This is a genomic window from Psychrobacter sp. APC 3426, assembly GCF_030408035.1.
Taxonomy (GTDB): Bacteria; Pseudomonadota; Gammaproteobacteria; order Pseudomonadales; family Moraxellaceae; genus Psychrobacter.
Genome location: NZ_JASDCF010000012.1, coordinates 1 through 57,671, shown reverse-complemented (window position 1 = coordinate 57,671; position 57,671 = coordinate 1). Strand labels below are relative to the sequence as shown.

Genomic DNA, 57,671 nt, shown 5'->3' with positions numbered 1-57,671 from the left:
TATTATCAAAAGAGCGAAACGTCAATGCCAAGTCATATTGCTTGCCTTCAGCATTAAGCACATCATAAGCCTGACTTTCTTTTTGATGCGTGTCATTTTTGATGGCTTCAATTTTGCTTTGATATTGGTCACTACGAAAGCGCTGACTCAGTCTTTTTTTGGCTTGTTGCCATAAGTGATTGACTTGCTGCTGCAGTAGCGATGCTTGCCCAGCAGGCAGGCGTAAGGCGAGCGGTGTGCGCGGGTCGGTGAAATTATGCACATAAACCCAGTCATCCGGCGTTGGTGCATCAGCGGCAATACGCGTCAGTAAACGACTAATGACCGTACGCTTGCCCAAGCCGTTTTCACCAGCTGCAAATACATGATAGCCACTGGCTTTGATATCCAAAGCCGTTTGTAATGCTTTTAACGCACGCTGTTGACCAAAGCCCACATCTAAATCTGGCGCGGTACGTGTGTCTGAGGGCAGCTCATCGGCGTCACTATAGCGTTTTAACTGCTCAGCGCTCACAAGACAACGCTGTTTTACGTCAACAAATAGTGGGTGCGGCGTTTCAGGCGTGGCTTTACTATCGTCTTTTAATGCGTCTGTCAGTGTTTCTGAAGATGTATCTTTCAATTCAGCAGAGGGTATTGTCATATCAGTGGTGTCTTTTTTATTAGCCTTTCTTGATACTTGAGCGGTAGAGGCATGTTTCTGTTGGGTCATAAGCGTAAGGTATGTCGTCTTAAAAAGTGAAGTGAGTTTTTGAGCAAGCAGAATGTTTTTTTATTCAGTCTTTACTTATTGGGTAATGCGTTTGGGTAGTCAGTCTTTTTTGATAAATAGCCGTTAATAAAGACATCTTACAAGATATGGTGTCATGTTAATTCAGTAGTTAAATAAAGTTTTGTATCATCATGAAAGAATGGCGTGTTGAATATAATAAATGCAAAAGAATGGTGGGTTTCGCGCTCGTAATTAAGAATAACGCCTCAAAGCCCACGCAGATAGTATAAGATGTTTCACATTGGGGCAATCTGCAACTATTCAATGAGCAGACTGCATGATAAAATAGACGGTTCACATGTCAAAACTGGATAACTCGTTATATGTCAGCTTCCGCCAAAAAATCTTCATCGTCTGCTAGCATGGGCAATATCCATATCGACCCAACTGGCTTTGTAAAGCTTGGATCACAATTGCCCGCACTAGCCAATACTTTGGCACAAGCGATAAATGAGCTAGGTCTACCGTTAAGTGAGACGCAGCAGCGCACATTATTATTATACTTAGACCAGCTTTTATTGTGGAATAAAGCGTATAATCTGACCGCTATCACCGATCCAGAAGAAGCACTGATTAAACATGTGATTGATTGTTTGGCCATTATAACGCATTTGCCCGCAGGGTCACTGCTAGATATCGGCACGGGGGCAGGGTTGCCCGCAGTGATTATTGCGATTTGTCAGCCTGAGCGTCAATGCACGGCACTTGACAGCAATCAAAAGAAAATTCGCTTTATCAAACAAATCAGTAGCGAGCTTGGCCTGCGTAATATGCAGCCTATCGCCTCTCGTATCGAAGCGCATGAGGCCAGTTACGATGTGGTTACTTCTAGAGCCTTTGCCAGTCTGATAGATTTTGTAGATGTCGCGCAGCCAAGACTGGCGGATAATGGTTATTTATGTGCGATGAAGGGTAAAGCGCCAAGTGATGAAGAGCTACAAGCGCTAGATAATGACTGGCATATTAAGACCATAAAGCTTAAAGTGCCACGTCTGCATGACAGTCGTCATTTAATTGAATTGTCTCGTAAAAATGTCTAAGCTATGAGCACCTTGTAGTCGTGAAACACAGTTTACGTCTGTAATTAAATGGCATAATATCCCAAACGTCATGAGAGAGTGGGCAGACGCCATCAATAAACAGCTGGATGATGGTGCACTCCTATGAGTGTAGTAGTTCAAAAGATAATAACAGTAATAGACCCTAATTAAATTGAGTGAGTGTATGGAAATCATAGCAATCGCGAATCAAAAAGGCGGTGTGGGTAAAACCACGACAGCGGTGAATTTGACCGCCAGTTTGGCTGCTAAACGCAAGCACGTACTGCTGATTGACCTAGACCCACAAGGTAATGCGACCAGTGGTACTGGTGTTGACAAAAACGAGTTAGAGCTAACGATAGCCGATGTGCTGCTCGACGGTGTGTCGCTGTCTGATGCTATCGTTGCCAGTCCAGCAGGGTTTGATGTCATCGGTGCCAATCGTGATTTGGCTGGTATGGATATCACCTTGATGAGTAAAACCGATAGCCATGAGTTGTTTAAAACAGCGATGGCAGAATTGATTCAACATCAGGTTGCGGCTAATAAACCTGCTTATGATTATGTCATCATAGACTGTGCACCTAGTTTGAACTTGCTAACGATTAACGCGTTGGTTGCCACTGATGGGGTGATTATCCCTATGCAGTGTGAGTATTATGCACTAGAAGGTTTGGCTGATTTATCACAGACGATTGAGCGTTTAACGGAGCTCAACCCTAATTTATACATTCGCGGTGTCGTGAGAACGTTATTTGATGCACGTAATACATTGGCACGTGATGTCTCTGCTGAATTAGAAGCGCACTTTGGCGAGATTATGTACAAAACGCACATCCCAAGAAATATTCGCTTGGCAGAGGCGCCGGCGCATGGTCTACCAGTTATTGCCTATGAGCGATGGTCAAAAGGCTCTCGCGCCTACTTAAAGCTCGCTGCTGAAGTAATGAAACAAAGCCACTAGTGGTTTTTTGGGTGAGCGAAAGAAAGTATGCAAACGCGCGTATGTGAGCATAAAAACGGATCATGATAGAAAATGACCTTATAGAAAAACAGCACTGAATATCGTATTTATAAGTAATGAGTAAGCCGTATTAATCATTGTTTGGCTTTTATTTTAGCGTTAGAGGATAGGTAATCATGGCGAAGAAGAGAGGGTTGGCTGCCAATCGAGGCTTAGATGCCTTATTAGGGTCAATCAAAAAAGAAAAGCAAATTACCGCCTCTGCCTTGCAAGACGATATGGCTGCGCGTGACAATACTTTGCCAGATGCACTGCAAAGTACTAGTGCGCCTAGTAAACAGGGTAAGCAAGAAACAACGGCGAAAAAAGCAGTACCCAACATGTCTGGCAGCACCACGGCACGCTCACCGCGAACAGCGAGTAAAGCCCCTGCCAAAAAATCTCGTGCTGCTACCACAGATAATGCTGCTGTCGAAGATCAAATCAGTTTGGTGCAAATCGATGTCACGCGCTTGCAAGCGGGTAAGTATCAACCGCGCCGTGACATGAGCGAAACCGCATTGGCAGAATTGGCGTCTTCTATTGAGCAGCATGGCGTGATGCAGCCTATCGTCATTCGCCCATTGCTGGCTAATGAGGATAAAAGCGAAGCATTTGTTACTCATGAAATTATCGCTGGTGAGCGTCGCTGGCGTGCGGCGAAAATGGCAGGTAAGTCTGTCATTCCGGCCATTGAGCGTGCGCTATCAGATGAGCTCGCTATTGCACTGGCTTTGATTGAAAATATCCAACGTGAAGACCTGTCAGTGATTGAGCAGGCTGCTGCTTTACAGCGCTTTCATACAGAATTTGGCATGAGTCATGCGATGATAGCCGAAGTGGTTGGTAAAGCGCGTACCACGGTATCGAATCTACTGCGTTTGAATCAGCTGCACGATACAGTCAAAGACCATTTGGCAAACAGCGCCTTAGATATGGGTCATGCTCGTACATTATTGGCACTATCATCAGAACAACAACCTATCATCGCGCAAAAAATTATCGATGGTGGCATGACAGTGCGTGACGCTGAAAAACTGGTCAAATCAATCCTGCAACCTGCGCCAAAACCTAATCGTACTGAGCAAGCACAATCTCATGATGCTGAGCGTTTGACGCAACGTTTGACAGATATGCTTGGTGCTGAAGTCAAACTCAAACATAAAAAAGACGGACAGGGCAGTGTCGAGATATTCTTCCATAGCCAAGATCAGTTGGCTGCATTGATTAAGCATATAGAAGCGCAAGCGTAAAACGCATGATAGGTGTGCGAGTGTTATTTTAGTGACTATTGTTTAGGTGATTGTTATTCAAATGCTTATTGTTTAAATGGCTATTGCTGATATAGAACCATCCTTGTCATAACTATTTTGTAAAAATATAGAAGAGAGTCAGTATGTGGGAGTTGGTAAAGGCGGGCGGTTGGTTGATGACACCGATTGTGATTTGCTCAATTTTGGCGTTGGTTATTATCATCGAACGTAGCCATACCTTACAGTTCAATAAAATCGTTCCAGGCAGATTGCGTGAACAGCTGATTACTCGATTACGTGAGAATGGCGATATCGGGCGTACCCAATTGATGAATGTCAAAGAAAAAACACCCTTGGGTGATATTCTGGCGACCGGGCTTCTTTATCGTCAGTATGGTTTGGACTCTATGACCATGCATATGCAGAATCGTGCCAGTGTGCAGGTGCATCAGCTAGAAAAAAACATTAATATGCTTGGCACCATAGGGGCGATTGCCCCATTGCTTGGGTTATTAGGTACAGTATTGGGTATTATCTCATCGTTTTTAGCGATTACAGATGGTGCGATGCAAGACCCAACCATGTTGGCGGCTGGTGTATCACAAGCTTTGATTACCACTGCTGCTGGTATGATTGTTGCCATACCAGCACTGGTCGCTTATCGTTACTTTCAGCGCCGTATCATTGATATCAATGCGCAGTTTGAGACCCAAGCCGGTCTGATGATTCAAGAGCTGTATGACTATCAGTTATTGGATGGTACGCCTACTGCTGGTACAGCTGCTAGAGGCACAAGTGTTGATGAAGGCTATGAGCACTCATTCGAACAAGAGAGTGGTTCGGTAACCGGTTCTGTCGTTACTTCATAGTAATGGCAGTTATCAATAAGTAATACAGTGTATCTGTTAGTATCAAGTATCTTGAAGAGAATAATATGCGCTTTAGAAAACCGACGGTTGAGCCGCTTGAAATTAATCTAACACCAATGATTGACTGCTTATTGTTTCTGATTGTTTTTTTGTTATTGGCAACCTCTTTTAATCATTTTAGTCGCTTAAATATTATCCTGCCTGAAGCTGAAGGCGTTGCACTGACTGAGCAAAAGAATAGTATCGAAGTGGCCGTACAAGAAGACGGCAGTTATTTGGTTAATGGTATTACTCTTGCCAGCAGCAATGAGGCTGAGTTGACCAGTATGTTACAGCAAGAGGCGGGCAGTAATCGTGACATGCTATTTGTTATTGCAGCGGATGCCAATGCTACCCATCAATCAGTGGTGCGGGTCATTGATATTGCGGGTAAGCTGGGATTTTTAAATCTTAATATTAGTACGGTCGTACCCCTTGGTCAGCCATTACCGCAGTAAGCAATGGCTATTTTCGATGTCATTGAAATCATAAAACTGTATCTTAAGTGCAGCCCACTCATGCCATAACCCTAAATTGAGGCTTTTATGAGCCAAGCTAATCAACCTGACTCTACAAAAACTTCTGCTAAAAAACTATCAGCAGTGCCGTCGAGCACACCTAAGCACAAAACATTACTGCGCCTATTAAGGTATTTAAAGCCCTATTGGTGGGCTTTGTTATTGACCATCGTGGGCTTTGCTATCAACGCGGCGACAGAAATTTGGATTGCTAAACTACTGCAATATATCACCGATGCTATCAACCAAAACGATCAGAGTAAGCAAGACCTATTTCCATTTATCATTGTGTTGTTGTTCTTTGTGCGAGGCGTGGGCACTTTTTTAGGGAACTATTACACCGCCTTGGTCTCACGCAACTTGGTATATGAATTACGGGTCGAGGTCTTTAACAAGCTATTGCGTTTACCAAGCTCATTTTACCTAGCCAATCCGGCCGGCACTATCTCATCAAAGCTGATATTTGATGTTGAACAAGTAACGGCTGCCAGTACAGACTCCATGAAGACTTTATTGCGTGATGGCTTGACGGTTATCGCATTGATAGGTTTTCTACTTTATAGCAATTGGCGTTTGACGTTGATTTTGTTTCTTGTGCTGCCGCCAATACTGTGGCTGATTCGGGTAGCCTCCAAGCGTTATTTAAAGCTGTCTAAAGGCATTCAAGAGACCATGGGTGATGTCAGTCATATCACCAACGAGGTCATCGGTGGCTACCAAGTGGTCAAAAACTATGGCGGCCAAGCGTACGAAGCTGAGCGCTTTGATAAAACATCAAAGAAGAACTTACGTCAAGGCATGAAGGTCGTCGTCACCAACAGTATCAACACGCCAGCTGTGCAGCTGCTGATGGCAATGGCGATGTCAGTTGTGGTATGGCTTGCCCTGCGTCCCGCAGTGATAGACAATATCTCAGCAGGTGAGTTTATCTCTTATATCGCCGCTGCAGGATTGCTCAGCAAACCAGTGCGTTCTCTGACTGACGTCAACCAAAAACTACAAAAAGGCATTGCAGCAGGTGAGTCAATTTTTGCGCTGCTTGATGAGCCTGAAGAAGAAGATATAGGCACATTTAGCCCATCATTGTCCGGTGAAATCCATTTAGACAATATCAGTTTGGTTTATCCGGATTCGACGGTGGCGTTACGTGATTTTACTTTAGATGTTCGAGCTGGAGAAACGGTTGCCTTAGTAGGGCGAAGTGGTGCTGGTAAGTCATCTTTGGTCAATTTATTGACACGCACCTTATCAACCTCGTCTGGGCAGATTACCTTAGATGGCATGCCAATCGAAGACATTAAGCTTGAAAGCCTGCGCGCCCAGATTGCGATGGTCAATCAGCAAGTGGTGCTATTCAACACAACGGTATTCAACAATATCGCTTACGGCAGCTTGGCCAATAAAACCCAAGCTGAAGTCGAACGCGCGGCGAAAGACGCTTTTGCTCATGATTTTATTATGAAAATGCCAAATGGCTATCAAAGTGAAATCGGGGCTGAGGGTCTGCAGCTATCTGGCGGACAACGTCAACGCTTATCTATTGCTCGGGCGTTATTGAAAGATGCACCGATACTGATTTTAGATGAAGCGACCAGTGCTTTGGATAATGAATCAGAGTACTACATTCAGCAAGCGCTTGATAACGTCATGAAAGACCGTACTACCTTAGTCATAGCGCATCGCCTGACAACGATTGAGTCAGCCGACCGTATCGCTGTGTTAGATGGCGGTCAGATTGTTGAATTGGGTACTCATCATGAGTTGATGCAGATGCAAGGTCATTATGCGCAAATGTACGCGCGAGACTTCGAATAGATGCAGCTAATGAGCGCGCGCTGAACCAATACATAAGTGACCAATAACAATGAGCATTGAGACAACAGTAACGCGTGCATGGCAACGACAAGCTGCTTGGCTGTGGCTGTTATTGCCTATTAGCTGGTTGTATGGTCTTATCACGATGCTGCGTCGCCAAGCCTACAAACTTGGATTGTTATCCAGTTATCGAGCACCCATACCTGTCATGGTCATCGGCAATATTAGCGTGGGTGGCAGTGGAAAAACGCCACTAATCATTGCATTGGTCAATTATCTGCAGAAAAAAAACATCAAAGTAGGGGTTATTAGCCGCGGTTATGGTGGCGATCATAAGCAGATGCCAGCATTGGTCAATGCCCACAGTTTGCCCAATGTAGTAGGGGATGAGCCTTGTTTGATTGTCAGTATGACTCACGCACCAATGGCAGTGAGTCCCAATCGGGAGCAAGCAATCACTACGTTACTGGCTGCTCATCCAGACCTGCAACTGATTATTGCGGATGACGGGTTGCAGCATTATGCGCTGCAACGAGATATAGAATGGATAGTGGTTGACGCCGCCCGTGGCTTTGGAAATCAACAGTTGCTACCAACGGGGTTTTTGCGTGAGCCTATGTCTCGGTTAGAAGGCGCCAATGTTATCTATCATGAAAAACGTGAGACAGTGTTGGCCAATATAGATAAAGACAGCCAACATCAAAGCAGTCGTTTGACCATGTATATGCAAGCAGATGACATGCAGCTTTTGTGGCAACCTGAAGTGTCTGATTCGCAAATCATTGATACAATTCCTAAAAATACGGCGTCTAATAATACAGTCCCTAAAAAGGGCAGTCAGGTACATGCCGTGAGCGGTATCGGCTATCCACAGCGTTTTTTTGATACCTTGGGTTCACTTGGTTATAAGGTCATAGGTCATCCTTATCCTGACCACTATGAGTTTACCTTGGTTGAACTGCTACAATATAGTGATTATCCAATTGTGGTCACCAGTAAAGATGCGGTGAAAATTAGAGCGTTATTCGCACAGGCAACCACCGCAAACCCACTGAATGACGAGTATCAAGAGCTTGTAAATAGACTATGGGTATTGCCTGTAACCGCTTTATTGTCTGATGACTGTTACCAACTATTAGAACATCAAATAAAAGCACTGGGCATTGAGGCTAAGGAACGTCAAACGATGTCAAATACAACACCAGCCTCTAAAAATTAATTGGCAGCGCCAACATTACTCCTTAGTCTAGCAGCCGCTATATAAATGACGTTTTTAAATAAAATTGCGATAGGAATCAAATATGTCTGTCACAGAAGCCAAAACCCACATTGTTATTCCTGCGCGTTTTAAGAGCACACGCTTGCCTGGCAAGCCACTACTGACTATCCATGGTAAACCTATGATTCTTTGGGTCGCTGAAAAGGCACAAGCGGCATATTTCGCTGATGATATGTGTATTGCCACCGATGATGAGCGCATTGCTCAGGTGTGCAAGCAAGCCGGTTTTGATGTGGTTATGACGAGTAGCGCGCATGCTTCAGGTACTGACCGTTTGGCCGAAGTCGCTGCCATCAAAGGGTGGGCTGAAAACGATATTGTCGTCAACATGCAAGGTGATGAACCGTTAGTACCTCCGTTATTATTAGAGCAGGTTAAGGCGCTTTTGGTTGCAGATAATGACAGCGTTATGGCCACACTGTATGAGTCTATTGACGATTATGAGACTTTCCAGCGTCCTTCTGTAGTGAAGGTCGTCAGCCAACAATCTAATGATTTGCAGCGTGCCTTATATTTTAGCCGAGCGCCGATTCCTTGTGACCGCGATGTTGTCTTGGCCAATGAGCAAGGTCAGCAACCGCCAAAGAATGCTTATCGCCACTTGGGTCTCTATGCCTATCGTGTCAGCCTGCTGCAACGATTTGTTCATTGGCCGCAAACCCCTTTAGAGGTTTTAGAGAGTCTAGAGCAGCTGCGCGTATTAGAAAACGGTGGACATATTGCGATTGCAGCAGCAGCCTGCCAGCTACCAGCAGGTGTCGACACTCAAGAAGATTTAGATCGTTTAAATGCGATGAGTTTGGCTGATTTTCAAAACCCGTTTAAGTAGTAGCTTAAGCAGCTAGAGACCTAAGCATCTAAAAAATTAAGCACCTAAAAAATTGGTGGTGTATCAAAAAGTATGCTGATCAAAATTTGAACAATTTTTGAAGCTTTGAAAGCCATATAGAATCAGAGAACTTAGCATAGACTTCTTATTGACTTTTAGCGCCAGCATACTTTTTAGAACACCACCAAAAAATTAAGTAGACTTCTGACTTTCGATAGATGTATTTAAAAAATATATAAGCAGGACTTTGAGTAAGAAATAGATTTTGTTCAGTCATTAGTATAATAAATAGGCATGAGTAATATGATGGAAAGTACAGGTGCGCTAGATACAGCCGATGATATTTACTTTGCGCCATTATTACCATGGCAACAAGGACTGTGGACACAGCTCACCAAGCGCGTGACCGTACAGCAGCAATCATTGCCTCATGCGCTATTGGCGGCAGGTATGCAAGGGATGGGCAAGCGAGCTTTCGTATGGCGCTTAGTCGCTTGGCTGTTATGTCGTCAGCGCGATAGCCATCCATCGGGGGCCTGTGCACAATGTGAGAGCTGTCAGTGGCTTAGATCAGGTACCCATCCAAGCTTTCAGACATTGCCACTGATTAGTATGCCAGTCAGTGCAGAAAACACTGCTAACAAAGAGAAGTCGAGCAGCACTGCCAAAGACAAAAAATCTGCCAAAGCGACTAACAATAGCGCACTTAAGATAAAAGTTGATGATATCCGTGCGTTGCAGCCTTTTATCTATCAAGGCGGACAAGGACTGCGTATCTGTGTGCTAGACCACGCTGAGCAAATGACCATTGCTGCTGCCAATGCTTTGCTGAAAACCTTAGAAGAGCCGCAAGCGCAAGTGCATTTGTTTTTGATAAGTGACAGTCCTGCACAGCTGCTTCCGACCATTAAAAGTCGTGTGCAGCAGTTGGCTTTGCAGACGATTGAGCCTGCTGTGGCCACTGACTATGTCACACAGGTACTTGGCTCTACGGTCAATCGTGAAGCCGTCGGTACCGCTGCGATTGAGCAACTTATCCAAATGGCTAATGGCGCCCCCTTAGCAGCGATAGCGTTGGCACAAGCCCCGTGGTATAGCAAACGCGCACTGTGGCTGACCACTTGGCAAGCATTGCGTAGTGGCAAACGTAGCAGTGTGGCGGCCAGTGATTATTGGCAAAAGCAGCTGAGTATTATAGAATTTATCCAATTGTCTGAATTGATGTTGCTTGATATGCGCCGTCTCTGTTTAGGACTCGCTGCACTACAAAAAGATATCAATCTATCAGCGATATTAGAGAGCTATCAACCTGCTAGCAGTGCGATTGAGACCTTTGCAAATAGCTTACAGCAAAGCAAAATTGCTCTGCAACAAAATGTGCAAGAAAAATTCGCCTATGATAAGCTGATGCAAGAGCTGGCTTATTTATAAAAGAACCTGCTTGCCTTATAAGTAACTCATAAAAATACCATACCCAATGATTAAAGGAAGCTGACTATGGCCATGCCAGGACGCGGTGGGATTTTAACCTGCCATATTGAAGACATCGACACGCTATATGCCAGCTACTTATCTTTTGTGACCAATGGTGCATTATTTGTACCGTCTGATCGACCGCAGTTATTGGGTGATGAGGTGTTTATCGCAGTGACGTTACCGAACTCTAGTGAGCGTTTACCAATGAACGGTAAGGTAGTGTGGATTAATTCTAAAACCCAAAGTGGTCGCCCAGCAGGCTTCGCCTTACAGATTGGTACTGATATTGCGGGGCAAAGAATTAAGAATGAAGTTGAGCGCTTATTGGCAGGCAAGATAGACAGTTTGCAGTCGACCTATACCATGTAAACCATCAATTCAGTGAGCAATATATCTGCGCTTGATTTGATAAATATTAGATAAACAGCATACGAAAGACCACCTTATATATCGATATATGAGGTGGCCTTTTTTATAATGGGGTTAAGAATAAGACGTATTAAACAGGTATGAGAGCAATTAAAATTCGCCTTAATAACGTGGTGGGACATACATGTCATCGGGAATGGGCTCACGATAATACTCATCATCACGCTTACGCTCTGGTAGTTCGACCTCGTCACGTGGTACTTCGTTATAGGGAATTTGTTCGAGTAAGTGAGCAATACAGTTAAGGCGTGCCCGTTTTTTATTATTACCCTCTACCACCCACCATGGTGCCTCAGGAATGTGAGTGCGTTCAAACATGGTCTCTTTAGCCTTGGTGTAGTCTTCCCAGCGCCGACGTGATTCTAAATCCATAGGAGAGAGCTTCCATTGCTTCAGTGGGTCATGGATACGGCTCATAAAGCGTGAATGCTGCTCATCGTCAGTGATAGAAAACCAGTATTTTACTAGACGAATACCAGAGCGTACGAGCATGCGCTCAAACTCTGGCACCGACTGAAAAAACTCCTCATACTGAGCATCGGTACAAAAGCCCATGACGCGTTCAACCCCGACGCGGTTATACCAGCTACGGTCGAACAACACAATCTCTCCCGCCGCCGGTAAATGAGCCACATAACGTTGGAAATACCACTGTGATTGCTCACGTTCCGTTGGGGCAGGTAGGGCAGCGACTCTACAGACACGAGGGTTTAAGCGCTGAGTAATACGCTTGATGGCACCTCCCTTACCCGCTGAATCGCGACCTTCAAATATCACAACGATGCGTTCACCGCGGTCGACCACCCAGTCTTGTAACTTAATCAGTTCGCGCTGCAGCCTTACCAATTCCTGAAAATACATGCGCCGATCAAGCCTTTCTTGTTCGCTCATCTCCCGCCCATCAAAACGAAAGTCACGCACGTAATCATCTATCTCATTTTCCATTTCTTCATCATAACTGTCGATGAGGTCTTCATGCATTTTACGACGCAGCTCATCATTAAATATCTCTTTGTCCATACGATTTAGATAATTGCTTTGTTCAGGTACACTAAGTTCATGACGCTCTTTTTTTGTTAAAGACGTTGGGTCAATCGCTGAGGGGACTTTGCTCATAGAATGCTCCTGATAAATATTATTATAACTTTATTGTGACTGCTTTATTTTAATTGCTTTATTACGCTACCTTTACTTTAGCATATCTACTGCTGACCCTATGAGGTGACTGCGTTTTAATATTGTGTGGTTCTGCACTTGTTTTCTAGGATAGTATTTAAAGTAGCCTTATTAAAAACTGTTTTTATACCATACGGCATGTTAAATAAATCACTGAATCTAAGTGTTCATGGACATAAAAAAACACCCTCTAATCCATTGATTAAAGGGTGTCTCAACATCTAGCTATATACCTGCTAAGCAGATAAGTGCATGATTATTTTTCTAGGATGCAAGTCACACCTTGACCACCCGCTGCACAGATAGAGATAAGTGCACGGCCTGAGCCTTTTTGATCCAATAACTTAGCAGCAGTGGCTAAGATACGACCACCAGTGGCAGCAAATGGATGACCGGCAGCCAATGATGAACCGTTAACGTTTAGCTTGCTACGATCGATAGAACCTAGTGGTGCATCAAGACCTAGACGCTCTTCACAGAATTTCTCATCTTCCCAAGCCGCCAATGTTGACAGTACTTGTGAAGCAAAGGCTTCATGGATTTCATAAAAATCAAAATCTTGTAGTGTCAGACCAGCGCGCTCAAGCATACGTGGTACTGCATAAGCAGGTGCCATCAATAGACCTTCAGTGGTACCAGATTTGCCAATGAAATCAACGGCAGCTGTTTCTTGATGGACGATATAAGCCAAAGGCTTAAGACCGCGCTCTTTTGCCCACTCATCAGTACCCAGTAGTACACAAGAAGCACCGTCAGTTAGTGGGGTAGAGTTAGCAGCTGTCATTGTTGGGTTGGCGTTCTTTTTGCCAAACACTGGCTTTAACTTACCCAGTTTTTCCAAAGTTGTGTCTGGACGCAAGTTATTGTCGCGAGTCAGACCTTTATAAGGCGTGATTAGGTCATCAAAGAAACCATCGTCGTAAGCACGTGCTAGGTTTTGATGGCTATTAAATGCTAGCTCATCTTGTGCTTCACGGCTGATATTCCATTCAAGTGTCGTGATGGCTTGATGCTCGCCCATAGACAGACCAGTACGTGGCTCACCGTTTTGCGGCGCATCGATCAAGTCTTTTGGGTTTAAGCCCATTAATGCTTTTAGACGTTGCTTGTTGTCTCTTGCTGCACCTAACTTAATAAGCACTTTACGTAGACCATCACCAATTGCGATAGGGGCATCAGACGTCGTATCTACACCACCAGTAATGGCTGAGTCGATAAGACCAAGGGAGATTTTGTTTGCAGAGGCAAACGTTGCTTGCAAGCCAGTACCACAAGCTTGTGACACATCATAAGTCGGTGTGTGTGGATTAAGCGCAGTGTTCAATGTCGCTTCACGAGTCAAGTTGATATCACGGCTAAGCTTCATGACCGCACCAGAAACAACTTCACCTATTACTTCGTCTTGTAGGTTGTAACGTTCAACCAAACCATCTAGAGCGGCTGTTAGCATATCAGTGTTGCTAACATCAGCGTATGAACCGTTTGAGCGTGCAAATGGGATACGGTTACCACCTAAAATAGCAACACGGTTTTGACCTGTCGCTGGTTTAGATTTACTGGCTTTCTTAGCAGTAGTGGCTGGCTTTTTAGTAGCAGCTGCTTTATCGTCCGTTGCTTTTTTGCTGGTTGTTTCTTTATTAGCAGTTTCTTTCTTAGCAGAGTCTTTAGCATTGCTGGTTTTAGCGGCGGCCTTAGTCTCAGTACTGCTAGTGTTCTTAGCAGCAGTGTCTTTTGTAGCGCTATCAGTAGACTTAACAACAGTGCTTTCAACAACTGGGCTATCAGGGTGGTTATTTTTATTACTCATAATATTATCCTTAAAAAGTATGGGTAGAAGAAAAAGGAGGGTAAAAATGAAAACGATTAACAGGTTACTGAATCAAAATACCAAATCAAAAGCTGATTATATTAAAAGGTAGTGCGTCAAAAAGGCCATCAAATCATCTAAAACAATTCAGAAGCGAATATTATCACTTATTGCGCCACAGCGTTGTCTATCATAAGCCGTTTTTATAACGTTAATGTATATCTTTGGCAAACTATGTGACGCTTATCTAAGGTCAGTAATGGCTTTGCAACCAATCAAGATGACTTTCGTAGACTGGTTGGTATTGATTATTTACGTTGCATAATAAACTGTATGATAATATATTGTTATCGATAAATACGTTTGCCATAACTTATAGGTCTGATTTTAACACAACATGGCGATTTTTAAATCTAGAAAAAGTTGCCATCTTGTATACTGGCTTGTTTACAGATTGTTGTAGACATTACTGGTTTTTGGACTTGTTTATGAGGTAAGTGTATAGTTAGGCCAGTTTTCGACTCATTTACTAAATATCAATAATTATGATATCGATGAGTCTATATAATAGGCGCATTGCATTTTTATTTATTATTATTCTAACCGTTCGTTATAGGGATTATATTATGTCAGACCGTTATGGTGATTTTGTTCAATCTTCTATTGGTAAAAAAGTAGCCAAAAACTTAGGCCTACCATTGCCAGTTACATTAGATCGCTTTGAAAGCGGTGAGCCTTTGGTGCGTGGTAGTGTATTGGTTGGTCGTGCTGCAGGCGATGACAAAAGCGTTAGTGCGTCAGTGGCGCGTATCTTATCAGATGTACATGCTGAGGTTTATGTAAATAGCAGCGATGATATCAAAGACGCATTGGCGGATGCTGGTGTAGACGCAAAAGCCAATACGGGCGGCGATGATAAATTTAAAGTACTGTTGTTTGATGCCAGTAATATCAGCAATGCCGATCAGCTAAAAGAAGTATATGAGTTTTTCCATACTGTGGCTCGCCGCGTCGAAAAATCAGGTCGAGTCATCATCGTTGGTCGTACGCCAGAAAACATCACTGATATCGATACGGCACTGGCTCAACGCTCACTTGAGGGCTTTGTGAAGTCAGTTGGTAAAGAGTTCAAACGTGGTATCACAGCACAGCTTGTGTATGTCGAAGAAGGCGCTGAGCAGAACCTAGACTCAACGTTGCGTTTCTTTACCTCAGCTCGTTCAGCATATGTGTCAGGTCAAGTTGTACGCGTCAGCAAGGGTGATTCAGTAGATGTCGATTGGACGCAGCCTCTAGGTGGCAAGACCATGCTAGTGACTGGTGCCAGCCGCGGTATCGGTGAAGCCATTGCCCGTGTATTGGCGCGCGAAGGCGCTCACGTTATCTGCCTAGATGTACCTCAACAGCAAGCGGATCTACAAAAGGTTGCAAGCGAAATCAGTGGTTCTGTATTAACAGTCGATATCACTAGTGATGATGCAGGCAAACAAATCGCTGAAGCAGCACAAAAGCGCGGTGGTTTAGATTCAATCATTCATAATGCTGGCGTCACTCGTGATAAGACACTGGCAAAAATGGATGAGAAAAAGTGGGACATGGTTATTGATATTAACCTAGGCAGTATCGCAAGACTAAACCGCTACCTACTAGACAATGATGTATTGAAAGACAATGCACGTATCGTCTGTGTGTCATCAATCTCAGGTATTGCTGGTAACTTGGGTCAAACCAACTATGCAACCTCTAAAGCAGGCGTGATTGGCTTGGTCAATGCCACTGCTAAACAGCTAGAAGACAATGCCAAAGGCATGACGGTTAACGCGGTTGCTCCTGGGTTTATCGAAACACAAATGACCGAAGCCATTCCATTCGCTATCCGTGAAGCGGGTCGCCGCATGAACTCAATGAGCCAAGGTGGTTTACCAGTAGACGTGGCAGAGACCATTGCATGGTTTGCCTCACCAGCGTCTGGCGGTTTGAATGGCAACATCGTTCGCGTTTGTGGTCAAAGCTTATTGGGTGCCTAACAGCAGTTTGTACATTGATTAGCTGACTAATAGTCTAATCGATAAGTAAGTACAGATGCTGATTAAAATGACAATAACTGTTTGATATTATCAGCTATTGTTGAGTTGCCTCACATATGCTTACGAAAAATTGATGATAAATTGTAATAAAGCTGCCCTAGGGTGGCTTTTTTATGATAAAAACACAGTAATAATAAATTGCCCTGTTTCTCAGATGGTTTTCACTTTGGCGACCTATTATTACTTGGATGATGAATAGCTGCATTGATTTGAGGTAGTCTCTGTTTATGACGCGAAATGCCTGTAATCAACGCACATATCATTCAAAGAATATATAGCATTTTATATGTAGCCAGAAAATTTGCTCAAGCCCCACTTAGGATTTACTTATGTCAGACAAGCATTATGATGCGTTGCCAAAAGCGCATACTACCTACGCCAATATCGTTAAAAGTTTATTGCCCATTGGTAATAGCGGTAAAATCAGTAAAGATCAATTGCCGCAAGCGACTTACTATGTAGACGACTTACATATCGATCAAAGCAATCTAGACGATTATCGTAAGATTTGTGGTTTTGCTGATAATGGCAAAGTACCCATCACTTATTTTTCTGTGTTGTCGCAAACGCTGCAAATGAACATGATGGTCAAAGAGCCGTTCCCATTTGCGATGTTGGGTCTGGTACACGTTGATAACAGCGTGACCCAGTATCGTCCTATCGGTGAGCGCGAAACGGTCGCTATGTCGGTTGCTTTTGACAATCTACGTGACCATGCCCAAGGTCAGCAGTTTGACTTTGTAACGACGGTCAAGTCAGAAGATAAGGTTGTGTGGGAAGGTACGTCAACCTATTTATCACGCGGCAAAAAATCAAGCAGCAAAGACAAGAAAAGCACACCGCGTCCAGTAACGGTTAAGCCGTTGGTCAACGAAGAGGGTGTGCACAGCATCTTTGAAGTGCCAGAAGACATCGGTCGTCGCTATGCATTTGTGTCAGGCGACTTTAACCTTATCCATCTGCATCCGCTATCTGCACGTGCTTTTGGTTTCCCTAAAGCGATTGCGCATGGCATGTGGTCAAAGGCTAAGTGTTTAGCACTGATAGATGAACTGCCTGATGCTTGCACGGTTGAGGTGTCATTTAAGTTGCCTATCTTTTTGCCAGCAGAAGTAGAGTTAATTGCAGAGCCAGTAGCACAGCTCGAAAACGAAGGCGATACTAGCGGATTTGGGCTATTTAGTTCAAAAAATGACAAACCGCACCTTGCAGGTACTATTAAATTACAGAGTGGTAAGTAATAGTTTGCCAGTAAGATTTTTACCGTTTAACTAGGGCGTGTCCTCAATGCAATCGATGAATATGATGAATATATAGATGGGCTAAAAATGGCTAAATCTTGCCAAACAGCGTCAAATAGCTAGGTAATATCCCGATGTTATCTTCGTTGTTTTTCTTTTTTGACGGCAATTTATCGTATTTTTGTCATCATTTTTAATATGAGGGCATGCCCTAAAGACATTTCAATAGCAAACTTAACGAACATATTTAACATTATGACCTCACAAACAGAAGCAACAAGCCCAACCCTAAGTGACGATTCAGTCGCTGCTAATGACAATATTGTTAACGACAGCACTGTCACTGACCAAAACGTTACTGATAATGGTATTGACCTGGCGAGTATCTTTGAGCCGTATTTTCGTCCTGATACAAACACCATTGTCTGCGGTGCACTTGATGACGAAAAGGTGGCTGCATTAGCCAAAGCTGGTGTCGAGCTGGTGATTAACTTACAGCCTGACGATGAGTTAAGCTTTGATGAAGCAGCAGCGGTAAAGCGCGCAGGTATGCACTACGAACAGCTCCCTATTAGTGGCGCTGCTGATTTAAAGCAGCTTAAAATATTGGCATTTGATAATATTTTGCGACAGCATCATGGCAAGAAAGTAGCGATGCACTGTGGTTCTGGTAATAGAGCAGGGGCTGCCATAGCGCTGCGTGCAGGCTGGCTACGTGGTCGTAAGATGGATACGGCGATGGAGCGTGGACGCAGTCATGGTTTGACTAAGCTTGAAGAAGAGGTTCATAATCGGTTGTTGGTACCACGCTAATATACCAGTATGACGGATTGATAAAAAGGCGACCAATGGGTGGCCTTTTTTTTTGAAAAATGTTCAACATAACTTAATCGCGCTAGCCGTTAACAGGGTTAAGCTTGTAATGTGGGTTAAAACGTAGATTAAAAATATAATAACGCTTAGCTATTTGATGATATGGGAGCATGGCAGCAATGACCAACAATGACAAAAAAACGAATCGAAATATTACAAGTCAGAGTGACAATCAGATTGATAGTACGCTTCAACAGCACTTACAGCAGCTACTGACAGATTTACAGCTAGATGATGCGCCAGCGGGTGGTTCTGTGGTGGTCTATCAGGCAGATCGCTGTATCGCACAGGCAAGTGTGGGAGCGGCACGCTTGGACACGTCTTGGCAGCCTGACACCTTAGCCATTAACTTTTCGACAGGTAAAGGGGTGCTGGCAACATTGGTTCATGTTTTGGTTTCGCAGCAGGTGCTTGATTATGATACGCCGGTTGCCAATTATTGGTCAGCATTTGCAGCACAGGGTAAAGGGAATATTACTCTGCGTCAGGTCATGTCACATCAAGCAAATTTATTTTCTATTCAAAGTATCGATGTCGATAGTGAAGGGTTGCTTGATTGGACGTTGATGCTGAGTAAAATAGCTGCCATGCCGATAACTGCGCCTGAAGATGCTGAGTCCTATGACAGTGCTTATAGTGCGCTCATTTATGGCTGGGTATTAGGGGGAGTGATAGAGGCCGCTACTGATATGTCATTGGCTAAAGCGCTGAGACACTATTTAACTGAACCTTTGGGCATTGCCGACAGCTGTTATTTTGGTGTGCCAGATAGCAACGTTGAGCAAGTCGCAAGGCTGGTCAAGGATTTTGAAGTTGCCAATGAGGATGGCTCACCGCTACGTAATAAGCGACATAAACCGACCTTAAAAGTGGATTCGCAAAATACCTTACAGACTTATGCCAGTCTACCTAGCTATTCATGTTGGCAGCAGAGAGTCGAGCAACAGCCATTAACTACTCCTAGTGCCAAAAATAACAGTCATTATCAAAGTCAAAGTGACTTTAATAATGATAATGACACTGACACTGGTATTCAAAATGAAGTTGAGAGTGATGAGTGCAAACCAGTGACGCTTAATACAGCACAAATTAACAGTTTATATTTCGACGCCAGTAGCCTCAATCTAAAAAACTATAAAGCCGCACTAGTACCTGCGAATAAAAAACCCATTGACTACCATCGCCGTGAGTCGTTACAAGCTATCATTCCAGCAGCCAATGGGGTCGCCTCAGCACAGGCGCTGGCGACCATGTATGCCATGCTAGCCAATGGCGGTGAGTGGCAAGGGCAGGTGCTAATTGATAGTGAAACTTTCGAGCAACTGTCATCACCGCAATTAATGGGTGCAGACGCCGTCATGCCCGCGCATATGAATTGGCGCTTGGGCTATCATCGTCTGTTTAGCGTTTGTGCTGATGCTTCATTGGGTTTTGGTCATATGGGTTATAACGGCTCCGTAGCTTGGTGTGACCCAACACGCCAACTGTCGTTTGCTTTTGTCCATAATTTTGACGCCACTATGCTAAATGATGTTCGTCAATTTGCACTGACAGAAGCGGTGCTCGATTTTATTACTACAAATGATAGTGGGTATCAATAGCTTTGAAAAGCAGGCAAGCCTTATGAATCAGCATAACTAGAGAGATAATTGGCTTGCCTGTGATAAATGCGCGATAAAGGTTTGCTAAATTAATGCGACTCATTAGGTGTCATTTTTAGTAGCTTAGTCGCACTCAATCCATGGATAAAAATGGACGTCAAGATAACAATCGAACAAACGACCCATAGTTTAAGGGCGTCGTCATCTGCAAAGAAGCCTTGGTTGAGCGCGTAAGACAAATAGTACAAAGTACCGATACCCCGAATACCTAAGGCTGAGATGGCGTATTTTTCGGTACGAGGGAGGTTGAGTCCTGACAATGCAATGAATCCCCCGATTGGCCGTATTAATAATAAAAAGGTGAAGCTGACGATATAAACGCGCCATGTCAGCTCGACCCCAGATTGCAGCCCTTGACCGAGGAACATACCAAAAATCACCAGTACCAATGACATCAGTAAGCCTTCTGATTGCTCAGCAAAGTCATGCAGTTTTTGATGATAAGTGTGCTGATGTTCTGAGCGGCGAAAGGCGAAAGCAGCAACAAATACGGCAATAAAACCGTAACTGTGTACATATTCTGCTAAGCCATAAGCCACTAGTGTGAGGGCAATAACCACGTAACCTTGTGATATAGTCGTATCCTGGCTATGTTTCGAAAACACCAGTTTGGCCATCACTTTGCCAACAACAATACCGACCACCAAGCCTGCGCCAATTTTCCACAGCACATCATGAGTGAACCACGACCATAGCATCTCGCTGGTAAAGCGCTGACCCTCGCTAAACGCTTCTGCGATCTTAATTGCTAAATAAACAAAGGGAAAAGCCAGTCCGTCATTGAGTCCTGCTTCTGACGTTAGGGTAAAGCGAGGCGTATCTTCACCGCCCGTATTTGGAGGACCTACCTGAATACTAGAGGCGAGCACAGGGTCAGTTGGTGCCAGTACCGCACCCAACAAGATAGCAGCGCCTAGCGTCAAACCAAAAGCATAATAGCCAAGCACTGCCATTACAAAAATACCGATCGGCATGGTGATCAGTAGCAGCCTAACCGTCGGTCGCCATAGCTGCCAAGATAACTCGGTATCAATCTTGATGCCAGCACCTACCAGTGATACCAGAACCACAATCTCAGTGAGCTTTTCGATAATCAATCCATTATCAATGGGGTCTAAAAAAGATAAGGTTGTCCACCAGTATCCCATTATCAAGCCAAAGCTGACTTGCAGCATTGGTAAGGAGATAATCGAGGTGCGCCGAAAAATAATAGGGAACAATGCCCCTAGCAGAAAAGCAATGCCGCACACCAATAAGAATAAGTTATAGTTGTCAATCATAGGGTTTAGGCACGCTATTTTATTGGTTTTAGAGGTGTGTCATTGGGTGACATTTATTAGCCTTCAATAATGAGGGTAAATATCTTTTAATATCGCAAAAAATCGTTATCAAAACGCGCGCTGCGTTGTTTTTTGGTGAAAAAAAAGCCTGCATAGCGCAGGCTTGATTTAAAAAAATTCAATTTTTAATAAAAAGTACGGTTAATCAAAAATCAACGCTCGACTTGACTGACATCACGTACTGCACCAGTATCAGCGCTAGTCGTCATAGCAGCATAGGCACGTAGTGCGGGCGTTACATGACGTTCACGACTTACTGGCTTCCAAGCATCGCGACCACGAGCTTCCATGGCTTCGCGGCGAGCTGCTAAATCTGCATCGCTGACCTGCATATTGATGGTGCGGTTTGGGATGTCAATATGAATAGTATCGCCTTCTTCAACCAGACCAATAGCGCCACCTTCAGCCGCTTCAGGGCTGGCGTGACCAATTGATAGTCCTGACGTACCGCCAGAGAAACGACCGTCAGTGAGTAGCGCACACTCTTTTCCTAAGCCTTTAGACTTTAGGTAAGTCGTTGGATAGAGCATCTCTTGCATGCCAGGGCCGCCTTTTGGACCCTCATAGCGAATGATGACCACATCACCTGCCACGATTTTATCATCAAGCACGGCTGCTACTGCATCGTCTTGCGATTCAAAGAGTCGTGCACGACCGGTAAAGGCTAGGATGCTTTCATCGACGCCTGCGGTTTTTACCACGCAGCCACGCTCAGCGATGTTGCCATACAGTACTGCCAGTCCACCATCTTCTGAATAGGCATGCTTGGCACTGCGAATACAGCCTGACTCACGGTTGACGTCGAGGTTTGGCCATTCTTTTGACTGTGAAAATGCCTCAGTGGTACGGACGCCTCCAGGAGCGGCGATATAGCGTGCACGCGCCTCAAGATTGTCAGGATTCATGATGTCCCATTTATCGATGGCTTCTTTCATCGTGGCACTATGAATGGTTGGCAAGTCAGTATTCAGCAAGCCCGCACGATCAAGTTCGGCCAACAGCGCAAAGACACCACCGGCACGATGCACGTCTTCCATATGATATTTTTGTGACGCAGGCGCAACTTTCGAGAGGCAAGGTACACCGCGACTTAAACGATCGATATCATGCATTTTAAAGTCGACTTCCGCTTCATTAGCAGCAGCGAGTAGATGCAAAATAGTGTTGGTCGAGCCGCCCATGGCGATATCTAAGGTCATCGCATTTTCAAAGGCGGCTTTGGTGGCGATAGAACGCGGCAATACCGAATCATCATCTTGCTCATAGCGGCGCTTGGCCAATGACACAATCGTTCGTCCAGCTTCTAAGAATAACTCGCGGCGCAGCGAATGAGTCGCCAATAGCGAACCATTACCAGGCAATGCCAAACCTAACGCTTCGGTCAAGCAGTTCATAGAGTTAGCAGTAAACATACCAGAGCACGAACCACAAGTTGGGCAGGCTGAGCTTTCAATGGCTAAGACGTCTTCATCACTGATGCTATCATCAGCGGCATCCATCATCGCATCAACCAAATCAAGCTTACGAATCGCATTGCCTTTACTGTCAGTGGTATGGACGTCGCTACCGCCGTCATTATTATGACTATGAGCCACGGTGCTGGCAATGACTTTACCCGCTTCCATTGGCCCACCTGAGATAAACACCACGGGAATATTTAGGCGCATTGCGGCCATTAGCATACCAGGGGTGATTTTATCGCAGTTAGAAATACAAACTAAAGCATCAGCGCAATGCGCATTGACCATATATTCAACAGAATCGGCAATGAGGTCACGACTGGGTAGTGAGTACAACATGCCACTATGACCCATCGCAATACCATCATCGACAGCGATAGTATTGAACTCTTTTGCGACGCCGCCCGCCTTTTCAATCTCGCGCGCCACCATTTGCCCAAGGTCTTTTAGATGCACATGACCGGGTACAAACTGGGTGAATGAGTTGGCAATCGCAATGATTGGTTTGCCAAAGTCGCTATCAGTCATGCCAGTTGCACGCCATAGTGCGCGAGCACCTGCCATATTACGACCACCAGTAGAGGTTTTTGAGCGATAATCCATGTGATATTCCTTACAAATAGGCGAGGTTTGTTAAAATGTGCAGCCTCAGCTGTGATATTAATAGTGTGCTTTTTATACTGAGTGAGTACTAGTGAATAATACTAGGTCATTACCATACCATTAGATATGGATAACTGAAAACGATTCGTTAACAATCAGTCGTGTATTGCAATAAAAAAGTAAGCATAGCGCTACTCAAGACGCTCCAAGATGGCTTTATCAAACCAAGGCAAATCTACTTTATCTGCCTCCAACTTAATAATAACGCTTAAGGCATGGTTAGCGACCAGCTGTTGGTAATCTCTGCTAGGTTCAATCGTCAATAGCGCATCGGGTGGCTGTGTTTGCGTCTTGGATGGCTGCTCATCAACACTAACTAGAGTTTGTTTGTCATTCTTATAAAGAATATCCACACGACCAAAAAACTGCCAGTCCTTGAAGGCGGCGGTAATGGCGTCTGCGGCATCTTTGGTATATATTTGCTGAGTGTCTTTGCCCGTATTGGTCCAATGCAAGCGTACTGCTAATTGTAGGGCTTCGCTGAATACGACCAATGAGCCAATGACTTTTACATGCCAAGGACTGGCTAACAGCCCTTCATTGATCCCCATTAGTTTGGCAGCAGCATCGGCCGTCATAGGTGTATTGAATTGTGCAAGTAGAGCAGGCGTCAATGGATTTGCTTGCTTAACGGCATCCTCTAGACTGTCATAGTGATATAAGAACGGTAGTGGTAAGTCCTGAGTCACGGTCTTCTTAATGATTTTGCAATTATGTATCTGCCAATGGATGCTCTTATCAGTCAGTGCTTCCGCTAAAATGATAGCGTTTGGCGCAATGGTGTGAGCGTGGCTCTGACGTTCAGAAGCAGTGTTATGTAGAGCGTCTGTGTTGTGCACGGCATCTTCTGTTACAGGTGTCAGCGTATGATTGAGCGCTGTACCAGCGTCATTATTGGGTGATGTTTGAGTCGGCAAAGTTAGCGCATCCATAAACATAGTGTCATTAAAATAGAGTATTAATATAACATTTAAAGCGACTGTCTCGCCAACCAAATTGGTAGGCTAAAGCGATTGATATTTTGATTGAAGTTCTGATTCTGAGCATTACAGCGACTTGTGTTCAGACTGTATTTCGTCCACTATATTAAGTACGTTTTAATCCATTCTAAAAAAGAGTAAACAGCTAGCAACCAAAGGAAAAAATAATGACACAAGCCAATCAGCAAGCCAAATACGATGATAATAATATCTTTGCCAAAATGCTAAACGGTGACATTCCATATCACAAAGTGTATGAAGATGATAAAACCCTCGCTTTCATGGATATCATGCCGCAAGCGAAAGGCCATGTACTGGTTATACCTAAGCAAAAAGCCGTCGACTTGGTGGATCTTGAACCAGAGTATGCCGCCGCTGTTTTGATGACCTCTAAAAAGGTGATGCAAGCACAGCGTCAGTTATTTGAGCGTGAAGGCATTATTCAGATGCAGCTAAATGGCTCGCAAGCGGGTCAAACTGTTTTTCACTATCATATTCACCTGATTCCTTCGAGCATTCATGAGCTAGGTCGTCATGCAGTCACTCAAGCAGATCAGGGTGAACTGGCAGAAATGGCTCAACAACTTGCCGCTATTATCTCCACCTTTTAACATAAAAACAGCGCTTTCTTATTTAATAAAGCAACAGAGGGCGTTAGATTTTAAGTTTTTCTTCATAACTATAAAAAGGCAGCTCACAAGCTGCCTTTTTTATTGCTTGGTAATAGTCATGTAACAATCGTTAAAGTAGTGTTACAGAGTCAGGGATTGTCTGGGGTTTTGGAAAAGAGTGTGATAAATATCATATTTGCCCAAATTGCATGTTTGTAATTACATGGTTGTATAAGGTACGTGTTTGCATAAGTTATGCTAATAATTTTTGTCTTTATCAAACCGTAGGTTGATTTAAAAATACACTGTGCTTTTGTCTTGTTACTTTTTGAGGATATCATTTTTTATGAGTAAATTACCTCGCTCCACTATTTTGCTGCCAGTATTTTTACCCGCCGCCGCTATTATGCTGTTGCTAGTGATTGGCACAGCGATTAATCCCGAAGCTGCTGGCGAATTGTTTAGTTCTGTACTGGCGTTTACCACCGATACTTTCGGTTGGTTTTATATGTTGGCAGTTGCTATATTCTTGGTATTTATTGTTGCTTTGGCTTTCTCGTCTTATGGCAGTATCAAACTTGGGCCTGACCATGCGGAGGCTGAGTATAAGTTTCTGGAATGGTTTGCCATGCTGTTTTCAGCAGGCTACGGCATTGCCTTACTGTTTTATGGCGTCGCCGAACCTGTGCTACATTTTGCCAGTCCGCCACTCTCAGAGCCACAAACCATTGCTGCTGCCAAAGAAGCGATGCAGATTGCTTATTTTCACTGGGGATTCCACATTTGGGCGATTTATGGCGTGGTAGGGTTATCATTGGCATATTTCTCTTTTCGCCATGGTTTGCCATTATCAGTGCGCTCAACGTTATATCCGCTAATTGGTGACAAAATACATGGTCCCATTGGGCATACGGTTGATGTGTTTGCAATTGTAGGTACTATGTTTGGTATTGCCACCAGTTTGGGTTTATCGGTAGCGCAAATCAATGCAGGCTTGAATTACTTATTGCCTGAAATGGTTCCAGTCAGTACGACTGTGCAAGTCATTATCATCACTTTGGTTACCGCAGCGGCCCTCGTTTCTGTGTTGGCTGGAATGGACAAAGGTGTTAAACGGTTGTCTATCCTAAACATGGTATTGGCCACAGCGCTGATGATATTTGTATTTATCGTCGGTCCATCGGTATTTATTCTGAATGCCTTTATGGAGAATACCGGTAGCTATTTGGGCAATATCGTTGAGCGTACTTTTAGTTTACAAGCCTATCAGTCGAGTGATTGGATCGGTAGCTGGACGTTATTTATCTTTGCGTGGACGATTGCATGGGCGCCTTTTGTTGGTTTGTTTATTGCAAAAATTAGTCGTGGTCGCACCATTCGTGAGTTTGTACTGGGCGTGATGCTCGTGCCAACGCTGTTCACCTTCTTTTGGTTCTCAGTATTTGGTGATACCGCGCTACATATGATTATGGTGGATGGTTATGATGCGTTAATCGGTGAGGTGCAGAATAACCAAGCGATAGCGTTGTTTAAATTGCTAGAGAATTTGCCATTTACCCAAATCGTCTCATCATTAACCGTATTATTAATTATTACTTTCTTTGTGACGTCATCGGACTCAGGGTCATTGGTCATTGATTCGCTCGCCGCAGGTGGGCGCAGTGATACGCCATGGTGGCAGCGTTCGTTTTGGGTGGTCACCGAAGGTGCCGTCGCCGCAGCGCTACTCATCGCGGGTGGTCTAAGCGCGTTACAAACCGCTGCTATTGTTAGTGCTCTGCCTTTTGCAGTCATTATATTGATTTCGACATTTGGCATGTGGCGTGCGCTACGTATCGAAGGGCATCGCAACGAGAGTCTAGCCAATGACAACCATCTGCCGCCACATTTGCTCAAACTAGATGCATGGCGTGACCGTATTGACTATATGACCAGTCAGCCAACGCGTGACAAGGTGTTGGATTATATCCAAGGCACTGTCATGTCATCGATGACAGAAGTCGCTGAAAAGTTTCAAGAAGCAGGCTGGTTGCCTGACGTTAATTATGATGAGGTTAATAATCGTGCAGTGCTCGAATTGAGACGTGGTGAAAACGTTGAGTTCTGGTATGAGGTTCGTTTGTCCGAGCATGAGATTCCTGACTACTATACTGAGGATATGGCCAATACATTGCCACAAGAGCATCACCATCGCGCTGAGGTATATCTGCGCCGCGGTGGTCAAACCTACGATTTATATGGTTATCAGTCAGAATCAGTAATTAACGACATTATCGATCAGTTTGAGAAGTATCTACACTTTGTTAATGTGTCGCCAGATATTTTGCCGTGGCGTATGCAGGAACATGATGAAGACATCACACTTGAGCAGGGTAGCGTGTTTGATAAGTAATCTGTGTGATAAGCAGACCTTTTGTATTGAATGAGGAAAGGCAGCTGAAAAGTTGCCTTTTTTTAGAGGTCAACTATTTTTCATGCTTTATTTTTCTATAGAAGTGGTTTTACCAATACATTTATCAAGACAGCTTTTTACATAAGTCACGTATTCAGTGGTGGTTAGCGGTCGTTTTTAGTTGATTTTTACCGCTTTAAAAGCATTTTAATTATCAACAACTGTTATTTGTGCATACCATAGACACATTTATACTTTGAAAAACGGATGGTTATATAACAGTATTAGGCACATATACCAATTTATAATTTTTGAGAGCATTTTATGAGTAAGTTATCTGGCTCTACTATTCTGATGCCCGTATTTATACCGACAGCGATTGTCATGATATTGCTGGTGATTGGCACTTCGGTCAATCCACAACTGGCTAGTGGCTTGTTTGAGCAAGTGCTGAATTTTACCACTGAGAATTTCGGTTGGTTTTATATGCTGGCAACCGCGCTGTTTTTGATATTTATTGTGGTGCTGGCGTTTTCGCCTTATGGCAGTATCAAGCTTGGTCCTGATCATGGCGATGCGCAGTACAACTTTATTGAATGGTTTTCGATGCTATTTTCGGCAGGCTACGGTATTGCGCTACTGTTTTATGGTGTCGCTGAACCGGTGCTACACTTTGCAACGCCGCCGCTGTCAGAGCCGCAAACCATTGCTGCTGCCAAAGAAGCGATGCAGATTGCTTATTTTCACTGGGGTTTTCATATTTGGGCGATCAACGGTGTTGTCGCGCTGACGTTGGCTTATTTTGCTTTTCGTCAAGGTTTGCCCTTATCAATGCGTTCGACGCTTTACCCTATTATCGGTGACAAAATATACGGTCCTATCGGCCATGCAGTCGATGTATTTGCTATCTTAGGTACTTTGTTTGGATTAGCAACCAGCTTAGGTATTTCAGTCTCGCAAATTAATACGGGTTTGAACTATTTGGTTCCTAGTATCCCAGTTAATACCACCGTTCAGGTCATTGCCATTACTTTAATTACTGGTTTGGCATTGATATCAGTATTGGCCGGTATGGATAAAGGGGTCAAACGCCTGTCTATCTTGAATATGATACTGGCAACATCGCTGATGTTGTTTGTGTTTATCGTTGGTCCTTCCGTATTTATTCTAAATGCCTTTATGGAAAATACGGGCAGCTATTTGGGCAATATCGTTGAGCGTACTTTTAGCTTACAGGCTTATCAGCAAGGCGATTGGATTACCAGTTGGACGCTGTTTATCTTTGCATGGACGATTTCATGGTCACCATTTGTCGGCATATTTATTGCTAAAATCAGCCGTGGTCGTACCATTCGTGAGTTCATCGCAGGTGTGATGCTAGTGCCAACCATCTTTACTTTCTTTTGGTTTGCCGTATTTGGTGACACAGCGCTAAATATGATCATGGTACAAGGCTATGAGTCATTAATTACTGAAGTACAGAATAATCAAGCGATTGCTTTGTTTAAGCTACTTGAGAATCTGCCTTTTACGCAAGTAGTGTCAGCTCTGGCGGTCGTGCTTATTATCACCTTTTTTATCACCTCATCTGATTCGGGCTCTCTAGTCATTGACTCGTTAGCAGCAGGAGGTCGTAGTGATACGCCAGCGTGGCAGCGCACGTTTTGGGTAGTGATACTAGGTGTTGTCGCCTCTGTGCTTTTGCTGGCAGGGGGTCTACAGGCTCTGCAAACAGCAGCTATCGTCAGCGCCTTACCGTTTACCATTATTATTTTGATTGCTATGTATGGTATGTGGAAAGCGTTACGCATCGAGGGGCATCGCAATGAGAGTTTGGCGAACGAGAATCATTTGCCGCCGCATCTGCTCAAGCTTGATGCTTGGCGTGACCGGATTGATTACATCACTGAGCAGCCAAGCCGCGAGGATGTTTTAGACTATATTAAAGGTATTGTCATGTCATCGATGACTGAGGTAGCTGAAAAGTTTAAAGAGACTGGCTGGCACCCTGAAGTGAACTATGATGACACCAATAATCGAGCGGTATTGGAGCTGCAACGTGGCGATGACGTGGAGTTTTGGTATGAGGTGCGCTTGACCCATCAGGATACACCTGATTACTATAAGGAAGGCACAAGCAGCCATACACAAGATCACTATCACCGCGCCCAAGTTTATCTGCGCCGCGGCGGTCAGACCTATGATTTGTACGGCTATCAGTCTGAGTCAGTGATTAACGACATCATCGATCAGTTTGAAAAATATCTGTACTTTTTAGATGAGTCGCCTAATAGCTTACCTTGGCGCATGCAGGAGCATGATGAAGACATCACGCTAGAGCAGGGTAGTGTGTTTGATAAGTAGTGTGTTTGATAAGTAGTGTGTTTGATAAATAGTTGGTTTCATTATTAAAACTGAGTATTTATTGTTGCAAGTTATTCATCTGAATGGCTTGCAATAAAGTCAAGAACCCTTAGAATAACGGCTTGTTTTCATTACGAATCAAGCCATTTTTTTATGCTTATAAATAATCCAGTTTCTTCTGACTCATCTGCACCAATCGCTAATGATCATCCGTTGTTACAACCGTTAACTATCGGTGGTCTGACGATTGAAAACCGTCTGATGGTGGCGCCCATGGCAGGCGTGACGGACAATCCCTTTCGAAGGTTATGCAAATCCTTTGGTGCCGGTCACGCAGTCAGCGAGATGATAATCGCTGATACAGCGCTTTATGCACGCAAAAAATCTCTTTATCGTGCCAATTTCGATAATGAAATCGCGCCTATTTCTGCACAGATAGCTGGAGCTGAGCCGGATAAACTTGCCGAAGCGGCTCGTTATCAGATTGATAATGGCGCGCAGATTATCGATATCAATATGGGCTGTCCTGCCAAAAAAGTTTGTCGCAAGCTGGCAGGTTCGGCGTTGTTGCAAGACGAAGATTTGGTCGCGCGTTTGCTGGATGCCGCTGTGAATGCTGTTGACGCACCGGTGACATTAAAAACGCGCTTAGGTTTTGAAAATGGACGCGAGAATATTTTGCGCGTGGCAAAGCGAGCAGAGCAAGCAGGCATTGCTGCTATTGCTATTCATGGGCGCACTCGTGAGGATATGTATACGGGTGAAGCGCGTTATGAGCTAATACGTGAGGTCAAAGAAAGCATCAGTATTCCTGTTATCGCCAATGGTGATATTGATAGCGCACAAAAGGCTCAGCGTGTTTACGAGTTAACTGGTTGCGATGCGGTGATGATTGGCCGTGCTGCTCAAGGGCAGCCGTGGATATTTCGAGATATCGAGCATTTTTTGCGTACTGGTGAGCGCCTTGATGCGCCAAGTGTTAGCGAAATTAAGGAGATTGTACTCGCGCATCTACAAGAGCTATATAACTTTTACGGTGAATATTCTGGTTGCCGTATCGCCCGCAAGCATATTGCTTGGTATACCACGGGTATTCCTAACTCTAATGCTTTTCGCCAAGCGATGTATGGTGAGGAGAGCACCGCTGGGCAATTTCGCGTGGTCGAGGCTTTTTTGCACGCTCATGAATAATACAGCTCATAAGTAATAGGTAAGTATGGTTTGCCCACAATAGAATGGTTACGGCGCCAACCTCGCTAAGCATACACATGTATAACTGGCGCTCGGTTTCCTTGTATCACTATTGTTGTGGATTGACTGTAGATGTCTATTGGCAAGAGTGTACTAAGTTATTAGAATCGTTTTATTCATCTAATAAGGAAGTTTTACTTTCAATTCGAACAGCAGCAGTAGACTTAAAAAAGTTCGTGCGCTACGATTTTATCTAGATAAGCAATTTCATTAGTAATAAGCACAAAGTCCAATATTATGCAATAAACATATTGTGTCTATAAAGTTCTATAATCAGCGATCTTTTGGGCTTTAAACCGCTGTTTTATTCACTTTGTCCCATGTTTTTTTGCTATGCTATAAACGAACGTTCATAGGCATAATACAAACAAAAAGGATTTTTTATGGCTAATCCCTCGAAAAAAGCAATTACTAAAGCGGTAAAAGACAAAAATATTATCATCACTGGTGCATCAAGTGGTATTGGTGAGCGTACGGCCTTTTTGCTCAGTGAGTGCGGTGCACATGTTATCTTATTAGCACGTACGGAAGAAAAATTAAAAACGGTTAAAGACAACATTGAGGAGCTTGGTGGTAAGGCCACTTATTACCCTTGTGATTTGACCAATATGGATGAGATTGAAAAAGTCAGTGAGCAAATCTTAACTGATTTCGGTCATGTCGATGTACTGGTTAATAATGCCGGTCGCTCGATTCGCCGTTCGGTACACGAATCTATCGATCGTTTCCATGATTTTGAGCGTACCATGGATATCAATTACTTTGGCGCTGTCAAAATCATTCTTGGATTCTTACCGACGATGATTGGACGTCAAACGGGTCAAATCGTCAATATCTCATCTATTGGTGTATTAGCAAATAGTCCACGTTTTGCCGCTTATGTCGCGTCAAAATCAGCGCTGGATGCTTTTAGCCGTTGCCTAGCTGCTGAGGTCAAAGGAGATAATGTGACAATTACCAATATCTTTATGCCATTGGTACGCACGCCTATGATTGAGCCAACCAAGTTGTACCGCTACATGCCTGCACTCATGCCAGATGAAGCGGCGATGATGGTAGCGAAAGCAATTGTCCGTAAACCAAACAGCATCGCCAGTAACATGGGTAAGTTTGCATCGGCTACTTATTCATTAGCACCAGCCATCAACGTGGGTATTCAGTCTATGGGTTATCGTATTTTCCCAAGTACCCGTGTGGCGCAGATCACCGATAAGAAACCAAACCTTGCGCAGCGTGCCTTTGCTAGGATTTTACCGGGTGAGCATCACTAAGATAGTACGTTTGATGAATTTAGGAAAAGAGATGCTACGGTATCTCTTTTTTATTGCCTTGAAAGGTATATATAGTTTATATATACAGATAAAGTAGCAGATTTTTATTTACCACAACATCAATTATGGTAGTAATCATGGTTCCCTAGTGAGGACTTGAACCTTGATCTGTAGGCTAATGATATCGAGGTTTTGAATTATTGTGATAACTACAGTGTACTTGATGGTGTACTTACCATATATATTCTATTCGTAGTCAGTGCGCTATACAGGCATCAGGCTATCTCATTAAAACCTTCCAAGTTAGCACCTATAAATGTGACAACATAGATCAGCAGGAAATTTCTCTTGTTCAAGTTTCTGTTATGGCAACAAAACTTAAGCTGCACTCGGCGGGCTAAACAAAACCTTCAACTTGTTTTTAATACCTTTAGCGCGGAAAAATCGTTGCCACATGCGATAGAAAACATCAAATATTAGCTTGAAAATATTGTCATGGCTCGCTTCACCCACTGCGCCATACTTAACTGGATTGTTAATGGTATCTTCTTCCACGTAAGTACCGAACCAACGATCAAATAGAATGATAACGCCACCGTAGTTTTGGTCAATATACTCCTCATTAGCGCCATGGTGAGCACGATGATTAGAAGGGGTATCAAAAATATACTCTACCCATTTAGGAAATTTACCGACCGTTTCAGTATGGATAAAGAATTGATAGATCAGATCGAGTGCATAGAAGAAAAACACCCAAACAGGATGAACACCAAGCATCATAAGCGGTACAAAGAATAACCACCAGCCAGTGACTGAATACAATAAACTCTGCCTCATAGCAGTAGATAAATTCATCTTATCATCAGAATGATGCAGCACATGCGCTGACCAGAACCAGTTGACTCTGTGTGAAGCACGATGGAACCAGTAATAGCTGAATTCAACAGCAATGAATATGGGAATAACCGTTAGCCAGGTTACTTCAATTGTGAAAAGACGATATTGATATAGCCACAGACAGATTGGTAATACAATTAACGCTTGTACAATCAACTCAAACGTTAAATAAGAACCGCCCAAGCTAAAATTAGTAATGGTTCTTTTTAAGCTAAATGAATCACCGTACCCACGCTTAGACTGATAAAACCATTCAGCCAAAAACAGTAGAAAAAATGGCACGCCCACCAAAGGCAATAACCATTCCTGCCAATGCGAAGGTAAAACATTGCCTAACAACGGTTGCAAAGATTCAGGAGCAATCTGCAAAATAGTCTGATTTAAAACGTCTTTGTAACCGTCTAAGGCTTGACCGTATTCACCTATATTTATTAGCTTATTATTGATATCTTCCATGGAAACCATCCCAAGATGTGATCTTATAATTTTTGATTATATAGAATTCCACCACTTAAATCATAAATTTATGTATTGATTGAACATGAATTTAATAACTATAAGTTTTCATTAAGGATGAGAGATATTATTACCTTTTTATATAGGGTATACTCCAAGGGAATCGGTTATTTCACCCCTCAAACCTATTAATAGACCACTCATAATAGACTGCTATAATGGAACCACTTATAACAGACTAGCCAAACACTCGCCATAATATAAAAAACAATCCTGCCATCACCACAGCGATAACCAGTAGACGTTTCATCCAGTAGGGTAGCAAGGGTTTTTTATAGCCTAAATCGCCCAGTTTGCTATCGACACCCTCCTGTAAGCTCTTAAACTCTTGAGTCTGCTTAGTAGTCTTGACGCGGTTTTTTATCAGTTTTCCAGTTTGATGCTCATCCTCAGTTTCCTGCTCTCTATCAAAACTAATGGCGTGATTGGAGATGCCTTGCTTGTTGGCAATGGTATTGAGGTTTTGCTGCTGCTTTACTTTTAGTGCTGTTTCATAATCATCAATCTGTATCTTGGCCTCATCCATAGTGATGTTTTTATCCGCTGCCAGAGTCTTAATCGCCATGACCAGATTGCCTTTTTCGATCATCATGATGACGTCTTTTGGCAGCTTTGGGTTGACTGGTTTTGAGCTGGGGTCAGAGTTGAACATGATGATCCTTATGATGGAGTGAGCATATGACTAGATTGTGTGGTTTATTATAACCATTTTACTGACGTAACGTTCAAGCAAAAAAAATACCGCAATCATGATGAAAGCGGTATTTTAAACAGAGTTTTTTTTGTTTGTTATCACCAGTTTATAGTGCGGGCTTATAGGTCTTTCCAACGCTGGATAGACTCTTTTATAACTTCTTTCGCTTCTGCGACGTCACCCCATGATTCGACCACAGTGGTGCCTGGCTTTTTCAAATCTTTATAGTGGCTAAAATGGAACTCTAACTGGTTAATTAGCTGCTTTGGTAAATCTGCTAGGCTGTTGTAAGCATTGCCTGTATCACGGTCATCAGCAGGTACGACAACGATTTTGTCATCGACTTCACCGTCATCAACGAACTTCATAACACCGATAACTTTGGCTTTTAAGAAAATACCCGTTGGTAGAGGCTGCTCAGTCAAAATCAATGCGTCAAGCTCATCACCGTCTTCATCCAGTGTTTGCGGGATAAAACCGTAGTTGCATGGTTTTGCGAAGATTTGTGGATCAATACGATCAAGCTCAAACACCGCCAATTCGCGATTCCATTCGATTTTATGGCTGCTACCAGTAGGGATTTCTACTACTACATTGATGATGCCGCCATCTACGTCGCCTGCGTCTAAAATTTTGTTAAAATCTGCCATAAAATACTCCAGTTTGCTTTTTTTAAATGCCTGAATAATAGGGATAGGCTAAAGGGATTAATCTGCGCCACTGCAAAATAATTGCTGCGCCCGATTTGTGCCGCTTGCGATTATAACAAGTTTGATTTAAATTTTCTCATAATGCTTAAGTCTAAGCGCGCACGATATTATGCAAAAATAGACATAGAGACATTATTTTGGCTTTATTGCACGTAATTCAATCAATCCAGCATGACGCTTAGCAATATTATCGATGAGTTTTTGCGTGACCTGTGCATAGCTTAAGGAATCGGTTACTTGATTTTCTGCTAACGTTTCATCGCTATCATGATGCATGGTCACAAAGTCAGACAGCCTTAACATCTGCATGCCAGCGTAGCCGCAAGGGTTGATGGCATTAAATGCTGATAGGTCACAATCTAGATTAATCGCAATACCATGGTAGCTAAAGCCATGCTTAATCTTAAAGCCTAACGATGCCATTTTGCCAAGCATAATGGTGTTTTCGGTGTTTGTAGTGTCAGTACCTGCAGAGTCAGAGCTTGTGGTATCCGTAGAGAAGCTAGAATCTGACGCGTTAGCGCTGCTAGAGGTATCAGCATATAAATACACGCCTGGTGCATCGCGGCGCGCATGAGCACTAATATGCCCAGTGCTAGATAAGGGGTGACTCTGTAAGCAATCATTAATCACATCTTCGATTGCCTGCTCAGCATGTGATACCAGATTGCGTACGCTCCAGCCCACACTATCTAGGTCAAACAAAAAATAAATAACCAACTGCCCGTGACCGTGCCAGGTGACTTGACCGCCGCGATCCGTCTTAATGATAGGGGTGTCCGTGTGCTGCAAGATGTGCTCTTCTTTACCAGCTTGTCCTAGAGTATAGACATCATTGTGATCGACAATCCATAACTCATCAGGTGTCCGCAGCTTGTGTTGTTTTTTTAAATCAATGCGCGCTAAGGTGCGGGCGAGCATTGCATCGAGAGTAGGAACATAGTCTGCCGCTGATAGAGATTTACTGACCAGCGTGTCATTCAGCTGTTGCATGGGATTTTGCATGAGAGTCGCAGTCTTTTGTGGTTTGGTTTAGAACGAATTTATTATGACTAAGCATTGCTATTGAGTGTAGCAGTTTTTGTGAATGTGCAACACGCCCTAGCGAATTTTTGGTAAAAACTATCGATGTTTTTAAGCCATACCAAAAAGCTGTTATAAAAAGTCAGACTTAAAAGTCACATTGATGAATACTTGGGTGTTAGGGCGTATCAGGTATTGATTATAGTACAAACGCAGTAGTCAACTTAATATACTGTTCATTACGCAGCTGATGCGCTACATTAAAGCGCAATGAATGGAATCTCATTGGTCAGGCTCTCGTGCTAATGACAGGCGCTATTAGCCATAAGTTAGTGGCTGACTAGAAATATAGGGCTTTTGACCCAAGATAGGGTACTGACTCCAACGCATATACCAAGGAAGACTAATGACAGATATTACTGTAGACACCCAATTAGATACTCAAAATCAGACCGCCATCAATACTGGTCTGGTACAGCACCAAGCGCCAGAAATGCATAGCATTGCCTATACGGTAGAGGATATGCAGGAGCAATTCTCACATCTACAAGCATTGAGCCGTTCACAGCCGATAAATGATTGGGTAACTCGCTTGACTCAATTAGAAAATATCGAGATGATGTTGAGTGACAACCAAGCAAATTTTGCTCAAGCTATTAGCGAAGACTTTGGTCATCGTAGTGAGTCAGAGACTCAGTTTGCAGAGCTGTTTCCGAGTTTCACTGGCATCAGCCATGCCAAAAAATATGGCAAAAAATGGATGAAAGCACATCGTGCGCCTATTTCTGCCTTATATATGCCTGCTCATAATGAAATCCAGCCACAGCCATTAGGCGTGGTCGGTATCATGGTTCCTTGGAACTATCCGCTGTTTTTGGCGGTAGGACCGCTGATCGATGCTCTTACCGCTGGTAACAGAGTCATGATCAAAATGAGTGAGGCGGCACCGCAGTTTGCTCAGACCTTTGCTGATGCGATTGCACGTTATTTTTCATCAGATATGGTCTGTGTGGTACTGGGTGAGGTTGATATTGCTGTTGGTTTCAGTGAGCTGCCATTTGACCACTTGCTTTATACTGGTTCCACTGCGGTTGGTAGAAAGGTCATGGCGGCGGCGGCGCCAAACCTAACCCCTGTTACGTTGGAATTGGGCGGTAAGTCACCGGTCATTGTCTTAGATGATGCCAATTTAGAGTCTGTGGTCAATCGTGTGATGATGGGCAAAACATTGAATGCCGGCCAAACCTGTATCGCGCCTGACTATGTCTTGATTCCGCGTCAGTATCATGTGCAGTTTATTAATCTGGCCAAAGAATGGGTAGAAAAACACTATCCTAATATTGAAAGTAACCCAGACTACTCACGTATCATCAATGGTGAGCAATTTAAGCGTGTGAAAGGCTACTTGGATGCTTTATCCAGTGATGAGGTGCATGAGCTTACCGCTGTTGAATCTAGTATCGAAACACGTCTGATGCCGCCAGTGATTGTTAGTGAGCCTGCTCCTGATAGTGAGGTCATGCAAAATGAGATTTTTGCACCGATTTTACCATTGGTGCATTATGAGTCATTAGATGACGCCATTCAGTTTGTTAATGCACGACCGCGCCCGTTGGCTCTATATGTCTTTGGTGATAATCATACTGGCATAGAAAAGGTACGTAATAATACCGTCTCTGGTGGTCTATGTATCAACGAGGTTATCATGCACGTAGCACAGCATGACTTACCGTTTGGCGGAGTAGGAGATTCAGGGACTGGTGCGTACCATGGCAAAGCAGGTTTTGAACGTCTCAGCCACATGAAGCCAATCTTTGTACAGTCAAAGCTGAATGGCCTAAATATGTTGTTACCGCCTTACGGTGGACTGTTTAAAAAGGCAATGGCGCTGTTCTTGAAGTAAGCGCATTTTGACAGAATTGCAATCTTAAAATAGTGATTGGTGATATATAAGCTCTAACAGAGCTTAATGTTATTATAAAAATCATCACGATAGGAAGCATCTACTTAGGTAGGTGCTTTTTTGTTTTGCGCGAGAGCCGCTTAAGGAGGTTTGACGCCCATTTTCTATATTCTTAGCAGGATGAGTATTGTACTTAATAGCAGTGAAATAAGCATTTGTCATCACTCTGATAAGTCGATACACTTCGTAGTAAGTCTAGACAACAGTTAAGCGGCATCACTTCAATGTCGTTATTAATGTCCCTTTTTTAATAGATTTGTTTGAATACTGCTGCCTTGATGCCGTATAAATAACCAATAGGACCTCCCATGCGCCAATGGATTGCATTAAGTTTATTATGTATGAGTGCGTTGTTACTGCCAGTATCGGCATCAGCAGCCTGCGACTCACCCATCAAATTTGGCGCACTGACATGGGAGAGCGGTCAGTTCATCTCTGGGGTACTAAAGTACATCGCTGAAGATGGCTATGGTTGTACGATTGAAGAGGTGCCGGGTGCTGGTCCTGCGCTTGAAACTGCATTGTCTCAAAACGACATCCAAGTAATTGGAGAGCAATGGGTTGGACGCTCGCCAATCATGGAGCAAGCCATTGCACAAAATAAAGTGGCGGTCATCGGTGATACGCTGAAAGGCGGCGCCACTCAAGGCTGGTATGTTCCTAAATATGTACTAGAAGAAAATCCAGGTCTACGCAGTTATCAGGATTTGCCTAAGTACGCTGGTCTATTTAAAGACCCCGAAGACCCTGGCAAGTCACGCTTTATGAACTGTCCGTCTGGTTGGACATGTGAGATTTTTAATACTCGTTTGCTGAAAAATACTGGTTTGGATAGTATTTTTAACAACGCCCATCCCGGAACGGGTGCTGCGCTTGATGCAGAGATTGCCTCCGCGTTTGAGCAGCACGAACCGCTATTATTCTACTACTGGCAGCCTACAGGCTTGATGGCAAAGTATGACTTTGCGCCGTTAGAGTTCCCTGCTTATGACGACGCCTGTTGGCAAGATTTGCTACTTGCTGATGGTACAGCCGACTGCGTCTCTGGATTTCCTGTATCGCCTTTGGGTATCGCCGTATCGACACCCTTTATTGAGTCTAATTCTGAGCTGGCTGCTGTCTTCGAAAAGGTTCAATTCACCTCCGATGAGCTCAACGGTGCTATCTTAGAGATGAGTGAGAGTAAACGTAGTGGCGATGAGCAAGCCTTAACGTTTTTGCGTGATAACCCCAACGTTTGGCAACAGTGGTTATCTGATGACGCGGCCACGAGTCTTGCTGCTAAGTTAGGTATTAGCCTAACAGGTGCTGCTGTTGCTAGTACTGGTGGTGTTAATGACAGTGCAGCCAGTGACAATCGATTTGGCCTAACATCAGGTTTCCCTTCATGGTCACTTGAGACCCCGCTTAATAACACATTAGCAAGCGTTGTCCAAAACTACGGCGGTGTTTTCCGTAGTATCAGCAATGTCACTTTGACCTACCTATTACTACCCATTGAGCGTCTCTTAACCATCATGCCACCTTGGCTAATCATTGCGCTTGTGACGGTATTGGCTTGGTTTGGCGTGCGCAAAATTTGGTTTGCATTAGCATGCGGGGCAGGGTTGTTTTTAATTGGCGCGTTTGGATTGTGGGGCGCGTTGATTGATACCTTTGCGCTGCTCATCGTATCGGTGTTGGTCACAGTGGTGATTGGCATTCCTATTGGCATTGCCATGTCAGGTAGTAAAATCCTGCGTCAGATAGTAACTCCGGTACTGGATGTCATGCAGACCATGCCAAGCTTCGTCTATCTCATTCCGGTGCTCATGCTATTTGGTATTGGTAAAGTACCAGCATTATTTGCCACGGTTATTTATGCCTTGCCGCCACTGATTCGTTTGACGGCTTTGGGCATTACGCAAGTCAATCATGAGATGGTGGAAGCAGGTCGCTCGTTCGGTAGTACGCACCTGCAGCTACTTATCTGGATTAAGTTACCGCAAGCGCTGCCCAGTATCATGGCGGGTATTAATCAGGCGGTAATGATGTCACTTTCTATGGTGGTATTGGCTTCTATGATTGGTGCCCCCGGTCTTGGCGAAGATGTCTTGCAATCTATCCAAACGCTGAATATCGGTCAGGGCTTACAAGCAGGTACGGCTATCGTCATTGTCGCCATTATTATTGACCGTATAACGCAAGCCTTTGGTCAAGGTAAGCGTGCACGTCAAAAAACTATTGACGCAGGGAAACGCCCGATTGGTTAGTCGTTTACTCAATGTTAAAAGTGAACATGACCCGTCAAAAGTGAGCGTAACAAACAGTGAAAATGACAATAACGAAAACCACAATAACGAAAATAAAAAATACCAATAGCGAGAACAATGATGAATCATATCCAGCTAGAGAACATCAGTAAGATTTATAATGCCAATAGTTCGCAAGCACAGTCTGCTCTGGCATTGCTGGCTGAGGGTATGGATAGCATCAAGGTAAAAGAGCAAACTGGCTATTCGGTTGGTCTATATGATATTAATCTAAATATTAAAGCGGGTGAGCTGCATTGTATTATGGGATTGTCAGGGTCTGGGAAATCAACATTGATACGGCATATCAATCGACTAATTGATCCAACCAGCGGTAAAATATGGGTTGATACCTCTATTAGTGCAAAAAATAAGGACAACACGCACAGTGAAATCATAGCGACTACTAAACCAAGCTCGGCTATCAATATCTTAGAGCTTGATGACAAAGAGTTGCAACATTATAGGCAGCAAACGGTCAGCATGGTATTTCAGCATTTCGGTTTAGTGCCACACATGACCGTCATGCAAAATGTCGCTTACGGTCTGCGTGTACGTAAAATGAGTGTGAGCGAGCGCCATGAAGTTGCAAGACATTGGCTCAATGAAGTTGGATTGCCAAACTTAGAACACAGCTATCCTGATGAGCTGTCAGGTGGGATGCAGCAGCGTGTCGGGCTGGCACGCGCACTGGCAACAGACAATCCAATCTTGCTGATGGATGAGGCGTTCTCCGCGCTTGATCCACTTATTCGTGCTCAGCTACAAGATCAATTGCTTGAGCTACAAGAACGGCTGAATAAGACCATTGTCTTTATCACCCATGATATCGATGAAGCGGTAAAAGTCGGTCAGCGTATCAGTATATTGAATGGTGGGCGCTTAGTGCAAACGGGTACGCCTAATGAGTTACGCCATAATCCAGCTGATGATTATGTGGCGCAATTTATGAGCGCTAAAGCTTAAATAGCCCATTAGTATGGGTGTGTCTGCAATTTTTTATTTTTCATTGACCCTCAAATCTTAATGTATCTGCATACACATAATTATTAACATAAACTCAATCATAATGGGCTACAGTTAATAATAACTCATTGTATTCACACGGTTATGGTCGTAATATCATAACAATCTCAAGCCTATCATCATATTTACAACCTCAATCAATCCCTTTCTTTTTATATTAAAATAATGCATGTCAAATCAACGCCTATTCAGCGCTTTGAACCATTTGCCCATAAAAGTAGTGTCAGTAAAAGGACAGGTTATGCCAGATAAAAAATTTCGTCATAATGACCGTAGTACCGATAATGAGTCAACGTCAGAATCAGCGCATGCTGCATCACGTTGGCTAAAAAATGCCAGTACCTTGGGTGTGACGACAGTATTAAGCGCAGGGTTATTAGCCGCCTGCGGTCAGATGAGTAATGTGGATAATACTAGTAGTAGCACAAACGCAAGTAGCCAAAACAGTGGCGTGAAAAGCTCACGTGATATGCTACCATCCGATATGCTGGGGCAAATGCAGGGATTACCACAGCTGACCAAAGGATTGGGTGATATTGGCGCTGCGGTTATCGACCCCAATAAACCCACCTTGATTAAGTTTTGGGCAAGTTGGTGTCCATTGTGTTTGGGTACGCTTGAAGAGACCGAAAATTGGCGTACGGATCCTAAGTTTACCGACTTAAATGTGGTCACTGTTGCCAGCCCTGGTCATCTGAATGAGAAACCTGATGGCGAATTCAGCACTTGGTATGCTGGTATTCAAGCAGATTATCCAAAATTACCTGTGTTGATGGATGCTTCAGGCGAGCTGATTAATAAGCTTGGCGTGCAAGTATATCCTAGCTGGGCGATACTAGATAAAAATGGCAATTTAGTACATTTGGTCAAAGGCAACATGTCGGCAGAGCAGGCTTATGCCCTCGCTGAAAATGCCAATAATGACTTTGCTGAGCTCAAAGCCGGCAATACCAAGCCGGCAAATACCCAAGCATTAGACAATAACAGTAAGATTGAAACCGTTAAGCAAAAAGACGGTATGTATTATAATGACAAAGGCAAAGCGATTAATACGCGTTCAATCTATCTGGCCGGTGGTTGTTTCTGGGGTGTTGAGGCTTATATGGAGCGTGTTGATGGTGTCGTAGATGCGGTATCAGGCTATGCCAACGGTGACACCGCTAATCCAAGCTATGAGCAAGTGATTCGTGGCTCAGGACATGCTGAGACAGTCAAGGTTACGTACGATGCTGATAAAACTGATCTCGATACTGTCTTAAAATACTATTTGCGTGTGATTGATCCAACCAGCTTAAATAAACAAGGTAATGATCGAGGTGTCCAGTATCGTTCAGGCATTTATTACACCGATAAAGAAGATAAAGCGGTGATTGATGCGGCACTCAAACGTGTACAAAGCCAATATGAGCAAAAGGTAGTAGTGGAAAATGAGCCGCTAGACAATTTCTATTTGGCTGAGATGTATCATCAAGATTACCTTGCCAAAAACCCCAATGGTTATTGCCACGTTGATTTAAGTCTGGCTGATGATAAGTTAGAGGGCACAGAACGTACCAAGCTATCACCTGTAAGCACAGTTGCTGAGGCTTTAAATCCCAAGCGTTATGCTGGTTTTGACAAAAATTCGCTCAAGAAAACCCTCACCAAAGCGCAATACAACATTACGCAAGATGCTGGTACGGAGCGAGCCTTCAGTCACGAATATGATGATTTATTTGCTCCGGGTATTTATGTCGATGTGGTGAGTGGTGAGCCCTTATTTTTATCAACCGATAAATACCAATCTGGCTGCGGCTGGCCAAGCTTTACCAAGCCCATCGACATGCAGGTGATTACTCAGCATGAAGACAAAGCATTTAATATGATACGCACCGAGATTCGCTCGCGGGTAGCAGACTCACATTTGGGTCATGTATTCCCTGATGGCCCGAAAGACCGTGGCGGTTTGCGTTATTGTATCAACGGTGGCGCACTCCAATTTATCCCAGTCGATGTCATGCCGCAGTCAGGTTATGCACCGTTGGTAAAATTGGTTAAGTCATAGTTGTTGTACCATTTAGTTTAAATCAGAAAAGACGTTAAGACTCTTCTTAGCGTCTTTTTTTTATAATATGCTTTGAGCCATACCTCCATATAAAGCTTTAGTAAGCGTAGTGATTTTGCTGCAATTAATAGCGAATTCTGAAAAAAACAACAAACTTCGTTATACTTAACTTTTATTGATGACTCACGCTGAGTAAGCGTTGTAAGCTTATCGCCCTTATATTATGTCGCCTTTCGTGTTGGTGACGTTTATTTCTTATTTTTGCGTTTTTAAGGCCATAGTATGACCGTTACCTATGCACCTATTATTACCTCGTTACTCGATAACGATTTGTATAAATTTACGATGTTACAAGCCATGTTGCATCAGTTTCCGCAGACGCATGGCGTTTATCGCTTTCGCTGCCGCAATAATAAAGACACGGCCTATCCGTTAGCCGATATCAAAGAGTCATTAGAGCATCAACTAGATAGCTTGTGTGAGTTACGATTTTTAGAAGATGAATTGGAATATTTGCGTGGTTTGCGCTTTATTCGTTCAGACTTCATTGATTATCTGGAATTGTTTAAGCTGAAGCGTCGCTTTATCACTGTCAGTACCGATGGCAAAGGCCGTTTATGTATCGATATCGAAGGGCCTATGATTCAGGCGATGTTCTTCGAAGTTTTTGTCTTGGCGATAGTGAATGAGCTATATTTCAATGCCTTATCAGATCCTAGTGTCATTGAAGAAGGACAACGTAGACTGGACGCAAAGGTTGCGTTGTTGCATCAATACGCAGAGGAACAAGCAAAGGATAACCATGACACGCCACCTTTTATCGTCGCTGATTTTGGTACTCGTAGACGTTTTAGTAAAGTTTGGCAAGCTCATGTGGTTGAGACCTTGCACAAAGCTGAACCAAATATCGTTAGCGGCACATCAAATGTTTATTTGGCAAAAAAGCTAGGAATGACACCAATAGGGACAATGGCGCATGAGTTTATGCAAGCGTTTCAGGCTTTGGATGTGCGCTTACGTGACTCACAAAAAGCCGCCCTTGAAGCTTGGGTGCATGAGTATCGTGGCGATTTGGGCATTGCGCTGACAGATGTCGTTGGGATGGATGCGTTCTTACGTGACTTTGATTTATATTTTGCCAAGCTATTTGACGGCCTGCGTCATGATAGCGGCGACCCGTATATCTGGGGTGATAAGGCGATTGCTCATTATAAAAAGCTAAAAATAGATCCTAAGACTAAGATTCTCACCTTTAGTGACGGTTTGAATCTAGAGAATGCTTGGGAGTTGCATCAATATTTTAAAAATCAGATAAAAACTAGTTTTGGTATTGGCACCAATCTCACCAATGATATGGGTATCACCCCGATAAATATCGTCCTCAAACTGGTTGAGTGCAATGGGCAGCCAGTCGCTAAATTGTCTGACAGCCCAGGCAAGACCATGATCAATAATGATACCTATCTTGCCTATCTACGCCAAGTCTTTGAGGTTGATGAGCCTGAGTAGAGCTGAATTAGCTGTCACTATTATCTGTGTTATCTTCTTCTTCAGCAAACGCCGCATCTAGTGCTTGTTGCACGGCATTGATACGGGTTTCGCAAACGCGATAAGCGGCGATTGACTCTTCAACCGTTGTCATTAGATTATCAATGTCTGGCTCATCTTGTTGCTGTAGTTCAGCTGCATTGTTTTTTAGAATATCGTAAGCCGCCTTAAAGGTTTTTGGGGCGGCTTTTTTGCGTCGGCGAGTAGGGGTAGTCATAAGTTATTCCTGATTTCTTGTAATGGTCTAAGTAGATAACATGGTTTGAGTAAGTAAATAATTATTAAAAAACTATTTTATGATTCGATGGGCGTCTCAGCAGATTCTGTCATCTTGTTATTAGTTTTAATATCAATAATCTGCGCTTTTGCTTTACCATCTTTTAAGACAATATGTACCGTTTGCTCGGGATAAAGCTGCGTACTGCTGGTCAGTATTTGCTTGTCTTTTGCATCAGTAAGCATGGTATAGCCTTGCTTGAGCACACGAGAAGGGCGATGCAATAGTACAATATCACGTAGATGCTCGCTGTTACGCTGTGCTTGTATGACGTGTTGCTGAGCACTTTGCATAACAGTTTTTTGATAGTCTTGGCTATAAATAGCAGCGATTGCTAATTGCTGATAAGCAGAGGATTGGGTCTGCGCGCGCAGATCGCTTGTTAACCTTGCTGCTTGCTTAACTTGGCGCTGTGCGCTTTGCTGAATGCTACGCCACGCATAATCACTGTCTTTTTGCAGTGCGGTTAGCTGACCAGTCGTTTGCGATTGTATTTGGCTTAACTGGCGTGACGTTTGTTGCTCAGCCATATTCAACTGCCGTTGAGCAGCTTGTTTGATTTGTGCTTGGTATTGCAGCGTCTGAGTGACTAGCTGGGCTAAATGCGCCATGATAGCTGCAATCACTTTAGATGGCGTATCAAAGCTAGTATGCGCGACCTCATCTAAGATAACTTTATCCCGCTCGTGACCAATGCCAACCCACACAGGGATAGGTTGCTCAGCGACTAGGGCGGCGAGTTCATAGTCATTGAGATAAGCCAAATCACCTACCGCACCACCACCGCGAATAATCACTAACAAATCTGGCAACCGCTGATAAGTATCTTGGAATTGCTGTTGGGCGCTGACGATTGCTTGACGGATTTCGCTCGGGGCGTGATTGCCTTGAAAAGTGGCATTATGATAATGAAAATGACAAGCACCTGTACTGGCTAAACGATCCGCATCGGCTTGGAAGTCGCCCAATCCGGCAGCTTTTTCAGGGGCGACGACCAGCACGTGTTCGATATCAAATGGGGTAGGCAACTGCTGGTTCAGGTGTAATAATCCTTCACCCGTTAAACGGTCGACCATCTCGGCATATTGACGCGCCAAGTCTCCCAGCGTATAGCTGGGGTCAATATCTTCAATGGTGAGCGAAAAGCCATATTGCGCATGAAAACCTGCCGATACTTTGAGGAGTACCGTTAGATCACGGTCAAGTGGCATACCAGTTGCTCGTTCAAACTTCGCTAAGACGCGCGCGGCTTTAAAGCGCCAGAGGTTACCACGACAGCTGGCAACGACTTTGCCATCGTCATCTTTTTCTGCCAATTCAAAGTAATAATGTCCACCTTTGCTAGACAGATTACGAATTTCTGCTTTTACCCATACACGGTGATCAAAAGTTTGCTTGATAACCATCTCAACCGCTGACAAGTAGTCACTTAAACGCAGGACAGTGTCTTCTAGTTCTAGACTATTCTCCTGCTCAGCAAGTTCGGCCTCTAGAGTCGCTAAATCTTTTGCAGGCGCTAAGACCTTAGTTTGTTTGACGTTTGAGAGATTGGGTTTGCGCATGATATGAGACCAATAATATGAGACGAAAGATGATTAAGTAGTAATGGGCATTAGATAGGGTAGTTTACCCCAAAAGCGCACGCACAAAAAGAGAAGCCAACAAGCCTGCGATTCATATATTATTATTCTCGCAGACTTATTGGCTAAATACTAAATAGTAATCGTTTTATCACATGGGCTTATTGACAACGAAAGTTGATTTTATACTCATAGTCATCGCTACGTGACAAGTCCGGTGAGCCAGTACCAAAGATTGAGCCGATAACCGCACCAGCTTGTCCAACCATACGGCCAGTACGCTCATCTAAAATACCGTTATAGGTGACTTTGTCGTCGACGATAATAACTTGCTTGCTTCGGCACGTTTTTTGCGCACTGTCTATCGCATTTTGCTGAGCTTTTACTTTTGTGTCTGCAATACCAGTCGTCTCATAAGTAGAGTTGGCGCGCTGGATAACGGGAGATGAAGGCGTACTTTGACAAGCGCTCAAAGCGAGAGCAGCAGCAAAAGTAGCCGTTAAAGTTGCGGTTTTATTAAAACTAATCATAAAGTATTCCTCAAATTAAAAGTTGAGCATTTTAAGTATAATTGGCACGGACATCTTATCAGATACCAATTAACAAACAGTATGAATCTAACCTATTCGCCTCTTAAGTGTCTAGGCAGTAATTGTGTTTGGTATTGCGCTTATATTACACAGCACGATTGATATAAATAACAATGAATAAATAAAGGTAAAGTGCTACCTGTTTTATTTGATAGAAGTGTTTGACTAAGTTGTTTAGTAGCCATGTATAGCAATATCTGGTAATCATATTTGGCTTGGTTCTTACCATAGCACTCAGCTAAAAAAGCTCTATTCATCATCAGCACACAGCAAATCACTTGAAATATAAACCATATCTAGGATAATTAGACCATTCATTCTTAATTAGTAAGTAATTATATGCAATTGATTCCTGCTCCTGCTGGCGTGCTCGAAGTTGATGCGCTCTGGCAACAAGACAATCCTCACGATTCAAATACCGATACAGTGGCGCTACTTTGCCATCCTAATCCTTTATTCGATGGCACGATGAATAATAAAGTGGTCACGACTATGTACCGCTTTGCCCGTGACAACGGCATGCACGTGGTGCGCTTTAACTTCCGCGGAGTCGGGCAGTCAACTGGTGAGCATGATTATGCGGATGGTGAAGTAGTAGACGCAATGACCGTGCTACAATGGATTGCAGAACAAACCAATGCACGCAAACTATGGCTGGGTGGTTTCTCATTTGGTGGTTATGTCACGGCGCGTGTCGCTGAGCAAGTGCTAGAAGCCCCTCATATCTGGGGGCTAAATGATTTCGAAATTACTAAAATCGCTCTTATCGCACCTTCAGTTGAGAAAAACGACACCGATGATTTACATTTGCCAGCTGAAAAAACCTTTGAGATTTATGGTAACGCTGATAATGTCATTGACCCTGAGAGCATGCAGGCATTTGCCGAACGCTTAGGCATTGCTGTCAGTGTTGTAGATGGCGCAGGGCATTTTTTTCACGGACGCCTATCTGAGCTCAAGGGCTTATTAGAAGAGCACAGCTTTGGTAGTAGTGCATAGATATAGTAATACATAGATTTTACCTAAATAGCTTTTATTTATCAGTATTACTATTAATGATCGCTATGTATCAGTTTTCGCCATGATGTGGTGAGGTATAGTTCGAGAATTACTTTATTATTTATTTTGTCTAATGATGAGTCGTATTATGAGTTTATCTCCATTGCAACGTTACGAGCAAGCCGTCAGTACAGATGAGTTTACTCGAGATGAGCAGCAGTTTAAGGCTATGAGCTATCTTGATGAGATACATCATCAGCTCGTTAATAGTGTGGAACAAAAGAAGGGCTTTTTTAGCTTTTTAAAATCTAAGCCCGCTGCGCCAAAAGGTCTGTATATGTGGGGCGGTGTTGGCCGTGGTAAGACATGGATGATGGACATGTTTTACGACTCTTTGACCATCGAGCGTAAGATGCGCCTGCATTTTCATCACTTTATGCAGCGTGTGCATCAAGAGTTAAATAATCTACAAGGTCAGAGTGACCCATTAGAAAAAGTTGCTGATATCATCTATGCAGAAGCCGTCATTATCTGCTTTGATGAGTTTTTTGTCTCTAACGTTTCTGATGCGATGATTTTAGGTGATTTGTTCACCATGCTGTTTAATCGAGGCATTACGTTGGTCGCGACTTCCAACATTGAGCCGTCAGGACTGTATAAAGATGGTTTGCATCGCGACCGATTCCTGCCAGCTATCGCAGAAGTTGAGCGCCATACGACGGTGATGAATATTGATTCTGGTATCGACTATCGCTTGCGTGTATTGCAGCAAGCAGAGCTATACGAATCACCATTAACAAAGGCCAATCACCATTGGCTAGCCAACCGTTTTGCCAGCTTATCTAATAATCAAAAAATCAGTAATGAGCCGATTACTATTAATGGTCGTGAAATCAAAATAAATGCTCGCACCGAAGATATCTTATTCTGCGATTTTCGTCATTTATGTATGGAGCCACGTTCAGCCTCGGACTTCATCGAAATCGCGAAGCAATTCAGTACGGTATTGGTCAATGCAGTGCCAGCACTAGATGATGACTTGCGTGATCCAACGCGTCGATTTATTTATTTGGTCGATGAGTTCTATGATCGCCGCGTTAAGCTCTTGGTACGCGCAGAGCAGTCGATTTTAGAATTGTATCAAGGGCAAAAGCTGGCATTTGAGATTGAACGCACACGCTCACGCTTGCTAGAAATGCAATCAGAAGATTACTTGCGCATGGAGCACCGTGTCGACGATGCAGCATAGCCAATAGCCTTTACCGCCACCTGCGAAAACAGCCTGTATTTTTAGACTGACAGTTTAAGAGTGATGGCTGTTTTCTGTGATAAATTGGCGCATCAAATAAATAGTACTTGCATCATTAAATAAGAATAGCCTAGGAGCGGCAATGACAACCCCTGATAAAAATGATAAAAAATTGTCCACTAAGGATATAACAGCTGATAATATGCCAATCACCAGCGATGAGATGATAGGCTGGATACAATCACGGCGCAGCATGGGTAACTTGGACGTTCCAGCACCGAGTCATGCTCAGATTAAAGCGGCGATTGAGTGTGCTGCAACAGCACCAGATCATAAGAAGCTTCGTCCGTGGCGCTTTATCGTCACAGAAGGCGACGCTCGTCATGATTTAGGGCGCGCGCTCGTTGATGCTGCAAAAGCAAAGGCATTGAATGATGGAGAAGTGCTGTCTGATAAAACGATTGAAAAAACCCATACTTTGCCATTACGTGCTCCTGTTATTATAACGGCTGTTACTCAAATGCAAGAACACGAAAAAGTTCCACATTTTGAGCAAATGCTAAGCACAGGTGCGGCGGTACAAAATCTGATTTTGGCCTTAAAAGCCCAAGGTTTTAGTACTGTCTGGCGCACGGGACTACTCTGTAACGAGCCTGCGGTAAAAGCATATTTCGGCGTTGGAGCAGATGATTATGTCACGGCTTTTGTTTATACTGGCACCAGTGCTATAGATGAGCCTGCGCGCAAACCCATCGATATCGAGCCGTTAATACGTTTTGAGTCTTGATATGCAGGTGGTTTTTAAAATCGTTTTAAAATTGATTACCTAAAAAAGCGGTTGCTTACGACAGTGATGTCTTGAATAGACAGTGTGCTTTAGTATCTCACTATGAGCGTTATATTAATAATAAGTCAGTCAATACGGATAAAAGAACATGACAAGCCCTAATAGTAGTCACAAAGATACCAACGATAATAATGAGTCAGATGAGAATACGCCTGAAAAGCAAAACAGTCTGCTATCAGGCATCATCGAACGCGCCACCAAGGCAGGCATCGCTCGTAAGAAGCTTAATCCAAGTGCGGTCGAGTCAGCAGTTGCTAAAAACATGGCGGATATTCATAGCAATCCCACCAAGCTGCGTTTGGCATTTTTAGGCGGTGGTAGTTTTGGTACAGCGATGGCTAACCTAGCCGCGCGCAATGGCTGCGATACCACACTATGGGTGCGCAATAAGCGTACTGTCAAAGCCATGGCAAAAACTCAAACCAACAAAAAATACTTACCAGGTTACAAGCTTGATGATAGGTTGAAGTATAGCCATGATTTAGAATCAGCTGTAAAAGATAAAGATATTGTTTTTATTGCCGTACCTGGTCTGGCATTTCGTGAAACGCTAAAGAATATTGCACCATTTATCAGCGGTCAGTCTATTGTGTCACTGACTAAGGGTATGGAGAAAGATACCTTTGCCATGATGAGCGATATTATTAAAGACGTTTTGCCAGAAGTAAACTTCGGTGTGATGTCAGGGCCAAATCTTGCCATCGAGATTATGAAGAACATGCCGTCTGCTACTGTCATTGCTAGTAAGTCTGAGCCACTGCGTCATGCGGTACAAGCTGCGCTACATAGTGCGTTCTTTAGAGTATTTGCCAGTGATGATATTCGCGGTGTAGAGCTTGGCGGTGCGCTAAAAAATATCTATGCGATTGCTATGGGAATGGCTGCAGCTTATGATGTGGGCGAAAACACCAAAGCAATGATATTAACGCGTGCATTGGCAGAGATGAGCCGCTTCGGTGTCGAAGAGGGCGCAAATCCACTAACGTTCCTAGGGCTGTCTGGGGTTGGTGATTTATATGCCACTTGTAATTCAGAATTGAGTCGTAACTATCGTATTGGCAACATGCTCGGTCGTGGAATGAGTATTGACGCCGCAGTAAAGAAACTTGGTCAAACGGCTGAAGGCGTTAATACCATTCAGCAAGTACACGAAAAAGCGACCCGAGAGGGTATCTACATGCCCATTACGCATGCGCTTTATGCTGTCATTTACGAAGATAAAGCGGCATTAGGTGTTGCGCTACATCTGATGGAAGCAGGCTTCCGCAGTGATGTCGAATTTGTCATGGCTCATGACCATAGTAATGCCTCGCTGACTGCCCAAATGAAAACATCAAGCGACAGCACTGATAACGATAGTAATACCGACAATAAATAAAGTCGGTACTGTCGGTTCAATAATGCAGTAAGTAAGATCAGGTTCTTTTTGGTTAATGGCAGTAGAGTGTCCCAAGGAAGGTTATGAAAATTATATTAGTACGTCATGGTCAAGCAGAAAATGAGACGCGTCCAGACAGCGCACGCAGGCTGACTGATTTTGGTCAACAGCAGGCAGCGCAAACCGCAGACTATTTAATGACTCACTATCAGCCTGATCGCTTTATTGTTAGTCCTTACGATAGAGCGCAGCAGACACTAGCATCATTTCAATCGCGCGCGCCCAAAGTTCCATTAACGGTACAGGACAATATTACGCCGTCTGATGATGCCCGTCAGGCATTGATAGATATTGGCAATATTGAAGGAGATTGTCTGGTGGTGGTGTGTCATATGTCAATCGTCGCACATATCGCTGGTCTATTAACGGGTGACTATCCTGAGTCATTCTCTCTAGCAGAGGCTAGGGTGTTTGAAATGGAGTTTGTGATGGCAGGTATGGCAAATGAGGTTGACCGTTTTGTACCTGAGCAACCATACTAAATACGATGAGTATTAAGGTTAAGATGTATTGATAATCCATTTCAATTTGCTCTGATAACAGCTTCAACGACCACTTTTAAAACAGCTTTCATAATTAAGGACACGCTTAGTGTTACATGTTTGGTTACGAGCGCAGCATAGCCCATTGGCTGTTTGGCACGAAGATATCCAGCGCTGGCAAACGGTCGATGGCTGGCAACAGCTACAAGACATCTATGCAGGCTATAAAGGCAATGCGCAAAAGAATGTCTGTCTGTATATTCCCTCTAGTCATGTACTACAAGTAGATACTGAGCTTACGACCACTCAGCTTAAACAGCTCGGTAATAGTGGCAAGCAATATCTGTTTGAAGAAACCTCTTTGACGCCTGTTGAGCAACTGGCGATTCGGCAAATCACTCATGCTGACACCCATCAGTTGTATGCAGTGGCGCAAAGCGATATCGATTCATGGCAGCAGAGTGCCAAACTGGCTGGCATGACTATCGCCGCCTTGGTGCCTGATTTTTTACTGTTGCCAACGCCAGAAGAAGGCGCAGGTCAGCAAGTGACCCTGTATCAGGATAAGCACACGATGCTGCTACGCCAGTCATTGCATCAAGGCATGGCTGTGAGCTATTTGCCACTGATTTTTGAGCGCTTTCCACATTTAAGTGAGGTGAGTATATTGCCACCCATTGATGCTTATGACGCAACTGATAGCAATATTAATTTGCAAAAAGCATCAATACCAAGTGCTTCAACTCAAGACATATCAACACAGAGTCACTTTATGGCGCAAACAGCAGCGCTTATTGCTGATCACCAGTTACTATTAACAACGTTACCCAACACGCCAAAACCTCTCGAATATCCTGAGCGTCATGCGCTCAACTTTTTTACTAAGTCAACAGATTCACAATTGTCACCGTACTTACGGGTGGCGATGATGGTAGCGTTATCGGCATTGGTATTGCAGATAGCAACAGATGGCGTGCAATGGTACCAATACCAAGAGGCAACAACGGCGACCAAAACCGAGATAGCGACTCAGTACCAGTCTTGGTTTGCCGATGAGCCACTCAGTAGCCGTACTAAGCTACAAGTACAACTCCAGCCCAAGCTACGTAGTGATAGCCAAGCACCGGCCTCTCATATGGCTGCATTGGCTCGGATATCACCTTTAATCAAACAGTCTTCATTGCACGCACAATCCTTAGCAATGCAACCATCGACGCTCAGCTTTACCTTGATCGCACCTGACCGCAGTAGCTTAGATCAATTTACCAATACTCTGGCCGCACAAGGTTTAAATGCGAAGTTAGAGCAAGTAAATGGTAACGAGCAAGGGCAGTTCAGTGGTCAAGTGACCGTTAATGTCGTAGAGAATAGCGGTACGCAAGCAGCGGTGGCACAATCATAATCTATTCGCCATTTCAGTCGTGGCAACAAAGGTAAGAAAGGGTAAAAAGGTCAAACATGAAGCGATTACAGCGCCGCGGCAAAAGCACCACAGCCAACCCTGAGAGCAGCACTGCAACCGCTGTGTTGTCACAACGTTTGAGTGCTTACCAAAATATACTATATTCGCGCTGGCAGGCATTGTCACCGCGAGACCAGTTGGCATTGGCAGTATTGTCTCTATTTTTATTACTGTTTATTGGTGGTTACGGTGGTTATAGCATGCACCAAGCGGCAAACAAGAGTAAGGATGACTATCACGCCCAAGTGGCTGATTATTTTTGGTTACGTGCACAAGCCGGGAACATTGATAGTAATGTCATGAATGCGGCCAACACAACAGATGGCTCGGCTTCGTTGTCACCTGCGACTAGCGTCAATGAGCTATTAACCAATTCAGGAATTGTAAATGCGCAAGTTGTGGCGACGGGTGAAGCCATACAACTAAGCTTTAATAATGCCAGTCAAGCCGTGGTCAGTGCGGCATTGGGTAAGCTTGAGCAGCAGGGCTGGCAGTTCACACAGCTATCTATACAGCAAGACTTAACGGACAAATCTATTGAAGTTCAAGCAACCATTGTTTCATAAGGTTAGAGCCTGTTGAACATATAAAATATCCTCAATATTTGGCTTGTGAGGTATAGCTTCATTATCATCTTATTGAAAAACAGCTTAATCGGCACAATTAAATAACTATTCGTGATTGTTAATGATGGCCAGCTATGGATGTTTATGATGAATCAATCTTCTGATCGCAAAACTGATGAGCCGATACGTCAGCAGACGAACGCCGCTGATGATAAGGGCTATAATAATTACAAAGAGCCAGTCAGTACGTCATTTGATGAGGGCGGATATGGCCACAACATCTCTCACTCCGAAACATCCAACAATGCTATTGCCCAGCGAGGACAGAGCACTATGATGAGTAACGCCAAGCGCCGTTCTTTAATTACTTATAACCATATTACTTATTTTTTATATGTGGTGAGCTATTTTACCGCTGGGCTGCTTTGGATTGTGCCCATTGTGATGAACTATGCGAAGCGACATGATGCTGATGGCTCATGGCTCGCTACCCATTTTGATTGGCAAATTAAGACGTTTTGGTACAGTATTGTCTGGTTTGTAATCGGTGTTATTATCATAACGTTTGCTTTAGGTGGCTTTGGGGTCAGTATGTTGGCCGACAGTGGTAACATTGCTATTGGTTCGGTATTGTTGGCGGGCTTTGGTTTATTGATTATGATATTTACCTTTATCTGGCACCTTTATCGTATCGTCCGTGGTTGGATAGCACTAACTGATGGTCGCCCTGTGCCTTAGAATATACCTTAGCACGGCTTCCTTTTTTATTTATGATACGTCCAAGATTAAGACAGTCGTTCAACCATAGTTTCTATATGCAGACGGCTGTTTCAACCTTGAAATTTCCCACATGAAACTTTGCTCTTATTTCTGTTAAGCTGATATAATCGCAGCGCTTAAACTCATTCGTACTTCTCATTCACTATTTCTTTTGAGCAGGGTCTGCCATTACTATGTCTTATGCCTTACTTCGCCCTTTTTTATTCAAGATGGATCCCGAACACGCCCATGAAATGACTTTATCATTATTAGATAAAGCACATAAAGCGCGTGCTTTAGGTTTAGTGTATGGTCAATCAATGCAGCCAACAGACTGTATGGGATTGCAGTTCTCAAATCCCGTGGGTTTGGCTGCTGGATTGGATAAAAATGGTGATTATATCGATGCATTAGCCGAGCTTGGTTTTGGCTTTATAGAGGTTGGCACAGTCACGCCAAGGCCACAGATAGGCAATGATAAGCCAAGATTATTCAGAATAAAGCAAGCCGATGCCATTATTAACCGTATGGGTTTTAATAACCAAGGTGTGGATTATCTGATAGAAAACGTAAAGCGCTGCAAATACAAAGGCAATATTGGCATTAATATTGGTAAAAATGCCGACACGCCAGTAGAACAAGCGGCCGATGATTATGTTTATTGCCTAGAGCGTGTTTATCCGCACGCTTCTTATATCACGGTCAATATCTCTTCACCTAACACCAAAAACTTGCGTGACTTACAGAGTGGTGAAGCACTCACTCAATTGATGGATACGATTAAAAACCGTCATAGCCAATTGGCGACTGAATATGGTTTTTATGTCCCTTTGGTGCTAAAAGTTGCCCCTGATTTAGAGCCGCTTCAAGTAGATTATATCTCACAACAATTGATAGATTTTGAGATTGATGGTCTGATTGCGACCAATACTACTTTGAGTCGTGTCGGTGTAGAAGACTTGCCTGATGGCGACCAAATGGGTGGTCTATCTGGTCGACCTGTCAGCCACATTAGTACTCAGATTTTGCAACAGTTTTCTGATCAGTTGGGTGATAAAGTAGCTTTGATAGGTGTTGGTGGTATCGACAGTGGTGCCAAAGCGGTCAAAAAAATTGAAGCAGGTGCAGACATGGTACAGCTCTATACTGGTCTGATTTATCGTGGCCCTGGGTTGGTACAGTCTTGTATCCAAGCAATCGGTGGCTACTATGATGCGATGGAAGGCTAAGACACTTGAAGCAAGATAGTAGCAAACTGAGCTGCACTGTTTGATATATATAAATAACGTTGTTGTAAATCCTGAATAAAACATTTAACGAACATCTGAACACAATCAATTAGGCATGAGGCATAAAACATGAGTGGTCTAGATATTGTGATTGCTATTGTCGTCTTGATTGGCTTATGGCGCGGCTTTCAAGTTGGTCTGATTAAGACGGCAGTTGGCTTAGTCGGCTGGTTTATTGCGCTTATTGCGGCGACGCGGTTGGCAGGTTCGATTGCCCCTCAATTATCAGGTATCGTACAAAACCCTGTATTACAGATGGCAATGGCATTCTTATTGGTCGTGATTGCTATCTTAGCCATTATGCATTTGGTGGCTTTTGTTTTCTCAGGTGTGCTGAAAACCTTACGCTTGGGCGTGGTGGATAAAATGGCGGGCGGTGTACTGGGTGCTGCCAAAAACGTACTGATGGTTTTGGTTGTTCTTAGCGTTAGTGCGCCGTTGTTGGTGCAAATGCCACAGTGGCAGACCTCTGTGCTTGCACCTGAACTACTGCCTTATGCGCCAATGGGTAAAGCCTTGGTCTCGGATATGTTAGGTATGGCTTGGGATCAGGTGAATCAGTCCTAGTTTTTTTGTCTTTAAGTTTGGCTTTTGGCATTTAGTTTTAAGGATTATTTTTACTTTGGTTTACCGAATCGATTCTTAGACAGTTTATAATAGAGCCTTTGTAATCTCACCTTGAAAAAATAACATTTGATAGCAATTAGTGAGCATAAATAACGCTGGTTAAGTGCTCTGAATGAGCGCTTGATGGCTCATTGATTTGATATTTAAAAGTTTTTTAGCGTTTTAACATTTCAGCGCAGAAATCCCCTACTTCTAAAGTAGTGGGATGAATGCGTTATTGATAACTACCCTTACTCCCTATGGTATTATAATTAATAATTACAACGCCAATTAACAACAAGCTCCTTATGACCAA

47 protein-coding genes (1 of these 47 running past the window's edge) are annotated in these 57,671 nt (G+C 43.6%); 34 read left to right on the top strand and 13 right to left on the bottom strand.

From position 1 onward, the window contains the following. Positions 1–712, bottom strand: partial view of an ATP-binding protein gene (locus QL919_RS07980; RefSeq protein WP_290189027.1) — the 5' portion only. Its footprint begins 2,165 nt before the window's first position; only the first 712 of its 2,877 coding nucleotides appear in the window; the start codon lies at positions 710–712; its stop codon lies off the left edge, out of view. A 383-nt stretch (positions 713–1,095) separates the two neighbouring features. Here QL919_RS07980 and rsmG point away from each other — a divergent pair, with 383 nt between their 5' ends. The 10 genes from rsmG to QL919_RS07930 all read left to right on the top strand — a co-directional run bounded on the left by rsmG (position 1,096) and on the right by QL919_RS07930 (position 11,262). Beyond that, positions 1,096–1,812 (top strand): 16S rRNA (guanine(527)-N(7))-methyltransferase RsmG, encoded by a 717-nt coding sequence (gene rsmG / locus QL919_RS07975; protein WP_290189026.1) that lies wholly within the window; start codon positions 1,096–1,098, stop codon positions 1,810–1,812. 184 nt (positions 1,813–1,996) lie between these two features. Next, positions 1,997–2,776, top strand: a complete 780-nt coding sequence (locus tag QL919_RS07970; protein WP_290189025.1) for a ParA family protein — start codon at positions 1,997–1,999, stop codon at positions 2,774–2,776. Between the two features lie 176 nt (positions 2,777–2,952). Continuing rightward, on the top strand, positions 2,953–4,068 hold the full coding sequence (locus QL919_RS07965) for a ParB/RepB/Spo0J family partition protein (protein WP_290189024.1): 1,116 nt from the start codon (positions 2,953–2,955) through the stop codon (positions 4,066–4,068). A 143-nt stretch (positions 4,069–4,211) separates the two neighbouring features. Further along, the gene (locus tag QL919_RS07960; protein WP_290189023.1) at positions 4,212–4,937 is read left to right on the top strand and encodes a MotA/TolQ/ExbB proton channel family protein; all 726 of its coding nucleotides are present in this window, start codon (positions 4,212–4,214) and stop codon (positions 4,935–4,937) included. A gap of 65 nt (positions 4,938–5,002) precedes the next feature. Continuing rightward, entirely contained in the window at positions 5,003–5,434 is a 432-nt protein-coding gene (locus QL919_RS07955; protein ID WP_290189022.1) for a biopolymer transporter ExbD, read from the top strand. A gap of 87 nt (positions 5,435–5,521) precedes the next feature. Then, complete coding sequence (gene msbA / locus QL919_RS07950) at positions 5,522–7,309, top strand: lipid A export permease/ATP-binding protein MsbA (RefSeq protein ID WP_290189021.1); 1,788 nt, start codon at positions 5,522–5,524, stop codon at positions 7,307–7,309. Positions 7,310–7,358: 49 nt separating this feature from the next. Next, a complete protein-coding gene (lpxK, locus tag QL919_RS07945; RefSeq protein WP_290189020.1) occupies positions 7,359–8,528 on the top strand; it encodes a tetraacyldisaccharide 4'-kinase in 1,170 nt (389 codons plus the stop codon). Between the two features lie 82 nt (positions 8,529–8,610). Continuing rightward, positions 8,611–9,417: a 3-deoxy-manno-octulosonate cytidylyltransferase gene (gene kdsB / locus QL919_RS07940; protein ID WP_290189019.1), complete on the top strand. Its 807-nt coding sequence runs from the start codon at positions 8,611–8,613 to the stop codon at positions 9,415–9,417. Between the two features lie 303 nt (positions 9,418–9,720). Next, positions 9,721–10,848, top strand: a complete 1,128-nt coding sequence (locus QL919_RS07935) for a DNA polymerase III subunit delta' (protein ID WP_356650151.1) — start codon at positions 9,721–9,723, stop codon at positions 10,846–10,848. A 66-nt stretch (positions 10,849–10,914) separates the two neighbouring features. Further along, positions 10,915–11,262 (top strand): PilZ domain-containing protein, encoded by a 348-nt coding sequence (locus QL919_RS07930; RefSeq protein WP_290189017.1) that lies wholly within the window; start codon positions 10,915–10,917, stop codon positions 11,260–11,262. 162 nt (positions 11,263–11,424) lie between these two features. Here the strand turns inward: QL919_RS07930 and ppk2 are convergent, their stop codons facing one another. Then, positions 11,425–12,438, bottom strand: coding sequence for a polyphosphate kinase 2 (gene ppk2, locus QL919_RS07925; RefSeq protein WP_290189016.1), 1,014 nt, complete (start codon positions 12,436–12,438; stop codon positions 11,425–11,427). Positions 12,439–12,754: 316 nt separating this feature from the next. Further along, positions 12,755–14,305, bottom strand: a complete 1,551-nt coding sequence (locus QL919_RS07920; protein WP_290189015.1) for an acetyl-CoA C-acetyltransferase — start codon at positions 14,303–14,305, stop codon at positions 12,755–12,757. Positions 14,306–14,931: 626 nt separating this feature from the next. Here QL919_RS07920 and QL919_RS07915 point away from each other — a divergent pair. The 4 genes from QL919_RS07915 to QL919_RS07900 all read left to right on the top strand — a co-directional run bounded on the left by QL919_RS07915 (position 14,932) and on the right by QL919_RS07900 (position 20,107). Continuing rightward, positions 14,932–16,332, top strand: a complete 1,401-nt coding sequence (locus QL919_RS07915) for a 3-oxoacyl-ACP reductase (RefSeq protein ID WP_290189014.1) — start codon at positions 14,932–14,934, stop codon at positions 16,330–16,332. A 389-nt stretch (positions 16,333–16,721) separates the two neighbouring features. After that, a complete protein-coding gene (locus QL919_RS07910) occupies positions 16,722–17,633 on the top strand; it encodes a MaoC/PaaZ C-terminal domain-containing protein (RefSeq protein ID WP_290189013.1) in 912 nt (303 codons plus the stop codon). 255 nt (positions 17,634–17,888) lie between these two features. Next, on the top strand, positions 17,889–18,446 hold the full coding sequence (locus tag QL919_RS07905; RefSeq protein ID WP_290189012.1) for a sulfur transferase domain-containing protein: 558 nt from the start codon (positions 17,889–17,891) through the stop codon (positions 18,444–18,446). A 179-nt stretch (positions 18,447–18,625) separates the two neighbouring features. Continuing rightward, complete coding sequence (locus QL919_RS07900; protein ID WP_290189011.1) at positions 18,626–20,107, top strand: serine hydrolase domain-containing protein; 1,482 nt, start codon at positions 18,626–18,628, stop codon at positions 20,105–20,107. Positions 20,108–20,196: 89 nt separating this feature from the next. Here the strand turns inward: QL919_RS07900 and QL919_RS07895 are convergent, their stop codons facing one another. The 3 genes from QL919_RS07895 to QL919_RS07885 form a co-directional block, all read right to left on the bottom strand. Further along, positions 20,197–21,447: a cation:proton antiporter gene (locus tag QL919_RS07895; protein WP_290189010.1), complete on the bottom strand. Its 1,251-nt coding sequence runs from the start codon at positions 21,445–21,447 to the stop codon at positions 20,197–20,199. A gap of 212 nt (positions 21,448–21,659) precedes the next feature. Next, the gene (gene ilvD / locus QL919_RS07890; RefSeq protein ID WP_290189009.1) at positions 21,660–23,570 is read right to left on the bottom strand and encodes a dihydroxy-acid dehydratase; all 1,911 of its coding nucleotides are present in this window, start codon (positions 23,568–23,570) and stop codon (positions 21,660–21,662) included. Between the two features lie 191 nt (positions 23,571–23,761). Next, the gene (locus tag QL919_RS07885) at positions 23,762–24,562 is read right to left on the bottom strand and encodes a hypothetical protein (protein ID WP_290189008.1); all 801 of its coding nucleotides are present in this window, start codon (positions 24,560–24,562) and stop codon (positions 23,762–23,764) included. 215 nt (positions 24,563–24,777) lie between these two features. On the opposite strand from QL919_RS07885, the gene QL919_RS07880 reads away from it, so the two are divergent. The 5 genes from QL919_RS07880 to QL919_RS07860 all read left to right on the top strand — a co-directional run bounded on the left by QL919_RS07880 (position 24,778) and on the right by QL919_RS07860 (position 32,499). Further along, complete coding sequence (locus QL919_RS07880) at positions 24,778–25,221, top strand: HIT family protein (RefSeq protein ID WP_290189007.1); 444 nt, start codon at positions 24,778–24,780, stop codon at positions 25,219–25,221. Positions 25,222–25,567: 346 nt separating this feature from the next. Beyond that, positions 25,568–27,613, top strand: coding sequence for a BCCT family transporter (locus QL919_RS07875; RefSeq protein WP_290189006.1), 2,046 nt, complete (start codon positions 25,568–25,570; stop codon positions 27,611–27,613). Between the two features lie 324 nt (positions 27,614–27,937). Then, the gene (locus QL919_RS07870) at positions 27,938–29,977 is read left to right on the top strand and encodes a BCCT family transporter (RefSeq protein ID WP_290189005.1); all 2,040 of its coding nucleotides are present in this window, start codon (positions 27,938–27,940) and stop codon (positions 29,975–29,977) included. Positions 29,978–30,130: 153 nt separating this feature from the next. After that, a complete protein-coding gene (gene dusB, locus QL919_RS07865) occupies positions 30,131–31,168 on the top strand; it encodes a tRNA dihydrouridine synthase DusB (protein ID WP_290189004.1) in 1,038 nt (345 codons plus the stop codon). Between the two features lie 443 nt (positions 31,169–31,611). Then, positions 31,612–32,499, top strand: coding sequence for an SDR family NAD(P)-dependent oxidoreductase (locus QL919_RS07860; protein WP_290189003.1), 888 nt, complete (start codon positions 31,612–31,614; stop codon positions 32,497–32,499). Between the two features lie 378 nt (positions 32,500–32,877). Here the strand turns inward: QL919_RS07860 and QL919_RS07855 are convergent, their stop codons facing one another. The 4 genes from QL919_RS07855 to lipB form a co-directional block, all read right to left on the bottom strand. Further along, the gene (locus tag QL919_RS07855; protein WP_290189002.1) at positions 32,878–33,852 is read right to left on the bottom strand and encodes a sterol desaturase family protein; all 975 of its coding nucleotides are present in this window, start codon (positions 33,850–33,852) and stop codon (positions 32,878–32,880) included. Between the two features lie 238 nt (positions 33,853–34,090). Then, the gene (locus tag QL919_RS07850) at positions 34,091–34,564 is read right to left on the bottom strand and encodes a hypothetical protein (protein WP_290189001.1); all 474 of its coding nucleotides are present in this window, start codon (positions 34,562–34,564) and stop codon (positions 34,091–34,093) included. Positions 34,565–34,725: 161 nt separating this feature from the next. Beyond that, positions 34,726–35,256 (bottom strand): inorganic diphosphatase, encoded by a 531-nt coding sequence (locus tag QL919_RS07845; RefSeq protein WP_290189000.1) that lies wholly within the window; start codon positions 35,254–35,256, stop codon positions 34,726–34,728. A 192-nt stretch (positions 35,257–35,448) separates the two neighbouring features. Next, positions 35,449–36,321 (bottom strand): lipoyl(octanoyl) transferase LipB, encoded by an 873-nt coding sequence (gene lipB, locus QL919_RS07840; protein WP_290188999.1) that lies wholly within the window; start codon positions 36,319–36,321, stop codon positions 35,449–35,451. Between the two features lie 511 nt (positions 36,322–36,832). Between lipB and QL919_RS07835 the strand changes: the two genes are divergently transcribed. The 5 genes from QL919_RS07835 to pncB all read left to right on the top strand — a co-directional run bounded on the left by QL919_RS07835 (position 36,833) and on the right by pncB (position 45,172). Further along, entirely contained in the window at positions 36,833–38,242 is a 1,410-nt protein-coding gene (locus QL919_RS07835) for a coniferyl aldehyde dehydrogenase (protein ID WP_290189049.1), read from the top strand. 368 nt (positions 38,243–38,610) lie between these two features. Beyond that, positions 38,611–40,554, top strand: coding sequence for a glycine betaine ABC transporter substrate-binding protein (locus QL919_RS07830; protein ID WP_290188998.1), 1,944 nt, complete (start codon positions 38,611–38,613; stop codon positions 40,552–40,554). Positions 40,555–40,674: 120 nt separating this feature from the next. Further along, positions 40,675–41,559, top strand: coding sequence for an ATP-binding cassette domain-containing protein (locus QL919_RS07825; protein WP_290189048.1), 885 nt, complete (start codon positions 40,675–40,677; stop codon positions 41,557–41,559). Positions 41,560–41,860: 301 nt separating this feature from the next. Continuing rightward, on the top strand, positions 41,861–43,663 hold the full coding sequence (msrAB, locus tag QL919_RS07820) for a bifunctional peptide-methionine (S)-S-oxide reductase MsrA/peptide-methionine (R)-S-oxide reductase MsrB (protein ID WP_290188997.1): 1,803 nt from the start codon (positions 41,861–41,863) through the stop codon (positions 43,661–43,663). A 282-nt stretch (positions 43,664–43,945) separates the two neighbouring features. Continuing rightward, positions 43,946–45,172: a nicotinate phosphoribosyltransferase gene (pncB, locus tag QL919_RS07815; RefSeq protein ID WP_290188996.1), complete on the top strand. Its 1,227-nt coding sequence runs from the start codon at positions 43,946–43,948 to the stop codon at positions 45,170–45,172. 7 nt (positions 45,173–45,179) lie between these two features. Here the strand turns inward: pncB and xseB are convergent, their stop codons facing one another. The 3 genes from xseB to QL919_RS07800 form a co-directional block, all read right to left on the bottom strand. Beyond that, positions 45,180–45,428 carry an exodeoxyribonuclease VII small subunit gene (gene xseB / locus QL919_RS07810; RefSeq protein WP_290188995.1) on the bottom strand — a complete coding sequence of 83 codons (249 nt, stop codon included), beginning with the start codon at positions 45,426–45,428 and terminating at the stop codon, positions 45,180–45,182. Between the two features lie 77 nt (positions 45,429–45,505). Further along, the gene (gene xseA, locus QL919_RS07805) at positions 45,506–47,050 is read right to left on the bottom strand and encodes an exodeoxyribonuclease VII large subunit (protein ID WP_290188994.1); all 1,545 of its coding nucleotides are present in this window, start codon (positions 47,048–47,050) and stop codon (positions 45,506–45,508) included. A 179-nt stretch (positions 47,051–47,229) separates the two neighbouring features. Next, on the bottom strand, positions 47,230–47,598 hold the full coding sequence (locus QL919_RS07800; protein WP_290188993.1) for a hypothetical protein: 369 nt from the start codon (positions 47,596–47,598) through the stop codon (positions 47,230–47,232). Between the two features lie 399 nt (positions 47,599–47,997). Between QL919_RS07800 and QL919_RS07795 the strand changes: the two genes are divergently transcribed. The 10 genes from QL919_RS07795 to QL919_RS07750 all read left to right on the top strand — a co-directional run bounded on the left by QL919_RS07795 (position 47,998) and on the right by QL919_RS07750 (position 57,316). Then, a complete protein-coding gene (locus QL919_RS07795) occupies positions 47,998–48,657 on the top strand; it encodes an alpha/beta fold hydrolase (protein WP_290188992.1) in 660 nt (219 codons plus the stop codon). Between the two features lie 148 nt (positions 48,658–48,805). Then, complete coding sequence (zapE, locus tag QL919_RS07790) at positions 48,806–49,906, top strand: cell division protein ZapE (RefSeq protein WP_290188991.1); 1,101 nt, start codon at positions 48,806–48,808, stop codon at positions 49,904–49,906. A gap of 142 nt (positions 49,907–50,048) precedes the next feature. Continuing rightward, complete coding sequence (locus tag QL919_RS07785; RefSeq protein ID WP_290188990.1) at positions 50,049–50,693, top strand: nitroreductase; 645 nt, start codon at positions 50,049–50,051, stop codon at positions 50,691–50,693. A gap of 148 nt (positions 50,694–50,841) precedes the next feature. Then, positions 50,842–52,131 carry an NAD(P)H-dependent glycerol-3-phosphate dehydrogenase gene (locus QL919_RS07780; RefSeq protein ID WP_290188989.1) on the top strand — a complete coding sequence of 430 codons (1,290 nt, stop codon included), beginning with the start codon at positions 50,842–50,844 and terminating at the stop codon, positions 52,129–52,131. Positions 52,132–52,214: 83 nt separating this feature from the next. After that, a complete protein-coding gene (locus tag QL919_RS07775; RefSeq protein ID WP_290188988.1) occupies positions 52,215–52,673 on the top strand; it encodes a phosphoglycerate mutase family protein in 459 nt (152 codons plus the stop codon). A 109-nt stretch (positions 52,674–52,782) separates the two neighbouring features. Beyond that, on the top strand, positions 52,783–54,075 hold the full coding sequence (gene gspL, locus QL919_RS07770; protein ID WP_290188987.1) for a type II secretion system protein GspL: 1,293 nt from the start codon (positions 52,783–52,785) through the stop codon (positions 54,073–54,075). Between the two features lie 56 nt (positions 54,076–54,131). Next, complete coding sequence (gene gspM, locus QL919_RS07765; protein ID WP_290188986.1) at positions 54,132–54,701, top strand: type II secretion system protein GspM; 570 nt, start codon at positions 54,132–54,134, stop codon at positions 54,699–54,701. Between the two features lie 144 nt (positions 54,702–54,845). After that, a complete protein-coding gene (locus QL919_RS07760) occupies positions 54,846–55,439 on the top strand; it encodes a hypothetical protein (RefSeq protein WP_290188985.1) in 594 nt (197 codons plus the stop codon). 215 nt (positions 55,440–55,654) lie between these two features. After that, positions 55,655–56,689 carry a quinone-dependent dihydroorotate dehydrogenase gene (locus QL919_RS07755; RefSeq protein ID WP_290188984.1) on the top strand — a complete coding sequence of 345 codons (1,035 nt, stop codon included), beginning with the start codon at positions 55,655–55,657 and terminating at the stop codon, positions 56,687–56,689. A 129-nt stretch (positions 56,690–56,818) separates the two neighbouring features. Beyond that, on the top strand, positions 56,819–57,316 hold the full coding sequence (locus tag QL919_RS07750) for a CvpA family protein (protein ID WP_290188983.1): 498 nt from the start codon (positions 56,819–56,821) through the stop codon (positions 57,314–57,316). The last annotated feature ends 355 nt before the right edge of the window (positions 57,317–57,671 follow it).

Bases quoted from the DNA above. Each gene is read 5' to 3' on its own strand.
- QL919_RS07775 (WP_290188988.1), top strand. From the start codon at position 52,215: ATGAAAATTATATTAGTACGTCATGGTCAAGCAGAAAATGAGACGCGT.
- lpxK (WP_290189020.1), top strand. From the start codon at position 7,359: ATGAGCATTGAGACAACAGTAACGCGTGCATGGCAACGACAAGCTGCT.
- kdsB (WP_290189019.1), top strand. From the start codon at position 8,611: ATGTCTGTCACAGAAGCCAAAACCCACATTGTTATTCCTGCGCGTTTT.
- QL919_RS07780 (WP_290188989.1), top strand. From the start codon at position 50,842: ATGACAAGCCCTAATAGTAGTCACAAAGATACCAACGATAATAATGAG.
- QL919_RS07800 (WP_290188993.1), bottom strand. From the start codon at position 47,598: ATGATTAGTTTTAATAAAACCGCAACTTTAACGGCTACTTTTGCTGCT.
- QL919_RS07750 (WP_290188983.1), top strand. From the start codon at position 56,819: ATGAGTGGTCTAGATATTGTGATTGCTATTGTCGTCTTGATTGGCTTA.
- QL919_RS07850 (WP_290189001.1), bottom strand. From the start codon at position 34,564: ATGTTCAACTCTGACCCCAGCTCAAAACCAGTCAACCCAAAGCTGCCA.
- QL919_RS07845 (WP_290189000.1), bottom strand. From the start codon at position 35,256: ATGGCAGATTTTAACAAAATTTTAGACGCAGGCGACGTAGATGGCGGC.
- QL919_RS07965 (WP_290189024.1), top strand. From the start codon at position 2,953: ATGGCGAAGAAGAGAGGGTTGGCTGCCAATCGAGGCTTAGATGCCTTA.
- QL919_RS07855 (WP_290189002.1), bottom strand. From the start codon at position 33,852: ATGGAAGATATCAATAATAAGCTAATAAATATAGGTGAATACGGTCAA.
- ilvD (WP_290189009.1), bottom strand. From the start codon at position 23,570: ATGGATTATCGCTCAAAAACCTCTACTGGTGGTCGTAATATGGCAGGT.
- QL919_RS07870 (WP_290189005.1), top strand. From the start codon at position 27,938: ATGAGTAAGTTATCTGGCTCTACTATTCTGATGCCCGTATTTATACCG.
- QL919_RS07825 (WP_290189048.1), top strand. From the start codon at position 40,675: ATGAATCATATCCAGCTAGAGAACATCAGTAAGATTTATAATGCCAAT.
- QL919_RS07760 (WP_290188985.1), top strand. From the start codon at position 54,846: ATGATGAATCAATCTTCTGATCGCAAAACTGATGAGCCGATACGTCAG.
- msrAB (WP_290188997.1), top strand. From the start codon at position 41,861: ATGCCAGATAAAAAATTTCGTCATAATGACCGTAGTACCGATAATGAG.
- QL919_RS07830 (WP_290188998.1), top strand. From the start codon at position 38,611: ATGCGCCAATGGATTGCATTAAGTTTATTATGTATGAGTGCGTTGTTA.
- QL919_RS07875 (WP_290189006.1), top strand. From the start codon at position 25,568: ATGAGTAAATTACCTCGCTCCACTATTTTGCTGCCAGTATTTTTACCC.
- pncB (WP_290188996.1), top strand. From the start codon at position 43,946: ATGACCGTTACCTATGCACCTATTATTACCTCGTTACTCGATAACGAT.
- QL919_RS07955 (WP_290189022.1), top strand. From the start codon at position 5,003: ATGCGCTTTAGAAAACCGACGGTTGAGCCGCTTGAAATTAATCTAACA.
- QL919_RS07970 (WP_290189025.1), top strand. From the start codon at position 1,997: ATGGAAATCATAGCAATCGCGAATCAAAAAGGCGGTGTGGGTAAAACC.
- QL919_RS07895 (WP_290189010.1), bottom strand. From the start codon at position 21,447: ATGATTGACAACTATAACTTATTCTTATTGGTGTGCGGCATTGCTTTT.
- dusB (WP_290189004.1), top strand. From the start codon at position 30,131: ATGCTTATAAATAATCCAGTTTCTTCTGACTCATCTGCACCAATCGCT.
- msbA (WP_290189021.1), top strand. From the start codon at position 5,522: ATGAGCCAAGCTAATCAACCTGACTCTACAAAAACTTCTGCTAAAAAA.
- QL919_RS07905 (WP_290189012.1), top strand. From the start codon at position 17,889: ATGACCTCACAAACAGAAGCAACAAGCCCAACCCTAAGTGACGATTCA.
- ppk2 (WP_290189016.1), bottom strand. From the start codon at position 12,438: ATGAGCAAAGTCCCCTCAGCGATTGACCCAACGTCTTTAACAAAAAAA.
- QL919_RS07880 (WP_290189007.1), top strand. From the start codon at position 24,778: ATGACACAAGCCAATCAGCAAGCCAAATACGATGATAATAATATCTTT.
- QL919_RS07785 (WP_290188990.1), top strand. From the start codon at position 50,049: ATGACAACCCCTGATAAAAATGATAAAAAATTGTCCACTAAGGATATA.
- gspM (WP_290188986.1), top strand. From the start codon at position 54,132: ATGAAGCGATTACAGCGCCGCGGCAAAAGCACCACAGCCAACCCTGAG.
- QL919_RS07885 (WP_290189008.1), bottom strand. From the start codon at position 24,562: ATGGATGCGCTAACTTTGCCGACTCAAACATCACCCAATAATGACGCT.
- QL919_RS07915 (WP_290189014.1), top strand. From the start codon at position 14,932: ATGTCAGACCGTTATGGTGATTTTGTTCAATCTTCTATTGGTAAAAAA.
- QL919_RS07960 (WP_290189023.1), top strand. From the start codon at position 4,212: ATGTGGGAGTTGGTAAAGGCGGGCGGTTGGTTGATGACACCGATTGTG.
- xseA (WP_290188994.1), bottom strand. From the start codon at position 47,050: ATGCGCAAACCCAATCTCTCAAACGTCAAACAAACTAAGGTCTTAGCG.
- QL919_RS07900 (WP_290189011.1), top strand. From the start codon at position 18,626: ATGACCAACAATGACAAAAAAACGAATCGAAATATTACAAGTCAGAGT.
- zapE (WP_290188991.1), top strand. From the start codon at position 48,806: ATGAGTTTATCTCCATTGCAACGTTACGAGCAAGCCGTCAGTACAGAT.
- xseB (WP_290188995.1), bottom strand. From the start codon at position 45,428: ATGACTACCCCTACTCGCCGACGCAAAAAAGCCGCCCCAAAAACCTTT.
- QL919_RS07795 (WP_290188992.1), top strand. From the start codon at position 47,998: ATGCAATTGATTCCTGCTCCTGCTGGCGTGCTCGAAGTTGATGCGCTC.
- QL919_RS07860 (WP_290189003.1), top strand. From the start codon at position 31,612: ATGGCTAATCCCTCGAAAAAAGCAATTACTAAAGCGGTAAAAGACAAA.
- lipB (WP_290188999.1), bottom strand. From the start codon at position 36,321: ATGCAAAATCCCATGCAACAGCTGAATGACACGCTGGTCAGTAAATCT.
- QL919_RS07930 (WP_290189017.1), top strand. From the start codon at position 10,915: ATGGCCATGCCAGGACGCGGTGGGATTTTAACCTGCCATATTGAAGAC.
- QL919_RS07920 (WP_290189015.1), bottom strand. From the start codon at position 14,305: ATGAGTAATAAAAATAACCACCCTGATAGCCCAGTTGTTGAAAGCACT.
- QL919_RS07835 (WP_290189049.1), top strand. From the start codon at position 36,833: ATGCATAGCATTGCCTATACGGTAGAGGATATGCAGGAGCAATTCTCA.
- rsmG (WP_290189026.1), top strand. From the start codon at position 1,096: ATGTCAGCTTCCGCCAAAAAATCTTCATCGTCTGCTAGCATGGGCAAT.
- QL919_RS07755 (WP_290188984.1), top strand. From the start codon at position 55,655: ATGTCTTATGCCTTACTTCGCCCTTTTTTATTCAAGATGGATCCCGAA.
- QL919_RS07935 (WP_356650151.1), top strand. From the start codon at position 9,721: ATGATGGAAAGTACAGGTGCGCTAGATACAGCCGATGATATTTACTTT.
- QL919_RS07910 (WP_290189013.1), top strand. From the start codon at position 16,722: ATGTCAGACAAGCATTATGATGCGTTGCCAAAAGCGCATACTACCTAC.